We start from the raw sequence: 52,986 nt of genomic DNA, 5'->3' as shown, positions 1-52,986 counted from the left end.
CCGTGAAGGTGGTCGTACTGTAGGTGCTGGTGTTGTTGCGAAAGTAACTGCATAATCACTTTCAGTGAAAAAAAGCGCTCTTTTTAGAGCGCTTTTTTTATATTTAATTGTCTAACAATCACTATAAATGCTGGCCCTAACTGATATTTCAATGTCCTTATTTCCCCTTAACCCTTTTTATTAACTTTGTATGATAAGAATCAAGAAAACGAACAATAAAGTTTGAGTAACTAGGGTTACTTACTAAGGAGCTTTGGGTATGAATGCTAAAGTGAATATTACGAATCGTGCAGGTGCAAGCTTTCCAGTGCGTCGTATGAATTTTGACTTTAATGATGTACCAGAATATTGGATGAATGGTTCTGCTGGACTCACACATTTTATGACTGCATTGTCAGCATTGTTTCCGGCTGGTGAGAAATTCTTTATAGATAGTGTACGAGCAGTACGTTATCACCCAGCGATTAAAGATGATGAAGCACTCCAAAAAGAGATTAGTGCTTTCATTGGGCAAGAAGCAATGCATACTCAAGAGCATGTAAACTTCAACGCTTCTGCTCAAAAGTTTGGTCATGATGTAGAAACGTTAGAGAAATTTACCGATACGGCAATTCAAACAGCAATTAAAACTTTTGTAAAAATTGTCAAACCTTTCGGTATGACAAAAGAAATGGTTGACTTGACTGCTACAACGGCTCTTGAGCATTTTACCGCTACTATTGCGTCGCAATTATTGGTCAATAAGCACATTCAAGAGCTTATGACAGATGAGACAATGTCAACAATGTGGTATTGGCATGCGATTGAAGAAAATGAGCATAAAGCCGTAGCTTATGACGTGTACGAAGGTGTGTTTGGTAAAGGCATAAAAGCTTATGCGTTACGAACCAGTTCTTTAGTATTTGCTATGACTTTAATCTTTTTAATCCAGTCATCCTTTGTGCTTCGTTTATTAAAGCAAGACAACAAGTTGAATTTAGATGAACTATCAGTAATTTATAAATACGGATATAGCCCATCTAAAGGTATTATTAGTGGTATGGCTAAAGAAATGTTAGCTTACTTTAAACCTGGCTTTCATCCAAATGACCTAGATACCGTTGGTCTATTGAAAACATGGAAAGCAAAATTAGGTTTATAGTTTTAATTCATAATTTATAAAGGGCCGATAGTGGCCCTTTTTTATTTTTCTATAACTATATTAAAGAGATCGTGGAGCAGATATTGCACCTTTATGTGTCTATGAATGACCTCATCTGATATTTCTCTGTCCTCATCTGCACTTAATTGGTACATCGAAAGACGTATGATTATAAATATTAAGAAAATAAATAAAGTTATATGTGAATTAGCTATTCACTTAAAAGGAGTCTGAGATGAATGCTAAGGTAAATATTTCCAATCGTGCTGGCGCTAGTTTCCCTGTGCGTCGTATGGATTTTGAATTTGCTCAGGTCCCACGTTATTGGGCAAATTATGATGCAGCATTAACACATTTTATGACAGCATTATCGGCCCTTTTTCCAGAAGGTGAGCAGTTCTTTGTAAATAGTACGCGTGCTGTTCGAAATGATCCAAAGCTTGCTGATCCAGATCTTCAAAAAGAAATTAGTGCTTTTATTGGTCAAGAAGCGATGCACTCCAAAGAGCATTTAGCATTTAATGCTTCAGCACAGGCTTATGGTTATGATGTGCGCCATATGGAAAAGCAAACTGGAAAAGTCATTAAGATGGGTACAGCTGTTGTAACCAAATTAATGAAACCTTTTGGCTATACCAAAGAAATGATTGATTTGACTGGAACATGTGCACTAGAACATTTTACATCGACCATTGCAGCTGAACTTTTACAAAATCCTGAAATTCAGGCTATGTTCCAAGACGACACTATGTATCATTTGTGGATGTGGCACGCAGTTGAAGAAAATGAACATAAAGCTGTGGCATTTGATGTGTATACAAGTATGTACGGACAAGGTCCGAAAGCTTATTTTATGCGTTCAACAGCCTTGATTATTGCAATGGCATTAATCTTCGCAACTCAGTCTTATTTTACTGCTAAGTTACTTAAAACTGACGAAAAATTAACTTGGAAAGATACGAAGTACATGCTTAAGTTCATGTATGGTCGTAAAGGTTTTATGACTCGTCAAATTCCAGAGTTACTTGATTTTTTAAGACCAAAATTTCATCCAAATGATTCGGATACCACAGCATTGCTAGCAACTTGGCGTGAAAAATTAGGTCTTTAAAAAATACTGAAAAAAGGACAATTCAATTGTCCTTTTTTTTACTCGTTTTTTCTTGGGAAGTTTTTATAATACGCACTACTTTAGAATCTTCATTGCGTTGAAACTCATGATTCGTATTATGCAAAACACTGATGTGGATATTGTCGTTCAAATTGAAAAATCAGTTCAGACCCATCCGTGGTCAAGACAGCAATTTATTGAATCTTTGAACTCTTATCAATGTACAGTGATTGAGTCACAAAACAGAGTAGTTGGGTTTTGTATTTTACAGCCTGTTTTAGATGAAGCTAATTTATTACTCATGGCAGTTGATCCTAAAATGCAAGGGCAGGGTTTAGGATATGAGTTATTAAGTGCATCAATTGAAAAATTGGAAAATCAGCCAGTACAAATCTTTTTAGAAGTTCGTGAAAGTAATAAAGCCGCTATTGGTTTATATGAAAAAACAGGCTTTCACCAAATTGATCTGCGTCGCAATTATTATCCTACCCAAGATGGTGGGCGGGAACATGCGGTCATTATGGTAAAAACCTGTACAGATGATTTCGCATCTTTATTTAATGATTAAATTATTCCATTCAGAAGGTAACGTAGTCATAAGAGATGTACCTAGCTGTTGAATTTCTTCTGGTGATAATGATCTGTTTAAACGGCGCCATTGCCCATCGAGCAGAAGTTCTAAAGGGGTATATTGCGATTTATAGTTCATTTTGGCTGAATGAGGCACCCAATAGCCTAAGTAGAGATATTCTAAACCGAGCGATTTCACATATTCAATTTGGTTAAGAATAGAGTAAACACCAAGTGATCTACGATGCTCATCGGGATCAAAGAATGTATAGACAGCCGATAGTCCATCATCCATTAAATCACAAGTAGAAACGCTAATGAGCCGATTGTCTTTCCAAAGCTCAAGAAAAAAACTATCTGTGCAGCTATGTACTAAAAACTTTTCAAACTGATCTAGACTTGGTGGAAACATATCACCATCTGCATGGCGTTCATTAATATAGCGTTCGTATAAATCATAATGAATTTGTGCTGCTTGTCGCGTAGGCAGAACAGTCATGGTGAGATCTTGATTTCGTTTCCATGCTTTTTTTTGCATGCTGTTCATTTGAAAATCGGCAACTGGAACACGACAAGACAAACATTGTCTACATAAGTGACATTCAGGGCGATAAACAAAGTCGCCACTACGGCGAAAGCCTAAACGAGAAAGTTCTGAAAGAGTGACCACATCAATTCGATGGATAGGGTCTAAAAACACCATGCGTGCAGATTTATTTTCTAAGTAGCTGCAATCATGAGGTGGAGTAATATAATACTGCAGATCATTTAAAAGGGACTTCGGGTGATATGATTTCATGATTGGTCCCTCCTGTTATCATTCCATTAATTTTGCATCTAATGCTATTGTTTTACTTGAAAATACACGTTCTTGATACTTTTTCCAATTGATAGAGGGGTGAATAATTACATCTTGTAACGATTTTAAGTAGTCTTGACGAGAAAGTGTACTGGCTCCCAGACTAATTAAGTGACTGTTTACGAGTTGGCAGTCTATCCATGGTAGCTGATTTTCTTGTCCAATGAGCATTAATGTATAAAAAGCCATTTTTGAAACATCGGTTTCGTTGCTAAACATTGACTCACCAAAACACCCTTTGCCAATCGTAACACCGTATAAACCTCCTACAAGCTCCTCTTGTTGCCATACTTCAATACTGTAACCATAACCAGCATTAAACATCTCGCAGTAGCCTTGAATAATATCTTCACTAATCCATGTTTCGTCTGCATAACTTCTTGGCAAAGAGCAAGAGCGAATAACTTGTTCAAAGGCATGATTTATCGTAATGGTGTAATCGTACTTTTTCATGTTCCGAATGAGTGATTTACTTGGTTTATAGTTTTGAGGGTAGATCACGCAACGAGGTTCTGGACTCCACCAACAAATAGGTTCATCTTCATTAAACCAAGGAAAAAGACCATGCGTATAAGCTTCATATAGGGTAGAAGGGGAGAGGTCCGCTCCGATACAAATTAAACCATGCCCATCTGGATCGGCTTCAATGGGATCAGGAAAAATGAATTGAGAAAGTGGAAGTGTATTCATAAAAATAAAATAAGATGAGCTTTAAGGTTATGCTATAAAAATTAATATATGTCAGCTAGTCATTATTCTAAAAAAACAGCCGTTATAAGAACGGCTGTTTTAAAACTCTAGAAATCTATTAATTAAAGATTATCTAGATATTTTTCAGCATCTAGAGCCGCCATACAGCCAGACCCAGCAGAAGTAATCGCTTGGCGATAAATGCTGTCAGCGACGTCACCAGCAGCAAAAACACCAGCTACAGAAGTCGCTGTTGCATTACCAGAGGTACCGCTTTGCACTTGGATGTAGCCATCACGTAGGTTTAACTGGCCTTCAAACATTCCAGTGTTTGGCTTGTGACCAATTGCTACGAACAGACCATGAACCTCTACGTCTTGCTTAGAATCATCTTGAGTTGATTTAAGGCGAACACTGGTTACGCCAGTATTGTCACCCAATACTTCTTCAACTTCGTGGTTCCAGATAATGCTGATTTTGCCTTCTTTTTCTTTGGCAAATAAATGATCTTGCAAAATCTTTTCAGAACGTAAAGTATCACGGCGATGTACTAACGTTACATGTGAAGCAATATTTGATAAATAAAGTGCTTCTTCAACAGCTGTGTTACCACCACCAACAACCATTACTTTTTGGTTTTTGTAGAAGAAACCATCACATGTTGCACATGCGCTTACACCTTGACCCATAAAGTTTTGTTCAGACTCTAGACCAAGATATTGAGCTGTAGCGCCAGTTGCAATAATTAAAGCGTCACATGTGTACTCTTCCATATCACCTTTTAAAACAAAAGGACGTACACTTAAGTCCACTTCGTTAATATGGTCATAGACGAGTTCTGTACCAAAGCGTTCAGCATGTGCTTGCATACGATCCATTAATGCAGGACCTGTTAAACCTTCAGGATCGCCCGGCCAGTTGTCAACTTCGGTTGTTGTTGTAAGTTGCCCACCTAGTTGTAAACCTGCAATTAAAGTAGGTTTAAGGTTTGCACGCGCTGCATATACTGCTGCACTATAGCCCGCAGGGCCAGAACCGAGAATAATTAACCGAGAATGACGAGCACTCATTGAGGGTATCCTTATTTATTTCGAGAATTTTGAAAATTATACGTGAATTTGCCGATCAATAGCGTTAAATCAATGTGGATAATATTGATCAGGTCAATCGAATTAAGTTATATAACAATATAGAAGTGCCTTATGTTAACAACAACTGTAAAGAATCATGCACCTTTTTTGTAAGAACAGGTGCATAATATAAAGTTCATTCGTTGAAGATCTAAAATGTAGTTCTTCACATCTCTAAACCAATAATTAAATGGGTTACAGGACAGTATATGACTGCGGTGTCAAGTGTTTATGCACAGCGCTTATTGATGACATTATTCTTGGTTTCTTTTGGTATTTATATGTTTCTGGCAACAGTAACATATACACCATTTGACCCGGGCTGGATGCATATTTCCAGTGATACTCAGCAAGTATCCAATGCAAGTGGTATTGCTGGCGCATGGATTGCAGATTTGCTGTTTGGTTTTTTAGGATGGGCAAGTTTGCTTATTCCAATTTTCCTTTTCATTGAAGCAATTCAGGTTTGGTGGCCACGTAGTTTCCTAAACCGCCCATTTCGTTATGCTGCACAATTCTTCTTAATTCTAGTTGTATCTAGCTTACTTTATTTACATTGGAATGTGCCGGCAGATACTTTAGATAATGCAGCTGGGGGAATTATTGGTTATGAGTTAGGTCAAAGCCTATCTCAATTGTTAACAATTTACGGTGCGACCTTATTTTTGCTGGTTTTCGGGGTAGTCTTGTTTACACTTGCATTTGGGGTGCAATGGAGTAAAACATGGGTTACGCTCAAAGCGACACCAAGTTATTTACAAGATTTATTTTATAAGAACGTATCTCCGAATGAATCGGATTATGACTTAACAACTCAACCTGCCAACAAAGCAGCCGCGGTTAAAGTTGCTGATAATGCAGAGACGAATGCGAATGCTTCAGATGAGAAAGAAGCATCAGTTCAATCTGAATCAACTCAACCGCAATCTACCACAACGCGACATGATGCGGTTGCTGAGCGCTTATTTGCAGATGTGCTAGCGAAAGAGCAGAGCCGACCTGAACCTGTTGCAGATACACCAGTTGCAAATACTCAGAACTTTGAGCATACGCTTGAACAGGCCCATAAACTTGAACGAGATAGCCAACGTTTAGTTGCGACTGGCGAAGTATGGCGTGCTTTACAGCGTGATGATGCGAGTCATAAGCAAGAAATTGATGCGCTTTTAAGAGCTGCTGATGATTCGACAGAGATAGAACAAGTTCCTACTCATGAGCAATTTCAGCAAACAATTTCTCAAGTAAATCAAAATCAACCATCATCTAAACAAGACTTACATGGTCTTGATTGGAATGATGATGAGATTTTTGATGAGTTGCTTGCCGCGGTTCCAAACAGTAAAACTGCAACAGATGTGCATACACCATTTGTTCAAGATCACCATATAGAGACGGAACCAACTTCGCAATCTGTTAATATTGCGAACGAAACATCTTCAAATATTTCAAATTTAAATCAATCACCTAAAAATTTAGCAAACGAACAAGTCTTTGAAGATTTTGATGATTTATTAATAGATGAAGACATTGCTCCAGCTGAACCTGTAAGAGCAAGTAGTTATGCGCAATCTTCAGCATTTGTAAAAGCTCCTATCCAAACGACTATACAGGCCGACAAACTTTCAAAAGAAGAGTTTATTGAGGCTTGGCAGGAGACTGCTGGGAAACCGCAGGAAAATTCTGATTTTGATGAAGACGATTTCGATTTTGATGCGCCGTTAACAGATGCATCAGGCCGCCCAATGTCTCGTGCAATGCAAGTTGCCAAAAAGCGTTTGGATTTGCCAACTTTACCAGGTCTTGATTTACTCGATAAGGTTGATCCAAATAAGAAAGTCAACTTTACTGAAGAGCAACTTTCACGTTTGTCTGAATTGCTTGAAATTAAATTGCAAGAATTTAACGTAAAAGCTCAAGTAGTAGAGGCTCAACCAGGACCAGTTGTAACTCGCTTTGAGTTAGATTTGGCACCCGGTGTTAAAGCTTCTAAGGTCACGAATATCTCGCGTGACTTGGCGCGTTCAATGTCGATGGCATCTGTACGTGTGGTCGAAGTCATTCCTGGTAAACCATATATTGGTATTGAAGTGCCAAACAGTGCCCGTGAAATGGTACGTTTGATTGAGTTATTGGAAACACCAACATATCGCGACCCAAGTGCATTAATTAGTATGGCGATGGGTAAAGATATTTCGGGTAACCCTGTACTCACTGATTTGGCGAAAGCACCGCATATGTTGGTTGCTGGTACGACAGGTTCTGGTAAGTCAGTTGCAGTAAACTCGATGATTTTATCGATGTTGCTTAAATATACGCCTGACCAACTACGTTTAATTCTAATCGATCCAAAACAGCTCGAACTTGCAAACTATAATGATATTCCACATTTATTAACTCCAGTCGTTACTGACATGAAAGATGCGGTAAGTGCGTTAAACTGGTGTGTGAATGAAATGGAACGTCGTTATAAACTTATGTCGTTCTTAAAAATTCGTAAATTAAGTGACTATAACCGTAAAGTTGAAGAAGCGATTGCGAATGGTGAAGACTTAATTGATCCGACTTGGAAGCCAAGTGATTCAGCGACACAAGAACGTGCACCTCGTTTAACGCCATTACCATCTATTGTCATTGTTGCGGATGAGTTCGCCGACATGATTATGCAAGTGGGTAAAAAAGCAGAAGAAATGATTACCCGTTTGGCGCAAAAATCTCGTGCTGCTGGTATTCACCTATTGCTTGCAACTCAACGTCCATCTGTTGATGTTATTACCGGTTTGATTAAAGCCAATATTCCAACGCGTGTAGCACTACGTGTAAATAGTAAAATTGACTCGCGTACTATTTTGGATGCTGGTGGAGCAGAAGACTTGTTAGGTCATGGTGATATGCTGTTCTTAGGACCAGGTAAAATTGAGCCGGAACGTGTGCATGGTGCTTTCATTAGTGATGATGAAGTAAACCGTATCTGTGATGCTTGGCGTGAGCGTGGCGAACCAGATTATATTGATGAAATCTTGACACCATTTGATGAAGAGCCAGCGTCACGTGGCTTTGAAGAGGGTGAAGGCGGTTCTGACCGAGATGCACTTTATGATCAATGTGTGTCATTCGTATTAGAAACTCGAAAAGCATCTACATCTTCGCTACAGCGCAAATTTAGTCTTGGTTATAACCGTGCTGCTCGTATTATTGATCAAATGGAAGAGAACGGCATTGTGAGCTCAATGGGTCCTAATGGTAAGCGGGATATTCTAGTTTAAGACAATACAATTTAAGCCTCTTCGGAGGCTTTTTTATAACTTAAATAAAGTGAACCTATTTATAAATGACTTAAAGATTTTATCGTCTAGTAAAAAAATGCTAATGTATTTTCCCTAAATAAATAACAATGAATTAAATTAGGAGAAAGACATGCTATTAGCTCTGATTACTTTAGCCTTTATTCACTTTTGCGCACTTATTACTCCCGGGCCTGATTTTTTCCTTGTATCTCAAACTGCCATTAGCCGGTCTCGTAAAGACGCTATGCTGGTCGTTGCTGGTATAACGGCGGGTGTTATGTTTTGGGCGTGCTTGGCACTGATGGGATTAAATCTTATATTTGAGAAAATGGCTTGGTTAAAGCAAGGATTGCTCATTGCTGGTGGCTTATATCTATGTTGGTTGGGCTATCAGATGCTACGTTCGGCTTTTTCAAAAAATGAGCAAGAGGGCAATGTTGCTGTTGAGCTCCCAAAAGCACCTTACTTATTTTTTATTAAAGGTTTGATAACCAATTTATCAAATCCAAAAGCTGTTATTTATTTTGGTAGTGTTTTCTCTTTATTTTTAGCTAATCCTCAACTTGATCAAGTTCACTGGCTACTCTTTATTATTGTAACAGTCGAGACAATTTTATGGTTCTGCTTTGTGACTTTTATTTTCTCGTTACCAAGTTTTAGAGCAGCTTATCGTAATTTTTCAAAATGGATTGATGGTATTTCGGGTGGTATTTTTACCGTATTTGGTATTTTCCTGATTGGTAATCGATAAGTCTAGATAAGAAAAAAGCCTCTTTTAGAGGCTTTTTTAATTGCTAAATTTTAGATCATTGATATAGGAATAATATAATAAAACTGAAAAGAATCAGCAGCCACATGATAGATCCTATAATAATTAAAATGATTTGAGGTGTATTGAATTTTTCTTGCTCAATTGTCGTATTTAGTTGTTTTTGTGCATAGTTCAACGCTTTAAAGGCTGGGATTAAAAATATAATGCTGCAGAGCGAGATAAGCCAGTAAGGATCAGGTAAGCCAACCAGTAAAGATGTAATGAGATATCCTAGATACATCCAACCTGAAGAGAAATCATTAGTATACCCTTGTTCTTTTGCGTATTTTTTTATGTGATTAAATAGTGAATATAAAAAGAATATAGAAAAAATTGCACGAGCAGCAGGCATAATATTTAACTTATCTTTGATTAGAAAAAATCGCCATGCTTTAAACATCCACCAAATTGGGTATAAGCCAAACGAAATTAAGGATAGAAAGATAAACTTATTAACACTAATAATTTTTAAATTTTCTATATGATTTGACTGGATGGATTGTGTTTGTTTTAAATTAATATGTTCTGGGTTCATAAATTTATATTTAGAATTAAATGGTATTGATGACTTTAAGATTATTTGTAATAAATGTAAATAATTTAGGTAATTGAATAAACCACATAATCTATCTCTTAAGTTTTTCTAGGATAGATTATGCAGTGTTATTCAAATAGAAAAGCTAGGCAAACTTTGCTAGAACTTCTAAAAATGGTGCTGATTGACGCGGAAACTTAGCAATTACATCATGGATGCGTTGGCCTTCAGGGTCTTTGGCATTAATATCACGCCCATCCGCAATAAATTGCGTTAAAAGACGCTCATAGTCTGTTGGGCGCATATGTTTGAATGCATGGTAGAGCACATGAAAATCTGCATTCACACCACTTGGAGGAAGTTGGTTGAGGTAGGCAAAAACACGCTCATCGGACCATTCTTCATTGAAAGTTGCTGGCTGTGATAATGCCATGACAATCTCCTCATTTTAAAAAAGGCAAAATAACTTGCGTTATTTTGCCTTGATTCTGATTTATTGAATAGTCAGAAATAGAATTATCGTTCTTCAGGTAAATTGATATTCATTTCTAACATTTCGATATTAGCTTCAGAGCGAACTTGCATTTGGATATGCTGTTCACCTACACCGCTAACATAACGACTAACCACTTGCATGATTTCTTTTTTCATCTGATCAATTTTGTCTTGGCTTAAACGGCGGCCTAAACCTTGTTCAGAAGCAACAATAACTTTCAAACGATCTTTGGCAGTTTGAGCACTTGATGGTTTTTCTTCGCTGCTAAATAATTTACTCCAGAATCCTGCCATATCTACGCTCCAAATAGTCGTGCTAACCAGCCTTTAGGTTGAGCTGTGATGTGTCGATAAGGACGGTCTTCGCCAAGGAAGCGTGCAACCAAATCATCATACCCCTGACCAGCTTTAGTTTCTGAATACAGAATAACTGGCTTACCTTCGTTTGATGCTTGTAATACACTTGGACATTCTGGAATAACACCTAATGTCGGTACGCGTAAAATATCTTTAGAAATATCATCAATTGTCAGCATTTCCTGACGGTCAGCACGTTCCGGGTTAAAACGTGTAATACATAAATGTTTACGTATACGCCCTTCGTTGTGTTCAACTTTCTTGGTTTTGCTATCTAACATACCAATAATACGGTCAGAGTCACGTACTGAAGAGATTTCAGGGTTTGTTACAATGATTGCTTCATCTGCATGATACATGGCTAAAATCGCGCCACGCTCGATCCCAGCAGGTGAGTCACAAATGATGTAATCAAACTCTTGAGATAACTCATCAATAACTCGAGCAACACCTTCGTCGCTCAACGCATCTTTATCACGTGTTTGTGAAGCCGGTAAAATATAAAGGTTTTCGATATCTTTATCGCGAATAAGGGCTTGTTGCAGACGTGCTTCATTATTAATAACATTAACGAAATCATATACAACACGACGCTCACAACCCATAATCAAATCAAGGTTACGTAAGCCTACATCAAAATCAATCACAACAGTTTTATGACCACGAAGGGCTAAACCTGTTGCAAAAGATGCGCTCGTTGTAGTTTTACCTACACCACCTTTGCCTGATGTTACGACAACAATTTTGGCCACCGAATCCACTCCTATTATGGTCATACACCCTTAAAAGGGCTGTTTTTTGGTGATTTGCTTAATAAATTAAAGTTCTAGAGCTTCAAATTCAAGCTCTTGCTTTTCATTTAAATAAATATGTACTGGTTTTTTTACCACATGTTTAGGGATATCATCTGCGACACAATACGTTCCGGCAATGGAAACGAGCTCAGCCTCTAAAGATTGGCAAAAAATGCGTGCAGCTGCGTGCCCGCCCGCACCAGCAATGACTCTACCACGAACTGTGCCATAAATATGTATATTTCCTGAAGCGATCACCTCGGAACCACTATTCATGCCAGCCTTTAAAATAATATCGCCGTTATCTTGTACAAGGGATTGGCCTGTACGCAAAATTTCATCATGATAAGAGGTAATATGAGCGACCGCTATCTTGTTTAGTGGTTTTTTTGTTTCTGCTGAAGACGAGGCAGGAGCTGTAGCAGGTTTTTCCACAATAGCCACTTGTTCAGCTGTCGCTTTAATGCGCTGTAAGGGTTGATCTGCCGGTAAAACAGGGAATTGAATAGCGCGAGCCTCATCTCCTAAAATACCGTCGATTACCGCCATTGGTTGTAAACCCAAGCTCACCAGAAGTTGAATCAATGCAATTAACTCTTGCTCAACTGTACTGTCAATAATCACTAAAGTTCCTTGATAGGAACCTTCATTTAAAATATTTGATAATTGCTGGCGGATCACATCATGATCATTGGTATCGAAGGTTATCCTGCTAAAGTTAACCATTCTGCCGGTAATCCGTATATCAGCCATAAGTCTTCCTTCAAGGCGTTAAACGAGCTGTAATATCGTTAAGTTTATTGTAAATAGGGCAAATGCTAGAACAATTCGTGCCAATTCTCTAGCGTGATTCATAAAAAATTAAATAAATGCTTATTCTTTGATTCGATCATACTCCGCAAGGGTTTGTTGCCATTGTTTGACCTTGACTTGTTTACGTACAGACTCCAGTGTCTCGAACACGACAGATTCAACCAATTGCTCAAGCTGACGATTATTAATATTGATTTCACTTACTCTTTGAGAAATTAATTGATAAGTAGGATTTGGAGCATCTTGAGATCCCTCAATTAAAGGTTCAATTAAACCTGCACTAATATTTTCACCTAATCTTTGACCAATGCTTTGAATTTGCTGTTCAATGCGGCCACCGACTAAAGGAATTAAGCGTAATAATTGAGTTAGCTCAGGCGTATCAATAATGGCTTGATCTACAATTTTGCCCACACCTTTTGTAATGGCAGGCTTTTGTTCTTTTAAAGCGGTGGCTAAAGATTCTTGTAATAATGCGGTTAGAGCGACAGTAAATTGCTCACGATGATGATTAACCAAGTCATGAATAATCTGTTTATGGCTAGAACTGGTTTCAAGTTCATATCTAATGCCATCAATCACGGTAATTACAACGCGGTCAGATAATTCCTCCATTACGACGCGATAATAAAATAGCCCAGTTTTTCGCCAGCTTTCAGGAACAACTGGATAGCCCAACTCATGTAAGCGATAAGCAATAATCCCAGCGCGGAATAAGCGTAAAAAACGGAGCTGAGGAATAATAGCTAAAATTTCATACCAGTGAATAAACGGGAAAAAGAACCAACGCTTATGGTGCTTGTTGATGATCGCAATAGCCCAGCGTACAAGCAGCTCAATAATTAAAAAACCAATAAACCAAGCTTCTGATGTAATCACCCACGGATGTAGTGAAGTACGATAAAAGCTGAGTACTTGGGGCAAGTGAATATGTTCGAAGAACCATGCCCCAATACTGCTCATTAAAAAGAAATTAGTCGCAAGACAGAACAAGTTAAAAATGATAATAAACACCATAAAGATGTCGTAGACCAAAAACAGCTTAAATGAAAGGCTGTTTGGGTCTACATGATGGTATTTCGTTTTTTTCCCAGAACTGTTTTGCATAATAACGGGTGCTTTCTTAAATATTTGCAGTGGTATATTGAGATTTCATTTGCTCAATAAGTTGATCTTTTTCGGTCCAAATGTCATGAACCCATTGCTGGAAACGTTCACGATAAGCCGCGTCATCTTCATAGTTGCCGCCAAGTACCCAGTCTGGAATTTCAATTTTACGTAAGTTAACCGCAATTTTAGAAACATCCCCAAGCCAGAAATCGCTATATCCCGGTACGCCATCAGGATAGACGATGGTCATATCAACTAGGGCATCGATTTTGTCACCCAAGATGTTTAATGCAAGCGCCAAGCCACCTGCTTTGGGTTTTAGCAAATGCTTATAAGGGGATTTTTGCTGGTCATGTTTTTCTTGAGTAAAACGAGTCCCTTCCAAATAATTTAATAGAGTGAAGGGCTGACTTAAAAGCTGCTCACAAGCTTTACGTGCTTCCATCATGTCACGGTCTTTAAGTTCAGGATTCTTAGCGATCTGTTCTTTAGTGTGACGCTTCATCATTGGGAAGCCTAAAATTTTAAATGCTTGCCCAACAAAAGGAATAAAGATGAGTTCCCATTTAGTAAAGAAACGGGTAAGGGGCATACGGGTTAAACCGAAATATTGATTTACAGTTGTGTCAACCCAACTTTGATGATTACAGGTCATGAGATAACGACCTTGCATATTCAGATCAAGTCCTTCATCAATGGTAATGTCCCATTTTAGATTGGGTAGAACATGGTCAATTAACCAATTATTTACCCCTAACCAGCTATTTGTAATTTGAATATTAGTTTCATCTATTTTTGATGATTTTTTTAAAAGCTTGGTCAGACCTAATGCAAGAACAGGAGGACCATGAAAAAAAGTACTTCCTGTAATGACTGTACCTACAGTGAGTCCACGTGTAATTTTTTTTAGCGCAGATTGTTTATTGGGTGCAGTTGACATATAAAAGACCCCGAATGTCTCAAATCCATAGAAAAGTTGTTCAACTATAACTGTCATAATATGAAATACAACGTTATCTTAGACAACAATGAAGAAATTGTGATGAGCTAGCATCTTAAAGTGCATCAAAATATTACAAAAACATAACTAAACTGTTTATTATTAACAAAATATCAATGTTTTATACTTCCTTTTTGTTTCATTATTCATTCAGACAACAAAACACACAAAGTGAGGAGGCATGCAATGCGTGCATTAGTTATTTCAACAGTGGTAGGGGCAGCAGTAGTTCTTTCTGGTTGTCAAACAACTGGTAATAATCTTGGTGGCGTTGAATACGATAAAGCCGCATTAGGTACTTTAATTGGTGCAGCAGCTGGTTATGGTATTTCTAAATCAAATGCAAACTCTAGCCGTCAAAACAACCGTGCTGCGGCAATTGGTGCAGTTCTTGGTGCTGCTGGTGGTGTATATCTTGACCAGAAAGAGAAAAAACTTCGTCAACAAATGGCGGGTACTGGTGTAGACGTTGGCCGTAACCCAGATGGTTCTGTTCAATTGATCATGCCTGGTAGCATTACTTTTGATACAAACAAATCAAACATCAAGCCAAACTTCTACGCAACTTTGAACAAAGTGGCTCAAACTTTGGCTGAAGATAACAAGAGTGCAATTCTTGTAACTGGTTATACTGATAACACTGGTAATGACTCTATCAACATTCCATTATCACAAGCACGCGCTCAATCAGTACGTAGTTATTTAGCTAGCCAAGGCGTATCTGCTAGCCGTATCGACGCGCAAGGTTATGGTTCATCTAACCCGATCGCAGATAACTCAACTGCATCTGGCCGTGAACAAAACCGCCGTGTAGAAATCAGCATTTATGCTAAACAATAAGATTTAGTTTATTGTTTCAAAAACCACCTTCGGGTGGTTTTTTTATGGGTGCAGTACAAGAAATAATCACGACATTCTGCGGCGCATAAATTGCATTATTAGACATCATTTATACATATCCGTAGATTTACTATTGGGATTCTAAAAAAGAGATGACTATAATCATGCTCGAAAAATCAAGAGGTAATACACGATGTCATCTGCCAGTCAATTGAACAACAAGCAAGAAGAAGCCATGAAATATACTCAGGGCCCTTTATTGGTGCTTGCTGGCGCTGGTTCAGGTAAAACATCGGTAATTACGCGTAAAATTGCCTATTTGGTGCAACATTGCCGTATTCCTGCGCATCGTATAACCGCGATGACCTTCACAAACAAAGCTGCACGTGAAATGAAAGAACGTGTGACCAAGCTTTTGTCGCGTGAAGAAGCAAAAGGTTTATCTGTTTCTACCTTCCATACTTTTGGTTTAAATCTTTTACGTTTAGAACTTAAAAATTTACCTTTAAAAGCTAATTTTTCGATTTTAGATGCAGACGACTGTAAACGTATTTTGATGGATTTGATGCATCGCGACAATTTATCGGGTGCAGAGAGTAAAGAATTAATTGCCAAGGCAATGAAGAAAATTTCAGATTGGAAAAACGATCTGATTTTGCCTGAACAAGCGCATTCGACTTGTGAAACACCAGAAGATGTCCAGTTTGCTCATCTTTATCAACTTTATGAACGTAATTTACGTGCCTACAATGCTGTCGATTTTGATGACTTGATTGTTATGCCAACACGCTTATTGCAAGAAAATGCAGAAGTACGTGACAAGTGGCAAAACCGTGTCCGTTATTTATTAGTCGATGAATATCAAGATACCAACACCGCGCAGTATATTTTGGTCAAACTTTTAGTTGGGGTAATGGGGCAGTTCACCGCGGTAGGTGATGATGACCAGTCAATCTACGCATGGCGTGGTGCTAAGCCCGAAAATATGGCTTTGCTTAAACAGGATTTCCCAAATCTACATATTATTAAACTTGAACAAAATTATCGTTCGACCAGCCGTATTTTAAAAGCAGCGAACTGTGTGATTCAAAATAACCCACATATTTTTGACAAGAAATTATGGAGTGATAAAGGGCATGGGGAAGTCATCCGAATCATTACATGTCGTAATGATGATGATGAAGCAGAGCGCGTGGTCAAAGACCTACTGACTCATAAACTGATGAACGGTAAGAACTGGAAAGATTATGCTGTGTTATATCGCGGAAACTTTCAGGCACGTGTGTTAGAAACCCAGCTTCGTCAAATGCAAATTCCGTATAAACTCTCTGGCGGTACATCGTTCTTCGCCCGTGCAGAAATTAAAGACGTGATGAGTTACTTACGTCTTATTATTAATCCAGAAGATGACAGTGCTTTCTTACGAATTATTAATACGCCTAAACGTGCGATTGGCCCTGTTACTCTAGAGAAACTAGGTTTGTTTTCACAAGAAAATAATTTGTCTTTACTCGGTGCTTCTGCTGACCAGCGTTTAAGCATGGTGCTTCCTAAAAAGGCAGAAACACAGCTTCATGAGTTTGCTGACTTTATCGCGACATTTACTCGTGAACTCTTAGAAGATGATGAGCCTGTGCCTAAAGTTCGTCAAATGATGAATGAAGCGGGTTATATGGATTACGTTCGAGAACAGTCAGCAACACCTGCACAAGAGAAAAGTAAACTCGATAATATCGAGAACTTATTTACCAGTATTCAAAATCTGATTAATCGTGCTGAAGATGTTGATGAAAAGAATATTGAAAGTGTCATCCGAAAACTAGTTTTGCTCGATCTGTTAGAACAGCAGCAGGAAGAAGAAGATACAGATAAAGTTAACCTTCTTACTTTGCATGCAGCAAAAGGTCTGGAATTCCCATATGTATACATTATGGGACTTGAAGAAGAACTATTGCCTCACAAAAACTCGATTGCAGCAGAAACCATTGAGGAAGAGCGCCGTCTCATGTACGTGGGAATTACACGTGCACGCCAAGGTTTAACTTTAACTCTAGCGGAACAGCGTAAAAATGGTGGACAGATGAAACAAATGACGCCTAGCCGTTTCCTTGATGAGCTTCCGCAAGATGAGCTTGAGTGGTTAGGGCGTAAAAAGAAAATTGCGGCTAATGTTGACCCTAAAGAACAGGCTCAACAATATCTGGCAAATTTAAAAGCTTTATTAAAGCGTTAATTTTTTTAATTTTTAGGAAATCCCATGAAAGTTCAAGTGAAATTGCTCGATCCGCGTTTAGGTAAAGAATGGCCTTTACCTTCATATGCAACAGCAGGTTCAGCGGGTTTAGATTTACGTGCCTGTTTAGATGAAGCAATTGATATTGAACCAGGACAAACTGTTTTAGTTAAAACAGGTATGGCAATTTATATTCATGATGTAAATTTTGCTGGTTTAATTTTACCGCGTTCAGGTTTAGGTCATAAACACGGTATCGTGCTTGGCAACTTAGTTGGTTTGATTGATTCGGATTATCAAGGTGAATTGATGGTTTCAGTTTGGAACCGTGGTCAAACCACATTCCGTTTAGAACCAGGTGAGCGTTTGGCACAATATGTTTTAGTGCCAGTCGTACAAGCTGAATTTGAGCAAGTAGAAGAGTTTGAAGAAACTTTACGTGGCGCTGGTGGCTTTGGCCATACAGGTAAACAATAAGTTTTTTTAAATATTAACGAAAATCAAACGCCTGTTGAACAGGCGTTTCTTTTTACATCTTGAATGTTACAAAGGATTATATTACAACACGCTTTACTCATATTCTTTTAACTTTTTTAGCAAACAAACCTTTCAAAAATTTTGAATAATCTATGTTTTTGCGATAGATCGAATTGATCTTTAAATAGAAGATACGCTATGAATGTAAGACACTCATTTCCAAAAAGTATTTTTCGTGCTTACGATATTAGAGGCAAACTTTCTTTCTTAACCACGGACGTTGTCCGTTCAATTGCCTACGGATTGGCACAACAATACAAACAAGCAAAACAAACTCAATTAGTAATTGGCTATGATGCCCGGCTCACAAGCCCAGCCTATGCACACTTAATTGAAGAAATTTTAATAGAACAAGGTTTAAAAGTGACCAATATTGGTTGCTGTTCATCCCCAATGATGTACTACATCGCACGAGATTTTGGTGGTAATGGCATCATGGTGACCGCAAGCCATAATCCAAAATCTGACAATGGTATTAAGTGGATTTTAAAGGGTGAACCGCCGTCTCCAGAAATGATTCAGCAGGTGGGTGAAGAAGCTCAAACTTATGTACCATCTCATTCAATTTCTGTACTTGAGTTAACCTTACCGCAATTTAAAGCTGAATTTTGCCAACAATACCAACAAGCTATTTTTAAAGATATTCAGTTAAAACGTCCTTTAAAAGTTGTTTTAGATGGTTTGCATGGCTCAGCCGGGCATTGTTCAAAACTAATCTTAGAAAAAATGGGTTGTGAAGTCATTGCTTTACGCACCAATCCAAATGGTGAGTTTCCAGATCACGCACCAGACCCTTCACATGCGGCACATTTAACTCATTTACGTAAAGCCGTGGTCGAGCAGCAGGCGGATATTGGCATCGCTCTTGATGGCGATGGAGACCGTGTTGTTTTAGTCGATGAAAAAGCACAGATATTGACAGCAGACCGCTTATTGTCGCTTTTTGCGCAAATGTGCCTTGAGCAGCACCCAGAGCAAGAAATTGTTTTTGATGTGAAATGTTCACGTATGGTTCAAGAGACCGTCGAGAAACTTGGCGGAAAAGCAAAAATGATCCGCACGGGAAGTAGTTTCCTAAGAGCTTATTTATCTCAATCGAATGGCCGTGCCATTTTTGGTGGAGAATATGCAGGTCATTATGTGTTTAATGATGGCCGTGGTTTTGGCTACGACGATGGTTTATATGCTGCATTACGAGTAATGGAGTATTTTACCCAATCTGATGCCGCTACAATTTCTGAATTATTTGCTCCATATCCAGAAAGATGTTGTACAGAAGATACCTATATTGGTACTTATCAGTCTGATCCAAAGTATGTATTACAAGATATTGAGATTTTAAGTCATCGCTTAGGGGCACGTATTAGTAAAATTGATGGCGTACGTCTTGATTTTGATGATGGTTTTGGCATTATTCGAGCATCAAATACTGGTGAATACTTTACAGTACGATTTGATGCGGATAATCCTTTACGATTAAAGGAAATCCAGCAAAAATTTGTAGATATGTTGCAAGAACACTATCCGCAAATTGCACAAGAACTTTCAGAGGCCTAAGTAAGGAGAGGCGTAATGCCACAACATCAGCATATCGGTGTCGACAAAGCAAAAATCTTGATTGAAGCTTTGCCGTATATTCAACGCTTTACTGGTAAAACGCTGGTGGTGAAATACGGTGGCAACGCAATGACTGATCCAGAGCTTGAAAGTTCATTTGCCCGAGACATCGTTTTACTTAAAACTGTAGGATTAAATCCGATTGTTGTTCACGGTGGTGGACCACAAGTAGACTCATTCTTAAAGCAGTTAGGCCGTGAATCTGACCGCATTGACGGTATGCGCGTAACTGATGCTGCAACCATGGAAGTGGTTGAAATGGTGTTGGGCGGCAGTGTAAATAAATCAATCGTTAACCTGATTAATAAACACGGTGGACGTGCGATTGGTTTAACGGGTAAAGATGGTAATTTACTTCGTGCCCGCAAATTGCTTATGGAAAAGCAAGAAGAAGATGGTTCTATCAAACATATCGACTTGGGTATGGTTGGTGAAGTGACAGGCGTTAAAACAGATGTATTGGAAATGTTCACCCAAAGTGACTTTATTCCAGTTATTGCGCCGCTAGGTGTAGATGAAGAAGGCAATACTTATAATATTAACGCTGATTTAGTTGCAGGTAAGGTTGCAGAAGCATTAGGCGCTGAGAAATTAATTTTGCTCACCAATATTAGCGGTGTGCTTGATGAAAATAAAAATCTGTTAACTGGCCTTACGACACAAGAAGTTGATCGCCTCATTGAAACAGGTGTGATCTATGGCGGTATGATTCCTAAGGTAGGCTGTGCGCTTGATGCCGTTAAAGGCGGCGTTGTGAGTGCGCATATTGTTGACGGTCGCGTGCCACATGCAACATTACTTGAAATCTTTACTGATCATGGTGTTGGAACGCTGATTTCTAACCGAACTAAAACAGCTTAAGAAATCCATTATTCTCAATAAAAAGATCACCCTAGGTGGTCTTTTTTTATACCATCTTGATTTGGTCATTTTTTTGTCATGAGCTTTGACTAGTGTAGGGAGTGTCACTAGGAGCGTTCATTATGCTGGAAAAATTTAATCAATATCGCCAAACCTGGACTTTACCTTTAAATCGTCATAAAGCAATAAATCAGACGCAATTTCGTTTTGAGTGGGTTGATAATTTAAAAGAATTACAAGATGTACAACGGTTTCGTGCACAACAATTTAGTCAACAATTCGGAATCAAGTTTGAAGATAACTTAGACCAAGATATTTACGATTTTGGTTGTGAACATGCGGTCTTGCGTGAAAAGTGGACTGGAGAAATTGTAGCGTATACTCGTTTAAAACTATTTCAAGGCCACGAAATAGCACAGAGTTATAGCGCACATGAGTTTGATATTGTTCCTCAGCTTTCCCATCTTCCAAATGTGTTAGAAATAGGCCGTACTTGTGTACATCCTCGCTTTCGTAATGGTAAAGCGTTATCTATGTTGTGGTTAAACCTTGCACCCAAAGTGCTATGGTCAATGCGTGCTAAATATTTAATGGGCTGTGTCAGTATTCATTTGCAAGATAATTTGGCTAGAGCGTACTACACGCATCGTCAGATTCAGCAGTTACCTGAAAGCAAATCGATTGATATCCGTTCGAAAAAAATCTATGAACCTGAATATCCTGAGTTTAGCTTCCCACAAGATGAACGTATGCCAAAGCTATTCCAAATGTATCTGAGCATGCAGTCAAAACTATCGAAACAGGCTTTTTTTGATGAAGAGTTTAACTGTTTGGATTATTTTGTATTTCTTGAGGTGAATAAAGTCGCGACCTCATTTGTGATGAATAAGATGGTGCAGCGTTAATCATATTTCCTATTTTGTAATAGCCAGCACATATTGAGATTTGCAAGCACTTTTACTCTCATGCACAATAGAGCAGATGGGGTAATTAGAAGTAGTTTAAAAAGCGATATGTGCCAGCTATTAGGAATGAATTGTGCAACACCAACGGATATCACTTTTTCCTTCCGTGGTTTTTCACAGCGTGCAGGAATTACCTCAGATCATAGTGATGGGTTTGGCATTGCATTTTTCGAAGATAAAGCGTGCCGTTTATTCGTTGATAACCAATCGGCAGTTGAGTCTCCAATTGCCGATCTCGTTCGTAATTATCCTATTAAATCACGTAACGTGATTGCACATATCCGCAAAGCTACTCAAGGTAAAATCACTTTAGAAAACTCTCATCCGTTTATTCGAGAGTTGTGGGGGCGACACTGGATCTTTGCCCATAATGGTGATTTACATGACTTTAATCCGCCATTAAGTGGACGTTTCACACCAGTAGGTAATACCGATAGTGAGCGTGCATTTTGTTATTTGCTCGATCAACTCGTTGAAGCTTTTGGTTATGAAGAACCAAGTCTTGAACAGATATTTGAAGTGTTAGAAAAGATTTCTCCGCAAATTGCGGAATACGGCACATTTAATTATTGTCTATCTAATGGCAAAGCATTATTTAGTTATGCCATTACTAAATTACATTGGCTCGTTCGTGAATATCCATTTAATCATGCGCATTTAATTGACTTAGATGTCGAAGTCGATTTTAGCCAGGTAACCACTCCAGAAGACCGTGTGGCAGTAATAACCACTGAACCTTTAACACATAATGAAAATTGGACAGCATACCAACCTGGTGAAATGATTTTATTTCAACATGGTCAACCAATTAAAAAAGCGATTACTTTTGTAGAAAGATTAAAGCGCGAACAGGAAAATCCTGAACTTAAACGTATTACGCGTGCAGATCAGTATTAATATAAAATACATTTAAAATATATGAATAAGGATGTTTATATATTTTTATCATTTAATAATAAAATAGTTTGTTCAAAAAATACTTTATTATTTTAGTTGGTTAATTTTAATTTAATATTTAAAAAACAATAACTTGAGTTAAATATAATTTTTATATGCTAAAGCCGACAAATTAGGTTTGTTTTTATTTATATTCTTTAAATATATCATGCAGTTTATGCAACGATCATTAATCATCATTGGGGAGATGTATGAAAATGAAATGGGCTTCAGAATATAATACGGGTATTGATGTTATTGATGAGCAACATAAACGAATACTTGATTATATTAATGAAATTGATGATGTAAAAGATGAAGAGGATAGACGTCGTATTAAAGATGTTCTAGACAATATTATCGATTACACGCAATCACATTTTACTTTCGAAGAAAGTTTGCAAGAGGAAGCTGATTATAAATATCGTGTACCTCATAAACGTGTACATGATTTATTTATTAAAAAAATAGAGTTATATCGTGAACGTTTTGAAATGGGGCACACGATTGAAGCAGAATTACAAGAAATTTTGGCTAAATGGTTAATTAACCATATTCAACATGATGATGCCGATTATGTAGGAGCAGTAAAAGAAAATATGATGGGAATTATTAGAGAAAAAGAAAAGAAAAAAGGGAAAAACTGGTTTGCTCGGTTTTTCTCATAAACTGAAATAAAAATAACTCATAATTTCAGTTAGCGCGGCAAACTATCATTTCGGTAGTTTGCTTTTTTTATTGAGCAAACTTTGATTTTCAAGCATGACACGGGCAAAATATCTCTAGTCTTTTTCAAGGAATGCATAATGCAGGACATACCTATGTCACGATGGTTATCGCCCCTGATGGCGTTTTGCTTATCTTTCATCATTATGGCGACATTGGCACCCACGATGGGCATCCAGATTGATCGTCAACTCGATTTCTGGTTGTTGTGGTTAGGCACAATGTTGCTATTGGCACTACCAGTTTGTTATTTGGAAATTGCTTTAGCAAAACGGTCGAAGACTACAGCCTTAAATGCTTTATCAAGTTTAACTCGTGAAGCAGATAGTTCCCCAAAATGGCGTTTGGTTGGCTGGCTTGCAGTTATTTTTATTCCATTTTTAGCTGGTAATGTATTAAGTACCGCTGGCAATTTACTGACTACACAACTTAATAATAGTGTTTCAGGACAACTTGTTTTTGCTGGCCTTGCTGTTGTGGCTCTCATTTTATCTTTTATTCCACGTCAAATTTTAATTTTACTGATGACGGTTGGTGTAATTGCTTCTCTTGTTTTAGCTAACACAATGGGAACAACTTTACAGCCTTGGCACTGGACCCATGTTGAGTTTAAAGAATGGGGTAATGCGACTGTACTTGCACTTGTTGCGAGTGGATTGGGCTTAGGGCTTTACTGGCAAAATAGTGTAGGTACTGTTCAGTCGCAAGAAGGTGCAACGAAAACTGTTCTTCCAATTTGGTTAGCTCAGTTAATTGCTGTGATTGCCTTTGGTTTCTTTTCTTTACAAGCACAGCTTCCTGTTTTTACTTGGATCTTTACCGCAGTAATGACCACAGCGTTATTTGTACAATTGGCTAGAGAGCAGCTTGCTCAGCGTCAGCTTATGCCTATTTTACAGTGGGTGATTATTGTTGTAACGATTGCTGTTTGGGCTGTGCCTGAGCTTCATAACATCTTTACGCTGATTTTGATGCTTTGGGGATTACTCATTTGCTTGATCTATGCCATTTTTGCTGGCTGGGTTATGAAAATTAGCCATTTACGTAAATCTATGAATTTTAGCAATGAGTTGTTTTATAACTTATGGCGCATTGCGGTACGTATTGTATTGCCGCTTTCAATTGTTATTGCCATGATTGCGGTGATTGGACAAATTATCTGATGGAAAAAGCTCAGCAAGTGTGGGTTGCTTATGCAGCCCCAGAGCAACAGTTTTTAGTTGCTATTCCATTTGAAGCTGGTATGACTGCATTACAAGCAGTTGAGGCGAGTGGCTTGCAGACACAGGTCAGTTTGCCTGAGCCATTACAATTTGGCATCTTTGGTGCAAAAGTTGAAGCACATGCGATTTTGCAAGCTGGTGATCGAGTTGAGGTTTATCGACCTTTAACGATTAACCCTAAAGATATACGTCGTAAACGCGCCGAGAAAAACCCTGTGGGGCGATATATTAAAAATAATCGCTTTAAGCAATAAGCCCCATAAACAAAACCCCTCAAAGTATTTCACTTGAGGGGTTTATTTTTATTAGAAAAAACGATTATAGTGGTGGTGCAGTTAAAATCGCTTCTTTAGAAGCAGGTAAACCTGGTTGCGATTCTGGAATAGTTTCTAAACCTTCAATTTTAGTTACTGTGCCAGTGCCATCAAAGTAAATTTTTAAATGCTGACCATGTGCTGCGGGGATTTTTGCTTTTTTAGCATAAGTTCCCGGGATATAGTTGTAAATGTAGTCCCAACGTAGAGGATTGAGGGGATCAGTCACAGTTGGACTACCAAGCAAAAAACGCACTTGCTGGAAATTCATGCCGACTTGTACTTGAGAGGCTTGAGCTTTGGTCAATGGAGTCCCTTGAGGAATATCAACCTTATATACACCAAAGATTGAACAACCAGCAAGGAGTGAAGTGACTAATAACGTCAGCACGAGTTTTTGCATTTTGCTACACTATCCCAATAAATTATGATGCATTTGATCAAAGGATAGATCATACTTCATCTAAATTCTATTGCCTATTCCAACTTGAGATTTGTTGAGAGACCTTTTTTCATGCCTATTTCCAATCAAGATTTGCGCAAAGCTGGACTTAAAGTTACCCTTCCTCGAATTAAGATTTTGGAATTATTAGAAAATTCAAAACAACATCATCTTAGCGCTGAAGATATTTACAAGACTTTGTTAGAACAAGGGGAAGATGTCGGCCTTGCGACAGTTTACCGTGTGTTAACACAATTTGAAGCTGCAGGTATCATTCAGCGCCACCATTTTGAAAATAATCATTCTGTTTTCGAAATTATGCAAGAAGATCATCACGATCATTTGGTTTGCCATAATTGCAACAAAGTTATTGAATTTACTAATGATGTTATCGAGAAAGAACAGCATGCTGTAGCTGAGCAACATGGGTTTACCTTAACGGGTCACTCATTAAACCTCTACGGTTACTGTAACGAACCTGAATGTCAGGAAGTACTGCGCAAGAAATAATCGTTTTCACACAAAGAAAACAAATAAAAAAGGAAGGTTACGTTTAACCTTCCTTTTTTTATGAAGAAATTACTGTCTGTCGAAGGTTAAATGCTGATTTGTGCCTGCAATTTGCTCAGGACCTTCTTCGGCAAGCTTAATTGTTAAACGCAAATCGTTTGGTGAGTCGGCATGTTTTAATGCATCTTTGTAGGTAATTTGGCCCGACTTATAAAGATCAAACAGTGCTTGGTCAAAAGTTTGCATACCGAGTTCACGTGAGCGTTTCATTAAATCTTTAATTTCATGAATTTCGCCTTTACGAATATAGTCTGAAATTAATGGTGAGTTAATGAGAATCTCGATTGCGGCACGGCGCGAATTACCATCTGGAGTCGGAATAAGTTGCTGTGCAATCATGGCCTTTAAGTTAAGAGATAAGTCCATGTAGAGCTGACTGTGGCGGTCACTTTCAAAGAAGTGAATAATACGGTCAAGTGCTTGGTTGGCATTGTTCGCATGCATTGTGGCTAATACAAGGTGACCTGTTTCGGCGAAGCCAATCGCGTAGTCCATAACTTCACGAGAGCGAATCTCACCAATCAAGATTACATCGGGTGCTTGTCGCAACGTATTCTTTAAAGCAATTTCAAATGAGTCTGTATCGATCCCAACTTCACGTTGGGTAATGATGCAGCCAGCGTGTTCATGAATAAACTCGATAGGGTCTTCAATGGTAATGATATGACCTTTAGAGTTATGGTTACGATAGCTAATCATTGAAGCCAATGATGTCGATTTACCTGTACCTGTTGCACCTACAAAAATAATGATACCGCGTTTGGTCATTGAGAAATCTTTAAGCACAGGCGGTAATTGCAAGTCATCAATTGAAGGAATTTTAGTTTCAATTCGCCTTAATACCATGCCTGGCATGTCGCGTTGCTGAAAAGCACTCACACGAAAGCGGGCAGTTTTATCACGGTTCATAATGGCAAAGTTACATTCACGAGTCTCAGCAAATTCTTTGCGTTGTTTTTCACTCATGATGGAATGTAAGAGTTGCCCAATAATTTCGCCTGAAAGACTATTTTTTGAAATGGGAACAATTTGCCCGTTAATCTTCATCGATGGTGCAACGCCATCTGTAATAAAGAGGTCGGATGATTTTTTTTCAACCATCAGGTTGAGCAGGTCATTAAAATCCATATTTATTCTCTAATTATTTTTATAGAAATGATTCAGGCTGTTTAGCAGCAGTACGAGCCGTTTGCGGGCTGATCACACCGCGAGACACCAAATTCTTTAAGCTTTGGTCGAGGGTGGTCATGCCATGATTTGCGCCAGTCTGAATAGCTGAGTACATTTGCGCGACTTTATTTTCACGAATTAAGTTACGAATGGCAGGAATACCAATCATGATTTCATGAGCTGCCACACGGCCGCCGCCATTCTTTTTAAGCAGGGTTTGTGAAATAACCGCCTGTAAAGATTCAGAGAGCATGGCACGAACCATGTCTTTTTCTTCGGCTGGGAATACGTCAATTACACGGTCAATGGTTTTCGCAGCAGAAGTGGTATGAAGAGTACCAAATACTAAATGACCTGTTTCGGCAGCAGTAAGTGCTAAACGAATAGTCTCAAGGTCACGCATCTCACCGACCAAAATAATATCTGGGTCTTCACGCAGTGCTGAACGTAGTGCCTCATTAAAGCCGTGTGTATCACGATGCACTTCACGTTGGTTGATGAGACATTTCTTAGATTGGTGTACAAATTCGATAGGGTCTTCAACCGTTAGAATGTGGTCATAACGGTTTTCGTTGATGTAGTCCATCATCGCTGCAAGTGTCGTCGATTTACCAGAACCTGTTGGACCTGTCACCAGTACAATGCCGCGTGGATAATCACAAATATCTTTAAAGATTTGACCTAAGCCTAAATCTTCCATGGTGAGTACTTTGGACGGAATCGTACGAAACACTGCACCCGCACCACGGTTTTGATTAAATGCGTTAACACGGAAACGAGCAACGTTGGGTACTTCAAAAGAAAAGTCGGTTTCGAGTTTTTCTTCGTAGTCACGACGCTGTTTATCATTCATGATGTCGTAGACCAAACGATGAACATCTTTATGATCTAGAGCAGGTAAGTTAATGCGACGGACTTCACCATCAACGCGAATCATTGGCGGCATGCCAGCAGACAAGTGTAAATCGGACGCGCCATTTTTCACAGAGAAGGCGAGTAGCTCTGTAATATCCATAATTTCCCCAAGTAAATCAAAATATGTCATTATTTTGTAGAATAATATACGGCTTTCACCGAGGCTTACCAACACCTCGCTTTAGGTGAAAAGCAAAAAAGTTTTTTGAAAATGAGAACCTTGTCAATGAATTACCTGCAAGATGCGCGGCAGCACGTATTACAGCAAATCCAAAGTGCTTGTGAACATGCTCAACGTGCGCCTGAAACCGTACAACTTTTAGCCGTATCGAAAACACATCCAAGTGAAAGTTTGCGTGAAATGTATGCAGCAGGGCAAAGAGCATTTGGCGAAAACTATTTGCAAGAAGCTTTAGATAAAGTCGAAGCTTTACAGGATTTAGACATTGAATGGCATTTTATTGGTCATGTTCAACGCAACAAGACGAAGCATTTGGCCGAGAAATTTGATTGGGTACATGGTGTAGATCGTTTAATTATTGCCGAGCGATTATCTAACCAACGTGGTGATGATCAATCTGCTCTGAATATTTGTTTGCAAGTGAATATTGATGGGCAAGACAGTAAGGATGGTTGCGCACCAGATGAAGTTGCCGAGCTGGTTGCTCAAATGAGTCAGTTACCTAAAATCAAATTACGCGGTTTAATGGTCATTCCAGCACCTGACAATACTGCCGCTTTCGCAGATGCTAAAGCCTTGTTTGATGCTGTGAAAGGCCAACATACGCACCCAGAAGATTGGGACACTTTAAGTATGGGAATGTCGAGTGATTTAGAAGCTGCAATTGCGGCTGGTTCAACTATGGTACGTGTAGGAACGGCGTTGTTTGGTGCTAGAGACTATTCGCAAAAAGGGTGATGTAAGCTTTATCTTACAGAAATTGCGGCCTTTTGCGGCTATGGCAGACAATGCTTTTTTCGTATTATGAACTCATCAGGAAACAGGATGTTTCTAAGAATAACAATAAACAGTGATGAATGGATGCATACAGGTACGACAGGAGTTATACCAACGCAGAATCTAAAAAAGCCCCGACAGGATGTCGGGGCTTTTTAGTTTTAACCTACTACTTCAATAGTACTTGCACCCGCGCCGAGTGGTTTTACCTGAATTTGTACTGGAATACGCTCATGCATTTCTTGAATGTGTGAGATGAGAATGACTTGGCGTCCCTGATTTTGCAATTGATCTAAAGCATTCATCACCATGTGCAAAGATGAGGCGTCTAAAGTACCAAAGCCTTCATCAATAAACAGCGATTCAATTTTCATTGAACCCGAGGCCATATTGGCAATCGCTAAAGACAAGGCAAGGGCAGTTAAGAACGATTCACCGCCAGACAAAGATGCAACTGAGCGGGTTTCTCCATCCATGTCGTGGTCAATAATGGCAAGACTTAGAGACTGATCTAGACGTTTTAACGTATAACGTTGAGACAGCATTGCCAGTTGCTGGTTGGCATGTTCCACTAAAATATCTAGGTGATATTGCTGGGCATAGTCGCGGAACTCTTTACCTTTTGCATCACCAATCAAGCCTGAAATTTTGCTCCAACGATGTTCTTCTTGCTGAATATTTTGAATTTGCTCGGCGTATTGTTGCTGTTTAGCCAGATTTTGCTGATGCACTTCGAGCTTAAGCTTAAGTCGATCACGTACTTCAAGTTGTGCTTTAAGCTCTGCAATATTGTCTTGAATAAGGCTAACAAGCTTTTCATATTCAATATCTGGCTGAGTTTGTAAGTGCTCGCTTAATTGCTCTTGCATGGTTTTAAGGGCAGAAGAGGCTTCACTTAATAAACGCTCAGCATGATTAAGACGATTACGAATGTCTTGCTCTTGGGCGGAATTGATTTGCATGAGCGCCGTAAGATCAGTTGCCTGAAAATCAACGTGGGCTTTTAACCAGTTTTGAATTTGCCCATCAATTTGCTGCTGGTACTCCGCAGTGTGTTGATACTGATGTTTAAGTTGATCGAGCGCCTGTTTTTGCTGCTCAAAGTGCTGTCTGGTTTGTTCAAAACGTTGTTTAGCCTCGTGATACGCCGTTTGTTGTTGCTGACGTTTAACGTCATGCTCAATTAGCCATTCGTGCGGTTTAATATCAGAGAGGCCCGTCATTTGCTGAATGAGCGACACCGCTTTTTCATTATTTTGTTGGCCTTTAAGCGTAATCTCTTTGAGATTTTGATCGATCTCATCAATTTGCTTGGCCATTTGTTCAAAGTTAGCAGTCAACATTTTAAGTTCTTGTTGCTGCTGTTCAAAACGATGTGAAAGCTGTTCTTGTTGCTCAAGCTGCTTAGCGCGTGCATCAAGAATAGTCCAAGTCTGCTTAGCCGTTTGGCTACTCGACTGCTGCCATGCGTGCTGTTCGGCTTCAGATAAACACTCAACAATATGTTGAACTTGTTGTTGCCATTGCTGTGCCGTATTGAGCAAGCTTTCATTGCGCTGAATAGATTGCAGCAGTTGATTGTGATGTTTAATCGCTTGGGTTAAACGCAAGTTTTCTGAGTCAAATGAATTTATGGCAGTTTGCGCAGCTTGTCTGAGTTCGTTCAGCGTTAGCAAGATCTGCTCAGGAGCTTGATTAAGCTCAATATGTAATTGATTGAGCTTAAACGTTTGCTCAAGCTCTTGTTGCAAGCTTGATTGTTTTGTTTGAAGTTGAGCTAGATATTTCTGAACTTGCTCAAGCTCGGCACGACACTGGGTAAGTGCATGTTGCTGGATTTGCCATGCATTAAATTTAGTTTGCTCGAGTGCAACAGCTTGCTGCTCTTGTTGTTGCTGCAAATCGAACAAGGCCTTGGAGACTGCACTGTCATCAACACGATAGGGATGATGTGTACTTCCGCATACTAGACAAGCTTCGCCTTCTTTAAGATTGGCCCGTAACTGCTCAATATTTTCAGTGTGTAGTAAACGCTGCTGTTGCAAAATGTGCTGTAACTTTTCACGTTCAGTTTTTGCTGTTTGGTAGTCTTGTTCAGCTAACTGGCAAACGGTTTTAAGCTGTTCTTCTTGCGCGGAGGTTTGAGTATGTTTTTCGTTGAATTGTTGAAGCTCAGCATATAGCTCATGATAAATTTTTATTTTTTGCTGAATCAGATCTAACTGAGTGATTTGAGCAAGTTTCTGATCTTTATCTTTACGCTGTTGCTCAAGTTTTAACTCAATTTGTTCAACTGTGCCGAGTGAAGCTGTGAGTTGTTCGAGTTCACTTTTAGCTTCCGATAATTTTTGGCGGGCAAGGGTAGGATTGCCAAGCTGTTGTTCAATTGCTTCGTAATTTTGAATAAATTGCCCAAGCTGATGCAGATGCGCTGAAAGGCCTTTGTCCAATACAGCATATTGCTGAGTCTGAGTAAGCTGCTGTTGTAGATGAACTTGGTCTTGTTGAAGCTGTGCAATATGCTGCTGCACCGTATTTTGCTGTTGTTGCAATGGACCGAGTTTTTGTTCAAATACATTTTTCTTTTCTTTGCACTTTTTATATTCATCGGCAATAAAAGCACGTTCTTGAATGGACTGCCGAACTTGATTTAAAGCTTGTTGATGTTGCTGCTCAAAATCGAGTGTCTGTTTGAGCTCTTGTTCTGCGAGTTGATACTGTTTTTGTCCCGTTTCAAAAATTTGTACTAAATCATTAAACTTGGTTTGCGCTTGCTGAATTTGCGGCTCAAGTTGTTGTAGCGTTTGTAAATTTTGAGATTGCTGAAAAACTTGTGGGCGTATTTCAGAGAAAACTTCAAGGCGTTTTAATTGCTCACGATCACCAGCCAATTGCTGATGGTGATTTTGTTGAGTTTGAAACTGTTGTTGTTTCGCTTGAACCTCTTGCTCAAGTTTTGCCTTACGCTCAAACCATTGTTGTTGTTTGTCTAAAACATTTTTTTGTTGTTCTAACTGTTGATGGTTTTGCTCGGCTTGCTGATATTGCCCGGTAAATGCAGCAATATCTTCATCAGACAAAATTTCGATATGTCCTAAAAACTCTTCAAGCTGTTTACGCTGCTTTGCTATATCTGCGGTTTTACGAAAAGCCAGCTCACCAATTTTGGCGAAAATGCTGGAGTTGGTCAGGTACTCGAGTAATTCACCGCGTTCGCTGTCTCGAGCTTTTAAAAATGCGGTCACTTCGGACTGGGCAAGTAGCACCGCACGAGTAAACTGTTCAAAAGAAAGCTGGGTAATTTGCTTAACTTTTTCATCAACCGCTTTGGCTTTGTCGGCAAGTACCACACCATCGGTTAAACATTTTAAGTGGCGCTGCACACTTTGCAATTTACCATTTGGGTTTTCACGTGCGCGTTTAATTTCCCAACGCGCCAAATAGCGCTTTTGATCTTGTGCGATAAAGCAAAGCTCAGCGAAACCATGTCCTGTACCACGGCGTAAGACAGTTAAAGGTGAGTTAGTGAGTAACTCAGAACCATCAACATCTTTTAATTTACCATCACTGTCTTTTAGACGTGGAACCCGATTAAACAAAGCTAGGCACATGGCATCTAAAATGGTCGACTTACCTGCACCAGTTTTTCCCACAATCGCAATGAGACCTGCATGGGCGAGAGGTGCACTTTCAAAATCAATAAAGTGTTCATCAGAAAGAGATGCCAGATTTTTTATTCGAATGGATAAAATTTTCATGACATATCCTTAAGGTGTTGCATCATTTTCAAGATGTTTTTGTGCTTCTTGTACTAGGCTTAGAAAATCTTTTAAGACCGCATCATCGGCGCTGTAACCTTGTTTTTCCCAAATATTTTGAAAGAGTCTTTCTGGTGTTGGCGGTTCAAGTGCGATTTGCTGAGTAGTATTTGAGTTGATCGCGTCTTTATTTACATATTGACGTGAAATACGCACTAAACGATAGCGGTCAGGTGGTAGGGCCGCTTCAAACTGCTGACGTAAATTCGGCTGTGGCGGCGTTAAACTATAATATTCAATATCCACATATTCACGGTGGTCAATATTTTCAATCACGCCCCTTGGTAAGGCTTTGAGTTGTTGCAAGACTTCATTTAATTCACCACGAATGCGGTGCAATTGTATGCAACGCGGAATTTCGACAGCTTCAAATTGCAAACGGCTGTCAATGTCTTGAGAAGGGTCAATTTTGACCTCAACCACTTGGTGTTTATAGTTAATTTCACTAAAAGAAAGTGGAATGGGTGAGCCGCTATAACGAATGTGCGGCTGGCCTACTTTTTGTGGTTTATGTAAGTGCCCTAAAGCGACATAGTCGACAGCATCTTCAAACAATGTCGTTGAAAGTGCTTCTTCATTACCAATAATAATGGGGCGTTCAGAGTCGGATGTTTCCCCACCTTGCATATGCGCATGCGACATCAAGATAAGCGCTTGGTCCGGTGTTTTACGACGTTTGGCTTCGGCAATGAGTTGCTGGTGCAAATAGGCAATCGCATTTTTGCTATTGGTGGTATGTTCGTTAAAGCCCGTAATTTCGGCCGAACGTAAAAAAGGCAGGGCAAGGCACCACGCCGCAATATCTTGATTTTGATTATAAATAGGTAAAAGTAGTCGATCGAGATCTAGAGTTTTATCTTCATTCCAGCGAACCACACCCACAGTTTTTGCATTGTATTTTTCTAAAAGTGGTTCGACCTGTTCAATACGGTAGCCTGAGTCATGGTTACCCGCAATCATGAGCGTTTGCATGTGCGGTGCAATACGATGGGCATCTGCTAAAAATTGGTAGAGTTGCTTTTGTGCTTGAGAACCTGGGTTAATTACATCAAAAATATCGCCAGCAATGAGTAGGGCATGCGGTTGTTTTTCTTGAATTTGAGTGAGTAACCAGCTTAAAAATTGTTGGTGTTCGTAGTGGCGTGAATGATTATAAAAAAACTGCCCCAAATGCCAGTCAGAAGTATGTAAAAAATGTACGGACATAGAAACAGACATCAAGCCAAAATAAACACAGTTACGTTAGCATAAATTGGCGGGAGATTTTATCAAGACATTTTAAAGTGCTCGTTATTTAAGCCCATAGTAAAACTTGAATTAAATTTTTCACTTTAAACGCTGCTTTGTTACTATCGACTCAAACCATGAACTTTGAGAAAAAAATGACCATTCACGAATACGAAGTAAAAATACAGTGGGAAGGCAATACGGGTACAGGCACTTCATCTTATCGTTCTTATAAACGAGACTTTAGTATTCAACATCCTCAAAAGACTACTATTCAAGGTTCATCAGACCCTGCCTATTTAGGCGATGTGACTAGATGGAACCCAGAAGATTTATTGGTTGCATCAGCTTCAGCTTGCCATAAGCTTTGGTATTTACACCTGTGTGCAGTCAATCATATTCACGTTGTGAGTTATATCGATAAAGCACTTGGCTTTATGGAAGATGCAGATCCAGTTAAACGTGGTCACTTTACTCAAATTATTTTAAGACCAGAAGTTATTTTAGAAAAAGGTGCAGACCAAGCGCTTGCAGCAAAACTGCACGAAGAAGCACATCACGAATGTATGATTGCCAATTCGGTGAATTTCCCAATTACATGTGAAGCCAGCTTTAGCTTTGCCGAATAATCAATATGAAATAGCCACCGATAAAAAGGCGGTGGCTATACATTAAAAATAAATAGAGTCGTTAAATAAGATCTTTAAGCTGCATTTTCATCGACTTGGAAAATACCAAAAACGTTGTGGTCTAAATCGACAAAGTAACCATGCCAAGCGCGGCCCGGAATAGCAAATTTATCCATCGCGACAATACCACCTTGCGCTAAAATTTTTGCAGCTACCTCATCGAAGTTTTCGACTTGAACCGAACAGGTAAATGCATTGGTGCCATATTCCATTGGCGGCGTTTGGGCTGGGCGTTTTAATAGTCCACCCATAATTGAAGGTGTCTCTATGCGGTAATATTCAATCGGTAAGCTTTCATCGAGTTTAAATTGCCAACCAAACACAGCTTGATAAAACTGTGCATCGCGGGCAGGGTTTGAAGACTGGATTTCAAAATAGGCAATAGTGTTCATATTATTTAAATCATATTTTTATGGTGTAAAAAGTATACGCATAGCCTTTATAGCCACGAAAGCACTATTGTGTATGGTGAGCGTAAAATAAATGAAAGTGCTAGAAAATAAAAACCGACGATTCGAGTGATGAGAGAATCGTCGGTCAAAAACTTCATCAAGGGTTTCGGCTGCTAACAAAACCTAATCCGAAGGAAGGAAAGAGTCGTAATGAAAGGTCACCGAAACAATTTTGCGGATGCCGTGCAAAGGAAGTATTCGGTTGCTGCGACCTTGTTACCCTATATAACGTCAAGAGATCAGGATTGGTTGACAGAAAAATGAAAAAAAATCGAAAAAAATTTATAATTATTTTTTGAACCCATAAATTAGGCAAAAATATGACCAAATTACGTTCTTACTTTCTCTGGTTTTTTGGTTTATGCATCGTGCTCACCTTAATTGTAGGTGTGGTTGCAGCACTATTACCAGCGAGTGTAGGCGGTATTTTAACAGCCGTTCCATATTTAGGCGCAATGATTTTTGTCTTATTTAAATTCTTAAAGAAAGAACGCCGTGCACCGACTGTACCAGAAAAAAAGAAATTTACTTTAGGTTTTACTTTGATTTTTTGGGGCTATAACTTGTGTGGTGTTTTATTTGGCCTATTTTTATTTGCCAGAAAAGACCCTGAGATTTTGCAAAACTTTATGCTTTACCTCAAACAACCTCAGTTCTTAAGCATTATGGTGATTATGCTTTTAATGTTAGCTATTCCACTTTATTTAATTACCTATTGGTTTTATGGCAAACAAGCACAGCGAATGGCTGACAAAATGTTTAATGTGCAATAGATCACTACGAAAACTCATACGATTAAATATAAATGAGTCTTATACAATTAAATAAAACTTGAATCCTCAGCTTAGGAGGAAATATGAATAAGAATGTATTAATTACAGGTGCAAGTGGTTTTATCGGAACGCATTTAATTAAGTTCTTGCTACAAAAAAATTATAGCGTGATTGCTGTGACACGGCAGGTTGGAAAGGCATCTGATCATCCTGCCTTGCAATGGGTGCAAAAGTTTGAAGATATTTCGACCCGACAAATTGATTATGTGGTGAATTTGGCAGGTGCAAATATTGGCGAGAAACGCTGGACCGAGTCACGTAAAAAACAACTCATTGAAAGCCGTGTAAATACGACCCGAAAACTGTATGCATGGCTCAAGCAATCTCAAATTTTTCCTGAAGTGATTGTCTCTGGTTCTGCAATTGGTTATTACGGAATAGATGATCAAGAAAAGTGGGCAGAAGTGTGCACAGAACAAAGTTCACCACAACCTATTTTTATGTCCGAGCTTTGCCAAGAGTGGGAACGCGCAGCTTTAGCAGACGCTCAGCAAAATACTAAAATTATTCGCTTAGGCGTTGTGTTTGGGCAGGGCGGTGGCATCTTGCCTAAAATGTTACTTCCGATTCGACTCAATTTAGTTGGTCAAATTGGTCATGGTCGTCAGCCTGTGGTTTGGGTACATATTGAAGACGTATTAAACGCAATTGAGTTTATATTTAAACATCCTCAATCTGCTCAAATTCACAATGTCGTAGCGCCAGAAAATGTGACTCAAAAAGCTTTTGTTGAACAAGCAGCAGAGGTTTTGAATAAGAAACCATTGTTGTCAGCACCAAGCACTGTTTTTTGCTGTTTGTTGGGCGAACAGTCTCAATTGATCTTAAATGGTCAATTTGTTAAGTCCACAGCCTTACAAACTGAAGGATTTGAGTTTGCTTATCCTCAGTTAAAAATGGCTTTAGAGAATATACTCGCCTCAGGCTAAGATTTTATTTTGCAAACGCTCTGGAGAATATGCTTTGGCATCAACTAATGTCGGTTGACCCAGCATAAGTTGACGGAGCAATTGCGCAGAGCCTGCACCCATACATAACCCATTTCTAAAATGACCAAAGTTTGCCCAGAGGTTGTCCATTTCAGGCATTTTGCCAATGTACGGAACGCCATTTGGTGAACTTGGTCTGAGGCCTGCCCAGCGATGTACAATCGGGAAATCGGCCAGTTCAGGCACCATTTCTAAACATGCTTCTAAAATATTGTGCTGCGTAGTTTCATCGGTAGAGGTGTCAAAACCACGATGTGCCATGCTAGACCCGCATACAATATGACCATCCATACGAGGAATCAGATACATCACTCGATTCATACACATGGTCGGTAGCCAGTGAGCAGGGGTTTTAAATAACAACATTTGGCCTTGAACAGGTTCGACTGGAATTTCGAGTTGTAATTGTGAGTTCCAGTAATGGCTCCAAGCGCCCGAAGTTATTACAAAATGGTCTGCTGTATGTTTGCGACCATTTTCAGTTTGAAGAGCTTGTATGGCATCACCTTGTTGAATCAGTTTTTTAACAGGAGTGTGTTCAAAAAACTCAACATTTGGATGTTGTTTTAAATAACTAATGAGGGACTGTAATACGCGCGGGTTGCGAATATTAGACAGTTCAGGGAAATAAATCGCTTCTTGAAATTGATTGGAAATATGCGGGTTGACTTGCTCTAACGCATCTCGCTGTAAATATTCACAGCGCTGCATCGGTTCTTGATGCTGTTCTGCGTAGGAAAGTCCGACGTCAAAATCTTCTTCATCAAAAATCAGCATGCCTGTGTCATGAATTTCAAAATCAATCCCTGTAATAGGGTAGAGCTTTTGGTTCCATGCTTGATAAGAGGCTTTGCCAAATTGGGCAAGTTGGTTCACTGCATGCACATAGCGCCACGGGTACATCGGAGAGAGAATACCTCCGCCAGCCCAAGAGGCTGCTTGTCCCGCTTGTTGTTGATCAAAAATGCTGACTTTACAGCCTTGTTCAACCAACTCCAGCGCAGACATTAATCCACTTATGCCCGCGCCAATGATTGCAATATGCATGCAGTGTTATCCTTTCTCTGCGAACTTAGTTCATTTCCTTGAGTTTTTCAGCAGCGGTTTCTGCAAAGTAAGTCCAGATTCCGTCTGCACCAGCGCGGCGGCAGCACATGAGTGATTCTAAAATGACTGAATCTGATAACCAGCCATTTTGAATTGCACCAGCTAACATTGCGTATTCGCCACTCACTTGATAAATGAATGTAGGAACACCAAAGGTATCTTTCACTTCACGTACCACATCCAGATATGGCATGCCTGGTTTTACAATCACCATGTCAGCGCCTTCTTGAATATCAAGTGCGATTTCATGTAACGCTTCGGCACGGTTGGCAAAGTCCATCTGGTAGTTATATTTATTACCACCTTTGAGGTTGGATGCAGAGCCAACAGCATCACGGAACGGGCCATAGAAGCTAGATGCATATTTCGCAGAGTAGGCCATGATGTTGGTATAGATGTGCCCATTGGCTTCTAAAGCTTGACGAATTGCGCCAATACGGCCATCCATCATGTCACTTGGTGCAATCACTTCGGCACCTGCTTCTGCGTGACTTAAGGCTTGTTTAATCAAGCATTCTACAGTCTCGTCATTTAGCACATAGCCTGTTTCATCAATAATGCCGTCTTGACCATGCGTGGTGTATGGGTCGAGGGCACCATCAGTAATTAGTACCATTTCTGGTAATTCTTTTTTAAGCAAACGGCAGGTGGTTTGTACTAAACCATCTTCACGCCATGCAGCTTCTGCGGTGAGGCTTTTATCTTCTTGCGGGGTAACTGGAAAAAGAGCCAGTTTTGATACGCCCAATTCCAGAAGTCTTTCAGCTTTTTTCAGTAACAAATCTGCCGACAAACGCTGAATGTTCGGCATACTTGGAATATCTTGGGTCTGATTTTGTCCCGGTAATACAAATACTGGATAAATCAAGTGATTGGTAGTGAGCTGTGTTTCGCTGACCATCGCACGCAACTGGTCATTTTTACGGATACGGCGCATGCGAGTGGCTGGAAATGCAGGACGATTGAACGTATAAGTCATAACAATCTCGATGTTCGGTATTACACTAGGATAGGTTGGCGGATATTCCATTACTGTCAACCGACTGCTGTATTGTAGCCCCATAATGCTGTATTTGTACAAAATTATGGGCGTTTATCATGCTTTTAAATTTAGGCAACATATGAGTGAAGAAAAGAAAAATTGGACTGGGAACATCCATTTAGGTGCAAAAACTGACCTGACTGTGGTTCTCAACCAATTATGTAAGGCGTTTAATAGCTCTCCTTTTTTTAAGCATAGTGGAATGATTATGCGTGTGGTGGACGGGCACATTGAAGGCTATATCGAGATGCAACCCAACCTGATTGGCAATTTGGCATTTCAGATTTTGCATGGTGGTGTTGCTGCAACTTTGCTCGATAGTATTGGTGGAATTGTGGCAATGGAACACCTATATCGCCGTTCAACTCCCGAAACTTTAACTGAAACCATTAAGCAAGTGTCGCGTTTGGCAACAGTCGACATGCGTGTAGATTATTTAGCACCGGGGCGTGGTAAATATTTTATTGCACGTGCCGAAGTATTACGTTTAGGTCGTAAGGGCTGCACCATGCGCATGACCATGGTCAATGATGAAGATAAAGCGATTGCTGCCGGCATTGCTTCATATGCCTATTAAGCAATGAATTGAACCATTTGAAAGCGCCAAGTGCGCTTTTTTTAGTGTATAAAAAGCAGAAATTTTTACAAAAACTTTGAGATAAACATTAATTTAATTAGAACGAACGCATGAGTTATAAATTTTTATTCTCATATTATGAGGTTTTAGCGTTAAAATTAGCTCCTTTGACAATGCGGTATGTCTTGTTTATAGAAAAATAAAAACTCTATAACAAGGTGTAGTGCGAGATTGATGGCAAAGCCAACTCATCTTTAGGAACATACCATGACTGATGCACAAAGCAATGTACAAGAAACAGTGCCAACAACATCTGCCTCGGATGAAAACAATCAAAACAAGCGCAAAAAATTTCTTGGTTTTTTTGCGCTGATTTTATTGATCGCCGCTATTTTGTATGCAATCTGGGCATTATTTTTAAATAATTCGGTGAGTACGGATAATGCCTATGTCGGTGCAGAAACCGCGCAAATTACTTCAATGGTGAGCGGACAGGTCGCTCAGGTTGTCGTAAAAGATACCCAAACGGTACATCGTGGTGACATGCTGGTTCGTATTGATGATCGTGATGCCAAAATTGCATTGGCTCAAGCTGAGGCAGAACTTGCCAAAGCAAAACGCCAATATAAACAAACTGCGGCAAACAGTAGTTCTTTAAACTCTCAAGTTGTGGTGCGTGCTGACGAAATTAACAGTGCCAAAGCACAGGTTGCTCAAGCACAAGCAGACTATGACAAAGCTGCTTTAGAGTTAAACCGCCGTGCACAGCTTGCTGCCTCTGGTGCAGTGTCTAAAGAAGAACTGACTAAAGCACAAAGTGCAGTTGAAACAGCCAAAGCAGGGCTAGAGCTTGCTAAAGCTGGTTTAGCGCAAGCCTCTTCGAGCCGTAAAGCTGCCGAAAGTACTTTAGCTGCAAATGAAGCGTTAATTCAGGGTGTAAGCGAAACTTCGACACCTGATGTACAAGTTGCACAAGCACATGTTGAACAAGCTCAGCTTGATTTGGAACGTACCGTGATTCGTGCGCCAGTCGATGGTGTGGTTACGCGTCGTAATATTCAAGTCGGTCAACGTGTTGCACCGGGCACCAGCATGATGATGATTGTGCCGCTCAATGATTTATATGTAGATGCGAACTTCAAAGAAAGTCAGTTGAAAAAAGTCCGTCCGGGTCAGGAAGTCACGCTAACTTCAGATTTATATGGCGATGACGTTGAATATCACGGCAAAGTGATGGGCTTCTCTGGTGGTACAGGCTCTGCCTTTGCCTTAATTCCGGCTCAAAACGCAACAGGTAACTGGATTAAAGTGGTTCAACGCTTACCAGTTCGTATTGCACTTGACCCGAAAGAACTTGCTGAACACCCACTGCGTGTTGGCTTGTCGATGGAAGCAAAAGTCGACTTATCTGCGAAGTAAACGCTTATGAAAACGCAAACACCTTTTGCCGAACTAAGCGGTGGCCGTTTAATACTGGCAGCGTTTGTTATTGCCTTGTCGAACTTTATGGTCGTGCTCGATACGACCATTGCCAACGTATCTGTACCGCATATTACCGGTAACCTTGCTGTCTCAAGTACACAAGGAACATGGGTAGTTACGTCGTATGCTGTTGCAGAAGCGATTTGTGTACCTTTAACAGGTTGGCTTGCGGGTCGCTTTGGAACCGTCCGAGTTTTTATTTTTGGCCTGATTGGCTTTACCATTTTTTCTTTTTTGTGCGGCCTAGCAAACTCGTTAGGTATGCTGGTGTTTTTCCGTATTGGACAAGGTCTATGCGGTGGCCCGCTTATGCCACTCAGTCAAACCTTGCTGATGCGTATTTTCCCTCAAGAAAAGCATGCACAGGCGATGGGCCTATGGGCAATGACCACAGTCGTCGGACCAATTTTAGGACCAATTTTGGGTGGTCTGATTAGTGACAATTTGTCTTGGCACTGGATCTTCTTTATTAACTTACCGGTTGGGATTATTTGTGTTTTAGCGGCAATGCGTTTGTTAAGAGTGGCTGAAACAGAAACGATTTCTTTAAGAATCGACACGGTCGGTTTAGGCTTGTTAATTCTCTGGATTGGTGCGCTCCAGCTCATGCTCGATTTGGGGCACGAACGCGACTGGTTTAACAGCACCAGCATTATCGTTTTAGCTTTAACTGCCGCCATAGGCTTTGTGGTATTCCTCATATGGGAACTCACCGATAAACACCCCGTCGTAGACGTGAAAGTCTTTAGGCATAGGGGCTTTGCTATTTCGGTACTGGCCTTGTCGCTTGGCTTTGGAGCATTCTTTGGCAGTATTGTACTGATTCCGCAGTGGCTGCAAATGAACCTTTCCTACACCGCGACGTGGGCCGGATATTTAACTGCAACCATGGGCTTTGGTAGTTTGACCATGTCACCGATTGTGGCAAAACTTTCGACTAAACATGACCCACGGGCACTGGCGAGTTTCGGTTTAATTTTGCTGGGTGGTGTGACCTTAATGCGGGCATTCTGGACCACAGACGCCGACTTTATGGCACTGGCTTGGCCGCAAATCCTGCAAGGTTTTGCTGTACCGTTCTTCTTTATTCCACTGTCGAATATTGCGCTTGGTTCGGTACTGCAGCAAGAGATTGCATCTGCTGCGGGTCTTATGAACTTCTTAAGAACCATGGCAGGGGCGATTGGTGCTTCAATTGCGGTGACCGTGTGGGACGACCACGCCAAAGTTGCGCGTAGTGAAATGGTGTCAAATCTAAATACTGCCGAAGTACAAAACACACTTTTGCAAAATGGTTTTTCCGCTGACTCGACCTTAGGAATTATTTCAAACCTTGTCGATAAAGAAGCCATTACCATGTCGGCAAACCATGTATTTTTACTGTTTGCGATGGTGTTTGTCTTTGCGGGACTGGTCATTTGGCTGTGTCCAAAACCCAAACAGGTCAGCGGTATGCCTTCTCACTAAACACAAAAAAGCATCTCTTCGGGGGTGCTTTTTTTAGGCCTACTACAAAATGAGCGAGTTTATAAATAGCAGATTTTGCCTGTATTTAAAGAAATAAAGCATGCCAGAATTGGGCAAATCAGTTATAAAAGAGTGTGATAACAAACAAGGAGACATCACACAGAGCACAAAATAAACATCCTTAATCATTTAATATTATTAAAACTTTATTTTTATCAAAGATTAAAAAACTGAAGACCTGAAAACAAAGAAGCTTGCATGGCAATTGCATGGATAGGCAGGCGTATATATTGGAGTTATCACGTGAATAAAAGATATTCATTTTTGTTCAGTAGTTTATTAGCAGTCGGTTTATTACAAGGATGTGGAGATGACTCCTCGTCAGATCAGCCCAAGGATGATTCAAATACAACCCCGCCTAATTTAATTGTAGATAATGACCCGACCAGTTGTAGCAAACTGGCACAAGACGGTTCAAGCGTGGTGGTCGGTTCAAACCAAAATGGTGACCCAGCCGCACCAGAGGGTGCATCGGGTTATAGACTTGGTAACACGGTTAAATACGCAGATAAATATATGGTGGTGGCAAACACGCCACTTGCGGTAAAAGCAGGGTGTGATGTTTTAAAAGCAGGCGGTAGCGCAGTCGATGCAGCCGTAGCAGTACAAGCCGTGCTTGGTTTGGTCGAGCCACAATCGAGCACGATTGCCGGTAGTGGTTTTATGATGTATTACGATGCCAAAACTAAGCAAGTCACTGCCTATGATGGCCGTGAAACCGCACCAGCCGCAGCCAACGAATTTTATTTAATTCGCCAAAATATATATGACCCAAATTCACCTGCACCTGTACCAAGTGCGCGCCGTAGTGGTCGCTCGATTGGTGTGCCGGGTGTGATGCGTTTGCTTGAACAAGCGCAAAAAGAACATGGCAAGCTCAAGTGGAACCAGCTTTTTGGTGAAGCGATTGGTTTGGCTGACAACGGTTTTCGCATTCCGGGGCGTTTGGCAGATGCCATTGCAAGCAATGCAAGCAATTTAGCACTTGATGCAAATGCAATGGCGACTTATTTCTACCCAGATGGATCACCACGTAAAGTCGGCGAGACCATGACCAATAAAGCCTATGCAAAAACCCTAGAAGCACTTGCCACGCAAGGCGCAAATGCATTGCACACTGGGCCGATTGCGCAAGCCATTGTGGCAAAAGCAGGGCAAACCGTGGGTGATGACCCAGCAAAAACTCCAATTACCCCAAGTTTGATGACCTTGCAGGATTTATCGAACTATCAGGTGAAAAAACGCGACCCGATTTGTACGACGTATCGTGACCGTTACTATATATGTACCATGCCACCTCCATCTTCGGGAGGAATTGCGGTTGTACAGACGTTGGGTATTTTAGAAAACTTTGATATGTCGCTTTATCCACCTAAAAATCCTGAAAATGAAGGTGGTGTGCCGGATGTGATGGGTGTGCATTTAGTGTCTGAAGCAGAACGTTTGGCCTACGCCGACCGCGATAAATATGTGGCAGACACTGACTTTGTCGCTTTACCAGCACAGGGTATTGCAAGCTTTATTGATAAAAATTACTTAAAACAACGTGCAGCACTAATTAACCCGAACCAAAGTATGGGCGTTGCTCCAGCGGGTAATTTCAATACAGCAGCGGGTGTCGACACGACTGTTGAACATGGTACGACTCAGTTCACGATTGTAGATGCCTATGGCAATGTGGTTTCAATGACATCGACTGTTGAATCGAGCATGGGTTCATTCCACATGGTGGATGGTTTCTTGCTGTCAAACCAGTTAACTGACTTTAGTGCGAACCCTTATGACAGCACTGGGGCACCAGTTGCCAACCGTGTAGAAGGGGGCAAACGCCCACGTAGTACTATGGCGCCAACCTTAGTATTTAAAGGCACCACGCCAGATGAATTTTATATGGCAACAGGTTCACCAGGTGGTGGTACCATCATTCAATATGTAGTTAAAACTTTGGTAGGTGCATTGGACTGGAACTTAAATGCACAGCAGGCGACTTCGCTTGTTAACTTTGGCGCGACCAATAGCAAAAACACTAATGTGGATAGCTCGAATGTACAGCTTTCTTTGCTTGATTTGATTGAAGGCTTAAAAGCAAAAGGACATGGCATTTCTAACACTGCACAAACCAGCGGTATTTCAACGATTATGAAAGTAAATATTAATAATCAAAGCAAATACGCAGGTGGGGTGGACCCACGCCGTGAAGGGATCGTGTTAGGCAATGGTGCTTTATAGACCACACTTTAAAAAAAGCTGTCATTTTTGGCAGCTTTTTTATGAGGGGCCTTGAAAAAAACAAAAGGCTCTCCATTATGTAAATATGTTCATCAGTAGCAGACTGTTGATAAATTGCACAGCATTTTATTTTAGTTATGCTATGATGTTCAGACATTCATGGGGATGTTATTGGCTTCGACGCCGGTGATGAAACTCATAGATGCATGCCGAGAGCGCATTTTCTCTCGTAAATAAAATTTGCATTTTAATAGTCGCAAACGACGAAACTTACGCTCTAGCTGCCTAAGGGCAGTTTGTCCGCTTCCTAGAATACTTGTGGTTTAGGAACCCGACCGTAGCGCACGCACACAAGTCCGTATAGAGTCAAGCCTCGGGGCTTTATACCAAACTTAGAGGATCGCACCTTGTACCCTGTTCGTCGGGTCACTTGGTGTTAAAACAATAGACGATATCTAAGCATGTAGTATTCTCGAGCGTAGTGCTGGCGGACGCGGGTTCAACTCCCGCCATCTCCACCAAAATACTTTAAATAAATCAGCCACTTAATGTAAGTGGCTTTTTTATTGACAGGTTTTTGACAACTTCTAGTTTGCTTTAATTTTTACTTTCTAGTCTGATCTTTCATTTATTAAAAAAGTATTATGGGGTTTTATTGATCAATAATGATTCGAGTTTTATCTTCTGGTTTCATACTTTTGTTATTCTAACCTCATCTAAATATATGGTATGAAAATAATTTTCTGTTTTGAATATTCTTATAAATAAAGTAGTTGTTGTCTGAAAAGATGATGAGTTAAATTGGGGGGGAAATCTAGAGCTTTAATTTTTTAATGAGTAAATTCCTTTAGAGATTTTGGATGAGTTCAATTGCCATTACCATGCCACAAGCTGTAAGAAATACAGATGATAGAGCTATTGTTAAAATCGGCCTTTTTCCTTTTCTAAAATACGACAACACATATTGATATTAAATGAACTATTGGCACATACAACTACACCCAGACTCAAGATTAGACGTTGATACGCTAAAAGCTATACTTATGAAAAAACAAGTTATAGGTATGGGTGAATATTGGGAAGACAAAAAAGGAAATTCAGTAATTGATCCTAAGCTTTTCAAAAATGATATGAAAATTGACGATGTTGTGATGGTTCGTGATGGAAGTACGCCAGTAGCATTAGTAAAAGTAAAGGGTGATGCTTATATAGAACACAATACAGACGATGAATTTGATTGGTTCAAACTTAGAAGACAAATTGAAATTCTTGGTTTTTACGAAGAAGATGAGAAAAATCTTCTTTATCAGATTTTAACAGCTTATGGTAAAAGTCATATACAAGCGCCAGGCACTTTAACCTGTTGTAACGGGTCTAATGCTACAAATAATTTTATTGTAAAGTGGTATAAGTTAAGGACTTATAAGAGACTAATGGAAAATATAAAACTGTCAGAAGAGCGACAAACTCACATCAAAGTACTTTGGAACAAATTTAAAAATGAAACAAAAGAGGAAGAAAAAAAATTTAATAAGGACGAAGTTGAGAAATTAATTTCTGAATGGAAATTATATAAGCATAAAATTTTAAATGACACATTGAGTTTGGATGACTACACAAACATTTTAGGAAGTTCCACAGCAATAATGCCCGGCGGATATTTATGTAACTTTTTAGAACGAACCACGAGAATTGTTTTAGGTTCTTCAAAGCCTGGTACAGCATTCAATTTTGAAGTGAAATTGAATGATGACAATTCTACTTATCATATCAAAAGTGTAAACAAGTCAAATGCTACTCGACAAGACGCGGAACTTTATTTTAATGAAAAAATAAAAGGTTTACTGAAAAGTATTGTCTCAAAAACTGATCCGTTAGAAAAAATATATTTGATTGAAAATTCAAATTACAGTGCCAAGCAAGTTTTAATGAAACTAGCTGTATTGGATAATTTATCGGACTTTCTCTATATCTACTCTACACAATGGTTAGAAGAACTATATAACGAGTTTATTGATAGTGATGCTGAAGAAATCTTTAGAAAAAACCATCAAGTTTGTCTTGTAGCAAAGAAACTTTTAGACGTAAATGAACAAGACAAAAACGAACTTGTTTTGCTTTCACGTTTCTTATGGCGTTTTGTAAATTCCAAATCGATTGCAGACACAAACAATCCTAATGTTATTCTTTATGGGCCGCCAGGAACAGGTAAAACATTTTCTGTAAAAAGTAGTTTAGATTTTGTTTGTCAAGGTGATACTTCAAGATATGAGGTTTTACAATTCCATCCATCATTTACTTACGAAGATTTTATTGAAGGTATTAAACCAAAAGGCGTTTCAAAAGATGGAAATATTCGCTTTGAGTTAGTAAATGGTATTTTTAAAAACTTTTGTATCAAAGCGAAAAAACACCCTGAAAAGGATTTTTATTTCGTCGTGGACGAAATAAACCGAGCAAATCTTTCAATGGTTTTTGGCGAAACTTTATCGCTATTGGAAAAAGATTACCGACAAGATACTGAAAATAAAAACCTGATTCGAACACAATATTCTGCGCTAATTGAAGATTTGATCAAAGAGGACAATAAATTTAAAGATTTAGCTTATGAAATTCACAACAATGAAGTGAAGTTCGGAGTTCCTAAGAATGTATTTTTTATTGGAATGATGAATGATGTGGATAAAAGTATTGATGCTTTTGATTTAGCACTCCGTAGACGTTTTAAATGGATAAGAAAAGATTGTGATTACGAAGTAATTGAAGAGGAGACACGTTTCAAAGGAAAAGATCAGTTCAATAATATTGGACTGTATGTCAAAGCCTGCGAAAAATTGAATGACTATATTTCTAAAGACTTAGGTTTGGGAAAATCATATGAATTTGGTCATTCATTTTTTATGAAGATTAGCGATATTGCTAAGCGTAAAGATATTACAAATAACAATATTGAAATTTTATTTAACTTGTATTTGCGACCAACATTGAAAGAATATCTAAGAGCCGTATTTGTGGAAAGCGAATTGGAAAGTAGGTTAGATGAAGCGTTGAATAAGTTCAAAGAAACAATAAAATGAAAATTAGTATTCCAGTCAATCATAATTTTTACGAAGAAGCCCCAATTTCAAACTTAGGTAAAGCTTTCGGAGTAAAACAGTCAAGCGTAAAAAACTTGCAAGAAATATTTTCGTCTGTTTATGAATTAAAACTTGGTGCAGAACAACTAAAACAGATCAAAGTATTTCATTTCAAAAGCAAACGTATTTTTGAGCAAGATGAAGAACGTTTAATTTTAAAATTATATTCAAAAGAAAAAGAAAAAGAAAAAAAATACTTTATTCAAACTGGTGTATATGCTGGAGTGCTTTTTTACAAAGGTTGTAAAATTAATATTACAACAAAATATGGCGACACTTTTCTAAAACGTATGCTTAACTTCGTAAATGATATTTACGTTGACAATGAGCCAATACAAGCAAAGACAGATGAAACCGAAAATCAGTTCTTGTTTATTATTGCTCATTTATTTATTCAGTCATTAGAAAAAGCGGTGGTTTTAGGTTTGCCACAACAATACCAAAAACAGCAAGAGCGAAGTCAAAAAGTAAGAGGAAGTATAAATTTTAATGATTACTTAAAAAGAGATATTCCATTTCAAGGAAAACTAACAACAACTTTCAGGGAACGAATGTATGTTCAAGAAATCATTGATGTTTTATATTTGGCATTAAAGAAATTAGAAAGTGTTTTCGGCAAAGAAATTCACAGCCGTTTGCTTGGTTTAAGTCAATTTTTAAAACAACAATATTCTGGTCGTTTTGCGAGTTACGAAACAATACAAAGAGCCAAAACATACCAAACTATAAACAATCCAATGTATCGTGGTTTCAAAAAAGTTTTGGAGTATGCAGAAATAATTTTATTGAACAAAGACCTAATACCCGATAATGATAAGAAAAGTTTAGAGACAATAGGTTATTTGTTTGATATTGCAGAATTATATGAAATTTATCTTGAAAAACTTTTGAGTAGAAACTTTCCTGAATGGTCGGTAAGTGGACAAGTTGATATTCCAATTTACAAACAGCAATTTTATCGTAGATCAATATTTCCAGACTTAATAATGAAACATAAGGAAACAGGCAAAATTATTGTTTTTGACGCAAAATTTAAGAAAATGGAAATGCAAAATAATGACATTGATAGGTCAGATTTACACCAAATACATTCTTACTCGGGTTATTACCAAAATAACTTAATAGCAAGTGGTTTGATCTATCCATTATCAAAACAATTAGACGTTGAGAAGTCTTACTCTGAGACTTTATACGGTAACAATAATAATGATGTGTTATTTATAATAGATGGAATTTATGTTCATGAGACCCAAACAATGGATGATCTAATTGAAAGTGAAGATATATTTGTAAAACGAATAGCAGATTTGATAGGCAAAAAAGACATAACTATTTAACAAAAGTAACATCCCTATTTCTTTCTTGAAGAGCGTATTTAGAAACTCGGTAATTTGTAGTTATTATACTGACTGCGGCACGCCCTGCATTAATTAAAGCTTCTCTATCGCTATTTATCTGGGAATTTGCACAACCATTCATAAAAAGCATAAACAGAAGAGCACAGATAAATTTAACATAAGTTCTGCTTACTAACATTGTGTGGATCTCCGAGGAATTCTCTGAGTTGTTTTTATTATTTGAATCAGTTGGGGTAATTTACGTTAACTCACTTTAGAAAAAGCCTTCAACATTCAGGGCCTTTCCTCGCTTAGATTAATTTTTTACATTCAATATCATTTAACGGTGAATCAGTTTTCATGATGATTTTTTCAATTTTGGGTTGAAGTATCAAAGCCTCTTTTGAAAGTTCTTTCGCTTTAGCTGATATCCCACTTCCGCTTTTTTCTTTAAGTTTTATATATTTTTCAATGTATTTATTACTTACACATAATGAATCTAAAGCATCAATTGACATCTTACTTTTTTGACCCGAAGCCATTAAATCTAGATCATCATTAAGCTGTATGTCTAAAGAATCGTAAGTTGTATTGATTGCATACATTAAAAAAGTGGCATAACTTAGCAACTGATCATTAGTTTCATTTACCTTGTTAGCTTCATTGTATGCTGCTTTATATAAAAACTTTGTGTAGTAAAGCTGGTTAAATTGGGCATAGAGTGATGCTTCATATGCTTGGGTTATGTCAGCTTCAGTAATTCCATTTTTTTGAGGGCGGACTTGGCTACATGCTACCGTTAAAAGAGACAATAAAATAATACAAAGTTTAGATTTCACAATTAATTAACCATTTCTTATTCAGGCAGGGAATAACTAGATTTAGCTATAACTAATTTATAAAATTAGCTATTAAAAGCTCCTTTTAATTGGAGCTTTATATAGTAATATTTAATTAATTTTCAACTATTTACAAACTTTCTGAAAAGTTGCTAGAGATTTGTCTTTGCTATCTCTTAACTTGATAATTTCATTTCTTGCTTCGTATAGTTGTTTAACACTTTTCTTGGTATCTTCGGTAATATTAGCTTTATATCGCTCATCCATATTATTTATATAGTTTTGCATGTAGACGGTCAGCCAACAGACATCGTTGAGGTCGGTATAATCAAACTTGTTCTTATCTAAGCCAGTTAACCAATTACCATATTCATCATTCAGTAGACTTTGTGCAGTTCTTACCTTTACAAAAGTATTTTTGAAAATAATCTCTTTTAGAGCTGGCTCTTGTTTTACGTCTTTATTGGCTTCCAAAATCAACTTTCTATTATCAGTAACGTAATTCTTGAAGTCCTTTTGAATAAATGTATCTACATCCTCTTTTTCAGATGCTTTACATCCATTGAAGCCAACCAAAAGAAGCGGTGCTAAAAATATTAATATCGTTTTCTTCATATTATTACTCGTGACTAGAAACTACTAAGTGGCGGTGTATATTGATATTGTCGTATAAACTGCGATACGGTAGCACTATCATAAGGACGACCAAATACTTTCTTATACATATTCTCATTAATTAGATATGGTCCATTATTCTCATGGATGGCAATAGCATTCCCCGCTAAAACAGGCTTGTTTGCATTGGAAAGGGCAAGATCAATAACTTCACCAAAGTTTTTCTTAGCAATTGCCATACGTGCTGTAAAAGAATCTTTAGTAAGTTCTCTAATAAAAGTTGAGCCTTCATTTAAGGAATGCTTTTGAGCATACATCGTAAACTTAAGATACATCATTGTATGAAAAGAATATCTTTCTAAAACTGATTCACTAAACTGACGTAAATCATACTCAAGCCCAAAACGAATTGCTAAATCGTGTTCAAAAGGTATTCTGTTTTTAACACCATCCCATTGACCTTGATCCATCATAAAGGTGTAAGGCACTGTAGTGTGATAATTAAGAATTTTAACAATGCTATTGCATAATAATGGATCTAATAATTCATCTGCATGACAGACTTTAACTTCATTATCTAAAGATGGAATTAATGTTGGTGAGAAAACTCTATCTTGTGCCATTTTAAATCCTTACAGTGGAGGTAACGGTTTAGAAGCATCAATGGTCTGAAACTCTACTTCATCTGGTGAGTCAGCATTGATGACATGGGTTTTACCTTCTTTATCCGTCCAACCGGTTTCTACTTTTCCATCCTTCTTGTAAATAATTGAATAGGGAATTTCACTAAAAACTTTTTGGGTCTTTTCATCCTTTAATTGGAACTGAATACCATATTCTTTAGATTTGTCTTCCACAAAGCTATCTTGAGTTTGAGCTTTACTCGCTGGCGAACTTTGAACAGAACCACCACCATTGTCTTGAACTACTAAGTTTTGTTGAGGTAGTAATTTACAGCCACAGGAAAGAGAGTCGTTAACACGGGCAGCAGCTTTACCAAAGATTTGCATATATGGGTCGCCAGACACAATGGTTGCAACAACTTTATGAGTGGGGCAGGTAGCTTTGTCACCGACACAAGCAACGGGAATCCCGTCGACTAGGAACATACTGTTCCCTGAAATTACTTGACCACCGCCACTAGTGGGGCAGCCTATTGTTATATATGGTGTTGCCAAACTTATTCCTTCTTATCTTTATGAAGTGCCAAAATCATACCAAAGAGGGGGTAGACAATACTGTATAGTTTTATTGTTTAGTAGAGTTAACTTATTTCTCAAGGCCCCCATGCCACAACAGAACTTTAATTTTTTGCGCTGATTTAAAGTCATCCACCATTGCGACACAGAGATAAGGGAGCTAAGCCAAATGCTTAGCCCATGTCATTTTTATCGCACCGCCGCATCACGCTAAAAAAAGTAGGGGCAAAGTCCTGTGGGAGAGCAGGACTTTGCAAACTGACATGTTCTAGGCGTTGCATGAGCTGAGGTGAATACACTTGTTCAAGCCGTTGGTAAATACAGTCGCAACTGGCTTGAGTGTGCCCACCCGACAGACAAATTTTTTCAAAATCCTGCTGAGTGTGTATGTCACAACCAGAAACGCTGTAATCGCCGACAACAAGGCCTAAAACCAAAATAGTTTTATAAAATTTCATATTATTCTCGTGATGATTTGGGGATATCTCAGTGAGAAAAAATAAACCGCTATATTTAAAGTTTTAAAATCATTTTTAAAGGCAAAAGTTAACCCGCCTATAAAAGCAATAAAATAAAATGACTTAAATTTTAAAATAAAATTAATTTATAAATTTGAAAATTTAGATAATAGAAACCCAAATTTTAAATAAATAAAAAGTTTATAAGGGAGAGGGGATAAATATATATAGTGGCATGGTCAACTCCTTAAAATGTATGGAGCTCTACCACCAAAAATCACCGTCAATTGATTAGGGTGGTAGAACGAAAGAGGGTTGACAGACCGGACATACAGAACCAGCACACCCGAAGGTGTCCCCCTTCCGCCCTGAACTGCACCCCATAAGTTAGACTTTTAAAACTTATGAGGTGTGCTCTATGC

At 38.9% G+C, this 52,986-nt stretch carries 49 protein-coding genes and 1 other RNA gene; 27 read left to right on the top strand and 23 right to left on the bottom strand.

Annotated features, from left to right (window positions below; genetic code table 11):
• Nucleotides 1-259: 259 nt before the first annotated feature.
• From ACTJJG_RS16305 to rimI, 3 genes are all read left to right on the top strand, one after another.
• Nucleotides 260-1,141: a metal-dependent hydrolase gene (locus tag ACTJJG_RS16305; protein WP_002121792.1), complete on the top strand. Its 882-nt coding sequence runs from the start codon at nt 260-262 to the stop codon at nt 1,139-1,141.
• Nucleotides 1,142-1,376: 235 nt separating this feature from the next.
• Nucleotides 1,377-2,252 carry a metal-dependent hydrolase gene (locus tag ACTJJG_RS16300; RefSeq protein WP_032057683.1) on the top strand — a complete coding sequence of 292 codons (876 nt, stop codon included), beginning with the start codon at nt 1,377-1,379 and terminating at the stop codon, nt 2,250-2,252.
• A 106-nt stretch (nt 2,253-2,358) separates the two neighbouring features.
• Complete coding sequence (gene rimI, locus ACTJJG_RS16295; protein ID WP_002121701.1) at nt 2,359-2,820, top strand: ribosomal protein S18-alanine N-acetyltransferase; 462 nt, start codon at nt 2,359-2,361, stop codon at nt 2,818-2,820.
• Here rimI and ACTJJG_RS16290 read toward each other — a convergent pair.
• From ACTJJG_RS16290 to trxB, 3 genes are all read right to left on the bottom strand, one after another.
• The gene (locus ACTJJG_RS16290; protein ID WP_004703325.1) at nt 2,806-3,621 is read right to left on the bottom strand and encodes an arginyltransferase; all 816 of its coding nucleotides are present in this window, start codon (nt 3,619-3,621) and stop codon (nt 2,806-2,808) included. The genes rimI and ACTJJG_RS16290 overlap by 15 nt on opposite strands.
• Nucleotides 3,622-3,639: 18 nt before the next feature.
• Nucleotides 3,640-4,371: a leucyl/phenylalanyl-tRNA--protein transferase gene (aat, locus tag ACTJJG_RS16285; protein WP_032057679.1), complete on the bottom strand. Its 732-nt coding sequence runs from the start codon at nt 4,369-4,371 to the stop codon at nt 3,640-3,642.
• Between the two features lie 122 nt (nt 4,372-4,493).
• Nucleotides 4,494-5,441: a thioredoxin-disulfide reductase gene (gene trxB, locus ACTJJG_RS16280; RefSeq protein WP_005803159.1), complete on the bottom strand. Its 948-nt coding sequence runs from the start codon at nt 5,439-5,441 to the stop codon at nt 4,494-4,496.
• A 269-nt stretch (nt 5,442-5,710) separates the two neighbouring features.
• Here trxB and ACTJJG_RS16275 point away from each other — a divergent pair, with 269 nt between their 5' ends.
• Nucleotides 5,711-8,764, top strand: a complete 3,054-nt coding sequence (locus tag ACTJJG_RS16275) for a DNA translocase FtsK (protein WP_005803157.1) — start codon at nt 5,711-5,713, stop codon at nt 8,762-8,764.
• 151 nt (nt 8,765-8,915) lie between these two features.
• Entirely contained in the window at nt 8,916-9,536 is a 621-nt protein-coding gene (gene rhtC / locus ACTJJG_RS16270; protein WP_005803155.1) for a threonine export protein RhtC, read from the top strand.
• 55 nt (nt 9,537-9,591) lie between these two features.
• Here rhtC and ACTJJG_RS16265 read toward each other — a convergent pair whose 3' ends face one another.
• The 7 genes from ACTJJG_RS16265 to ACTJJG_RS16235 form a co-directional block, all read right to left on the bottom strand.
• Nucleotides 9,592-10,131, bottom strand: a complete 540-nt coding sequence (locus ACTJJG_RS16265; protein ID WP_023187678.1) for a hypothetical protein — start codon at nt 10,129-10,131, stop codon at nt 9,592-9,594.
• Nucleotides 10,132-10,276: 145 nt separating this feature from the next.
• Nucleotides 10,277-10,564: a PA4642 family protein gene (locus tag ACTJJG_RS16260; RefSeq protein ID WP_002121755.1), complete on the bottom strand. Its 288-nt coding sequence runs from the start codon at nt 10,562-10,564 to the stop codon at nt 10,277-10,279.
• Between the two features lie 83 nt (nt 10,565-10,647).
• Complete coding sequence (gene minE, locus ACTJJG_RS16255) at nt 10,648-10,920, bottom strand: cell division topological specificity factor MinE (RefSeq protein WP_000896934.1); 273 nt, start codon at nt 10,918-10,920, stop codon at nt 10,648-10,650.
• A gap of 2 nt (nt 10,921-10,922) precedes the next feature.
• Nucleotides 10,923-11,735, bottom strand: a complete 813-nt coding sequence (minD, locus tag ACTJJG_RS16250) for a septum site-determining protein MinD (protein WP_002121719.1) — start codon at nt 11,733-11,735, stop codon at nt 10,923-10,925.
• Nucleotides 11,736-11,801: 66 nt separating this feature from the next.
• Complete coding sequence (gene minC, locus ACTJJG_RS16245) at nt 11,802-12,530, bottom strand: septum site-determining protein MinC (protein ID WP_005075304.1); 729 nt, start codon at nt 12,528-12,530, stop codon at nt 11,802-11,804.
• Between the two features lie 120 nt (nt 12,531-12,650).
• On the bottom strand, nt 12,651-13,697 hold the full coding sequence (locus ACTJJG_RS16240; RefSeq protein WP_005803142.1) for a hypothetical protein: 1,047 nt from the start codon (nt 13,695-13,697) through the stop codon (nt 12,651-12,653).
• A 16-nt stretch (nt 13,698-13,713) separates the two neighbouring features.
• Entirely contained in the window at nt 13,714-14,640 is a 927-nt protein-coding gene (locus ACTJJG_RS16235) for an acyltransferase (RefSeq protein ID WP_005803140.1), read from the bottom strand.
• Nucleotides 14,641-14,886: 246 nt separating this feature from the next.
• On the opposite strand from ACTJJG_RS16235, the gene ACTJJG_RS16230 reads away from it, so the two are divergent.
• The 10 genes from ACTJJG_RS16230 to ACTJJG_RS16185 all read left to right on the top strand — a co-directional run bounded on the left by ACTJJG_RS16230 (nt 14,887) and on the right by ACTJJG_RS16185 (nt 24,892).
• Nucleotides 14,887-15,540, top strand: a complete 654-nt coding sequence (locus ACTJJG_RS16230) for an OmpA family lipoprotein (protein ID WP_005070886.1) — start codon at nt 14,887-14,889, stop codon at nt 15,538-15,540.
• 193 nt (nt 15,541-15,733) lie between these two features.
• Nucleotides 15,734-17,773 carry a UvrD-helicase domain-containing protein gene (locus ACTJJG_RS16225; RefSeq protein ID WP_005070868.1) on the top strand — a complete coding sequence of 680 codons (2,040 nt, stop codon included), beginning with the start codon at nt 15,734-15,736 and terminating at the stop codon, nt 17,771-17,773.
• 24 nt (nt 17,774-17,797) lie between these two features.
• The gene (gene dut / locus ACTJJG_RS16220; protein WP_002121799.1) at nt 17,798-18,250 is read left to right on the top strand and encodes a dUTP diphosphatase; all 453 of its coding nucleotides are present in this window, start codon (nt 17,798-17,800) and stop codon (nt 18,248-18,250) included.
• Nucleotides 18,251-18,448: 198 nt separating this feature from the next.
• A complete protein-coding gene (locus tag ACTJJG_RS16215; protein ID WP_044099928.1) occupies nt 18,449-19,867 on the top strand; it encodes a phosphomannomutase/phosphoglucomutase in 1,419 nt (472 codons plus the stop codon).
• A 15-nt stretch (nt 19,868-19,882) separates the two neighbouring features.
• Nucleotides 19,883-20,788: an acetylglutamate kinase gene (argB, locus tag ACTJJG_RS16210; protein WP_002121716.1), complete on the top strand. Its 906-nt coding sequence runs from the start codon at nt 19,883-19,885 to the stop codon at nt 20,786-20,788.
• Between the two features lie 122 nt (nt 20,789-20,910).
• A complete protein-coding gene (locus ACTJJG_RS16205) occupies nt 20,911-21,693 on the top strand; it encodes a GNAT family N-acetyltransferase (protein ID WP_032057672.1) in 783 nt (260 codons plus the stop codon).
• A 108-nt stretch (nt 21,694-21,801) separates the two neighbouring features.
• A complete protein-coding gene (locus ACTJJG_RS16200; RefSeq protein WP_014205980.1) occupies nt 21,802-22,650 on the top strand; it encodes a class II glutamine amidotransferase in 849 nt (282 codons plus the stop codon).
• Nucleotides 22,651-22,901: 251 nt separating this feature from the next.
• Nucleotides 22,902-23,357, top strand: coding sequence for a bacteriohemerythrin (locus ACTJJG_RS16195; protein WP_002121698.1), 456 nt, complete (start codon nt 22,902-22,904; stop codon nt 23,355-23,357).
• Nucleotides 23,358-23,510: 153 nt separating this feature from the next.
• Nucleotides 23,511-24,578 (top strand): hypothetical protein, encoded by a 1,068-nt coding sequence (locus ACTJJG_RS16190; RefSeq protein WP_005075306.1) that lies wholly within the window; start codon nt 23,511-23,513, stop codon nt 24,576-24,578.
• Nucleotides 24,578-24,892 (top strand): RnfH family protein, encoded by a 315-nt coding sequence (locus ACTJJG_RS16185; protein ID WP_002121714.1) that lies wholly within the window; start codon nt 24,578-24,580, stop codon nt 24,890-24,892. Before ACTJJG_RS16190 ends, ACTJJG_RS16185 begins: the two co-directional genes overlap by 1 nt.
• A gap of 64 nt (nt 24,893-24,956) precedes the next feature.
• Here ACTJJG_RS16185 and ACTJJG_RS16180 read toward each other — a convergent pair whose 3' ends face one another.
• Nucleotides 24,957-25,355 (bottom strand): outer membrane protein assembly factor BamE, encoded by a 399-nt coding sequence (locus tag ACTJJG_RS16180; RefSeq protein WP_002121740.1) that lies wholly within the window; start codon nt 25,353-25,355, stop codon nt 24,957-24,959.
• Between the two features lie 111 nt (nt 25,356-25,466).
• Here ACTJJG_RS16180 and fur point away from each other — a divergent pair, with 111 nt between their 5' ends.
• On the top strand, nt 25,467-25,904 hold the full coding sequence (fur, locus tag ACTJJG_RS16175; RefSeq protein WP_002121758.1) for a ferric iron uptake transcriptional regulator: 438 nt from the start codon (nt 25,467-25,469) through the stop codon (nt 25,902-25,904).
• Between the two features lie 69 nt (nt 25,905-25,973).
• Here fur and ACTJJG_RS16170 read toward each other — a convergent pair whose 3' ends face one another.
• Together ACTJJG_RS16170 and ACTJJG_RS16165 are read right to left on the bottom strand one after the other, a co-directional pair.
• Nucleotides 25,974-27,092 carry a PilT/PilU family type 4a pilus ATPase gene (locus ACTJJG_RS16170; protein WP_032063405.1) on the bottom strand — a complete coding sequence of 373 codons (1,119 nt, stop codon included), beginning with the start codon at nt 27,090-27,092 and terminating at the stop codon, nt 25,974-25,976.
• 19 nt (nt 27,093-27,111) lie between these two features.
• The gene (locus tag ACTJJG_RS16165; RefSeq protein WP_002121749.1) at nt 27,112-28,149 is read right to left on the bottom strand and encodes a type IV pilus twitching motility protein PilT; all 1,038 of its coding nucleotides are present in this window, start codon (nt 28,147-28,149) and stop codon (nt 27,112-27,114) included.
• 126 nt (nt 28,150-28,275) lie between these two features.
• Between ACTJJG_RS16165 and ACTJJG_RS16160 the strand changes: the two genes are divergently transcribed.
• On the top strand, nt 28,276-28,968 hold the full coding sequence (locus tag ACTJJG_RS16160; RefSeq protein ID WP_005070852.1) for a YggS family pyridoxal phosphate-dependent enzyme: 693 nt from the start codon (nt 28,276-28,278) through the stop codon (nt 28,966-28,968).
• Nucleotides 28,969-29,168: 200 nt separating this feature from the next.
• On the opposite strand, the gene ACTJJG_RS16155 is transcribed toward ACTJJG_RS16160, so the two are convergent.
• Both ACTJJG_RS16155 and ACTJJG_RS16150 read right to left on the bottom strand, forming a co-directional pair.
• Nucleotides 29,169-32,765, bottom strand: coding sequence for an AAA family ATPase (locus ACTJJG_RS16155; RefSeq protein ID WP_032063404.1), 3,597 nt, complete (start codon nt 32,763-32,765; stop codon nt 29,169-29,171).
• 9 nt (nt 32,766-32,774) lie between these two features.
• Complete coding sequence (locus ACTJJG_RS16150; protein ID WP_069119665.1) at nt 32,775-34,043, bottom strand: exonuclease SbcCD subunit D; 1,269 nt, start codon at nt 34,041-34,043, stop codon at nt 32,775-32,777.
• Between the two features lie 164 nt (nt 34,044-34,207).
• On the opposite strand from ACTJJG_RS16150, the gene ACTJJG_RS16145 reads away from it, so the two are divergent.
• Nucleotides 34,208-34,681 carry an OsmC family protein gene (locus ACTJJG_RS16145; RefSeq protein WP_032063402.1) on the top strand — a complete coding sequence of 158 codons (474 nt, stop codon included), beginning with the start codon at nt 34,208-34,210 and terminating at the stop codon, nt 34,679-34,681.
• 74 nt (nt 34,682-34,755) lie between these two features.
• Here the strand turns inward: ACTJJG_RS16145 and ACTJJG_RS16140 are convergent, their stop codons facing one another.
• Nucleotides 34,756-35,133 (bottom strand): VOC family protein, encoded by a 378-nt coding sequence (locus ACTJJG_RS16140; protein ID WP_001091952.1) that lies wholly within the window; start codon nt 35,131-35,133, stop codon nt 34,756-34,758.
• Nucleotides 35,134-35,513: 380 nt separating this feature from the next.
• Here ACTJJG_RS16140 and ACTJJG_RS16135 point away from each other — a divergent pair, with 380 nt between their 5' ends.
• Both ACTJJG_RS16135 and ACTJJG_RS16130 read left to right on the top strand, forming a co-directional pair.
• Nucleotides 35,514-35,966: an ABZJ_00895 family protein gene (locus ACTJJG_RS16135; RefSeq protein WP_017386708.1), complete on the top strand. Its 453-nt coding sequence runs from the start codon at nt 35,514-35,516 to the stop codon at nt 35,964-35,966.
• An 83-nt stretch (nt 35,967-36,049) separates the two neighbouring features.
• A complete protein-coding gene (locus tag ACTJJG_RS16130; protein WP_372552562.1) occupies nt 36,050-36,955 on the top strand; it encodes a TIGR01777 family oxidoreductase in 906 nt (301 codons plus the stop codon).
• Here the strand turns inward: ACTJJG_RS16130 and ACTJJG_RS16125 are convergent.
• Both ACTJJG_RS16125 and hemB read right to left on the bottom strand, forming a co-directional pair.
• Nucleotides 36,947-38,062, bottom strand: a complete 1,116-nt coding sequence (locus ACTJJG_RS16125) for an NAD(P)/FAD-dependent oxidoreductase (RefSeq protein ID WP_069119669.1) — start codon at nt 38,060-38,062, stop codon at nt 36,947-36,949. The two genes, ACTJJG_RS16130 and ACTJJG_RS16125, sit on opposite strands and share 9 nt — an antisense overlap.
• Before the next feature lie 25 nt (nt 38,063-38,087).
• On the bottom strand, nt 38,088-39,101 hold the full coding sequence (gene hemB, locus ACTJJG_RS16120) for a porphobilinogen synthase (RefSeq protein ID WP_004748084.1): 1,014 nt from the start codon (nt 39,099-39,101) through the stop codon (nt 38,088-38,090).
• A gap of 142 nt (nt 39,102-39,243) precedes the next feature.
• On the opposite strand from hemB, the gene ACTJJG_RS16115 reads away from it, so the two are divergent.
• The 7 genes from ACTJJG_RS16115 to ACTJJG_RS16085 all read left to right on the top strand — a co-directional run bounded on the left by ACTJJG_RS16115 (nt 39,244) and on the right by ACTJJG_RS16085 (nt 49,453).
• Nucleotides 39,244-39,741, top strand: coding sequence for a thioesterase family protein (locus tag ACTJJG_RS16115; RefSeq protein ID WP_002121786.1), 498 nt, complete (start codon nt 39,244-39,246; stop codon nt 39,739-39,741).
• Nucleotides 39,742-40,008: 267 nt separating this feature from the next.
• Complete coding sequence (locus tag ACTJJG_RS16110) at nt 40,009-41,160, top strand: EmrA/EmrK family multidrug efflux transporter periplasmic adaptor subunit (RefSeq protein ID WP_069119671.1); 1,152 nt, start codon at nt 40,009-40,011, stop codon at nt 41,158-41,160.
• 6 nt (nt 41,161-41,166) lie between these two features.
• The gene (locus ACTJJG_RS16105) at nt 41,167-42,690 is read left to right on the top strand and encodes a DHA2 family efflux MFS transporter permease subunit (RefSeq protein ID WP_069119673.1); all 1,524 of its coding nucleotides are present in this window, start codon (nt 41,167-41,169) and stop codon (nt 42,688-42,690) included.
• A gap of 303 nt (nt 42,691-42,993) precedes the next feature.
• Entirely contained in the window at nt 42,994-44,979 is a 1,986-nt protein-coding gene (gene ggt / locus ACTJJG_RS16100) for a gamma-glutamyltransferase (RefSeq protein ID WP_069119675.1), read from the top strand.
• A 161-nt stretch (nt 44,980-45,140) separates the two neighbouring features.
• Nucleotides 45,141-45,500, top strand: a transfer-messenger RNA (tmRNA) gene (gene ssrA / locus ACTJJG_RS16095).
• Nucleotides 45,501-45,953: 453 nt separating this feature from the next.
• Nucleotides 45,954-48,056 carry an McrB family protein gene (locus ACTJJG_RS16090; protein WP_069119677.1) on the top strand — a complete coding sequence of 701 codons (2,103 nt, stop codon included), beginning with the start codon at nt 45,954-45,956 and terminating at the stop codon, nt 48,054-48,056.
• The gene (locus ACTJJG_RS16085; RefSeq protein WP_069119679.1) at nt 48,053-49,453 is read left to right on the top strand and encodes an McrC family protein; all 1,401 of its coding nucleotides are present in this window, start codon (nt 48,053-48,055) and stop codon (nt 49,451-49,453) included. Before ACTJJG_RS16090 ends, ACTJJG_RS16085 begins: the two co-directional genes overlap by 4 nt.
• A gap of 311 nt (nt 49,454-49,764) precedes the next feature.
• Here the strand turns inward: ACTJJG_RS16085 and ACTJJG_RS16080 are convergent, their stop codons facing one another.
• The 5 genes from ACTJJG_RS16080 to ACTJJG_RS16060 form a co-directional block, all read right to left on the bottom strand.
• Nucleotides 49,765-50,292 carry a hypothetical protein gene (locus ACTJJG_RS16080; RefSeq protein WP_372552564.1) on the bottom strand — a complete coding sequence of 176 codons (528 nt, stop codon included), beginning with the start codon at nt 50,290-50,292 and terminating at the stop codon, nt 49,765-49,767.
• Nucleotides 50,293-50,418: 126 nt separating this feature from the next.
• Nucleotides 50,419-50,907: a hypothetical protein gene (locus ACTJJG_RS16075; protein WP_005075349.1), complete on the bottom strand. Its 489-nt coding sequence runs from the start codon at nt 50,905-50,907 to the stop codon at nt 50,419-50,421.
• A 14-nt stretch (nt 50,908-50,921) separates the two neighbouring features.
• Nucleotides 50,922-51,530 (bottom strand): hypothetical protein, encoded by a 609-nt coding sequence (locus ACTJJG_RS16070; RefSeq protein WP_005075352.1) that lies wholly within the window; start codon nt 51,528-51,530, stop codon nt 50,922-50,924.
• A 9-nt stretch (nt 51,531-51,539) separates the two neighbouring features.
• The gene (locus tag ACTJJG_RS16065) at nt 51,540-52,085 is read right to left on the bottom strand and encodes a PAAR domain-containing protein (protein WP_005075354.1); all 546 of its coding nucleotides are present in this window, start codon (nt 52,083-52,085) and stop codon (nt 51,540-51,542) included.
• Between the two features lie 194 nt (nt 52,086-52,279).
• A complete protein-coding gene (locus tag ACTJJG_RS16060) occupies nt 52,280-52,564 on the bottom strand; it encodes a hypothetical protein (RefSeq protein ID WP_069119680.1) in 285 nt (94 codons plus the stop codon).
• Nucleotides 52,565-52,986 lie beyond the last annotated feature (422 nt).

This window comes from Acinetobacter sp. 22512 (assembly GCF_052044755.1).
GTDB classification, from domain to species: domain Bacteria; phylum Pseudomonadota; class Gammaproteobacteria; order Pseudomonadales; family Moraxellaceae; genus Acinetobacter; species Acinetobacter pittii.
This window is presented reverse-complemented; position numbering and strand designations above follow the sequence as displayed.

Bases quoted from the DNA above. Each gene is read 5' to 3' on its own strand.
- ACTJJG_RS16230 (WP_005070886.1), top strand. From the start codon at position 14,887: ATGCGTGCATTAGTTATTTCAACAGTGGTAGGGGCAGCAGTAGTTCTT.
- ACTJJG_RS16140 (WP_001091952.1), bottom strand. From the start codon at position 35,133: ATGAACACTATTGCCTATTTTGAAATCCAGTCTTCAAACCCTGCCCGC.
- aat (WP_032057679.1), bottom strand. From the start codon at position 4,371: ATGAATACACTTCCACTTTCTCAATTCATTTTTCCTGATCCCATTGAA.
- ACTJJG_RS16300 (WP_032057683.1), top strand. From the start codon at position 1,377: ATGAATGCTAAGGTAAATATTTCCAATCGTGCTGGCGCTAGTTTCCCT.
- ACTJJG_RS16125 (WP_069119669.1), bottom strand. From the start codon at position 38,062: ATGCATATTGCAATCATTGGCGCGGGCATAAGTGGATTAATGTCTGCG.
- ACTJJG_RS16235 (WP_005803140.1), bottom strand. From the start codon at position 14,640: ATGTCAACTGCACCCAATAAACAATCTGCGCTAAAAAAAATTACACGT.
- ACTJJG_RS16205 (WP_032057672.1), top strand. From the start codon at position 20,911: ATGCTGGAAAAATTTAATCAATATCGCCAAACCTGGACTTTACCTTTA.
- ACTJJG_RS16130 (WP_372552562.1), top strand. From the start codon at position 36,050: ATGAATAAGAATGTATTAATTACAGGTGCAAGTGGTTTTATCGGAACG.
- ACTJJG_RS16215 (WP_044099928.1), top strand. From the start codon at position 18,449: ATGAATGTAAGACACTCATTTCCAAAAAGTATTTTTCGTGCTTACGAT.
- ACTJJG_RS16275 (WP_005803157.1), top strand. From the start codon at position 5,711: ATGACTGCGGTGTCAAGTGTTTATGCACAGCGCTTATTGATGACATTA.
- ACTJJG_RS16265 (WP_023187678.1), bottom strand. From the start codon at position 10,131: ATGAACCCAGAACATATTAATTTAAAACAAACACAATCCATCCAGTCA.
- ACTJJG_RS16105 (WP_069119673.1), top strand. From the start codon at position 41,167: ATGAAAACGCAAACACCTTTTGCCGAACTAAGCGGTGGCCGTTTAATA.
- ACTJJG_RS16180 (WP_002121740.1), bottom strand. From the start codon at position 25,355: ATGCAAAAACTCGTGCTGACGTTATTAGTCACTTCACTCCTTGCTGGT.
- ACTJJG_RS16165 (WP_002121749.1), bottom strand. From the start codon at position 28,149: ATGGATATTACAGAGCTACTCGCCTTCTCTGTGAAAAATGGCGCGTCC.
- ACTJJG_RS16160 (WP_005070852.1), top strand. From the start codon at position 28,276: ATGAATTACCTGCAAGATGCGCGGCAGCACGTATTACAGCAAATCCAA.
- ACTJJG_RS16150 (WP_069119665.1), bottom strand. From the start codon at position 34,043: ATGTCTGTTTCTATGTCCGTACATTTTTTACATACTTCTGACTGGCAT.
- minC (WP_005075304.1), bottom strand. From the start codon at position 12,530: ATGGCTGATATACGGATTACCGGCAGAATGGTTAACTTTAGCAGGATA.
- ACTJJG_RS16200 (WP_014205980.1), top strand. From the start codon at position 21,802: ATGTGCCAGCTATTAGGAATGAATTGTGCAACACCAACGGATATCACT.
- ACTJJG_RS16115 (WP_002121786.1), top strand. From the start codon at position 39,244: ATGAGTGAAGAAAAGAAAAATTGGACTGGGAACATCCATTTAGGTGCA.
- ACTJJG_RS16185 (WP_002121714.1), top strand. From the start codon at position 24,578: ATGGAAAAAGCTCAGCAAGTGTGGGTTGCTTATGCAGCCCCAGAGCAA.
- ACTJJG_RS16240 (WP_005803142.1), bottom strand. From the start codon at position 13,697: ATGCAAAACAGTTCTGGGAAAAAAACGAAATACCATCATGTAGACCCA.
- ACTJJG_RS16145 (WP_032063402.1), top strand. From the start codon at position 34,208: ATGACCATTCACGAATACGAAGTAAAAATACAGTGGGAAGGCAATACG.
- ACTJJG_RS16090 (WP_069119677.1), top strand. From the start codon at position 45,954: ATGAACTATTGGCACATACAACTACACCCAGACTCAAGATTAGACGTT.
- rhtC (WP_005803155.1), top strand. From the start codon at position 8,916: ATGCTATTAGCTCTGATTACTTTAGCCTTTATTCACTTTTGCGCACTT.
- ACTJJG_RS16225 (WP_005070868.1), top strand. From the start codon at position 15,734: ATGTCATCTGCCAGTCAATTGAACAACAAGCAAGAAGAAGCCATGAAA.
- argB (WP_002121716.1), top strand. From the start codon at position 19,883: ATGCCACAACATCAGCATATCGGTGTCGACAAAGCAAAAATCTTGATT.
- minE (WP_000896934.1), bottom strand. From the start codon at position 10,920: ATGGCAGGATTCTGGAGTAAATTATTTAGCAGCGAAGAAAAACCATCA.
- fur (WP_002121758.1), top strand. From the start codon at position 25,467: ATGCCTATTTCCAATCAAGATTTGCGCAAAGCTGGACTTAAAGTTACC.
- dut (WP_002121799.1), top strand. From the start codon at position 17,798: ATGAAAGTTCAAGTGAAATTGCTCGATCCGCGTTTAGGTAAAGAATGG.
- ACTJJG_RS16135 (WP_017386708.1), top strand. From the start codon at position 35,514: ATGACCAAATTACGTTCTTACTTTCTCTGGTTTTTTGGTTTATGCATC.
- ACTJJG_RS16290 (WP_004703325.1), bottom strand. From the start codon at position 3,621: ATGAAATCATATCACCCGAAGTCCCTTTTAAATGATCTGCAGTATTAT.
- ACTJJG_RS16305 (WP_002121792.1), top strand. From the start codon at position 260: ATGAATGCTAAAGTGAATATTACGAATCGTGCAGGTGCAAGCTTTCCA.
- hemB (WP_004748084.1), bottom strand. From the start codon at position 39,101: ATGACTTATACGTTCAATCGTCCTGCATTTCCAGCCACTCGCATGCGC.
- ACTJJG_RS16085 (WP_069119679.1), top strand. From the start codon at position 48,053: ATGAAAATTAGTATTCCAGTCAATCATAATTTTTACGAAGAAGCCCCA.
- ACTJJG_RS16170 (WP_032063405.1), bottom strand. From the start codon at position 27,092: ATGGATTTTAATGACCTGCTCAACCTGATGGTTGAAAAAAAATCATCC.
- ACTJJG_RS16195 (WP_002121698.1), top strand. From the start codon at position 22,902: ATGAAAATGAAATGGGCTTCAGAATATAATACGGGTATTGATGTTATT.
- ACTJJG_RS16110 (WP_069119671.1), top strand. From the start codon at position 40,009: ATGACTGATGCACAAAGCAATGTACAAGAAACAGTGCCAACAACATCT.
- ACTJJG_RS16190 (WP_005075306.1), top strand. From the start codon at position 23,511: ATGTCACGATGGTTATCGCCCCTGATGGCGTTTTGCTTATCTTTCATC.
- rimI (WP_002121701.1), top strand. From the start codon at position 2,359: ATGATTCGTATTATGCAAAACACTGATGTGGATATTGTCGTTCAAATT.
- ACTJJG_RS16155 (WP_032063404.1), bottom strand. From the start codon at position 32,765: ATGAAAATTTTATCCATTCGAATAAAAAATCTGGCATCTCTTTCTGAT.
- ACTJJG_RS16060 (WP_069119680.1), bottom strand. From the start codon at position 52,564: ATGAAATTTTATAAAACTATTTTGGTTTTAGGCCTTGTTGTCGGCGAT.
- ACTJJG_RS16260 (WP_002121755.1), bottom strand. From the start codon at position 10,564: ATGGCATTATCACAGCCAGCAACTTTCAATGAAGAATGGTCCGATGAG.
- trxB (WP_005803159.1), bottom strand. From the start codon at position 5,441: ATGAGTGCTCGTCATTCTCGGTTAATTATTCTCGGTTCTGGCCCTGCG.
- ACTJJG_RS16075 (WP_005075349.1), bottom strand. From the start codon at position 50,907: ATGAAGAAAACGATATTAATATTTTTAGCACCGCTTCTTTTGGTTGGC.
- ACTJJG_RS16070 (WP_005075352.1), bottom strand. From the start codon at position 51,530: ATGGCACAAGATAGAGTTTTCTCACCAACATTAATTCCATCTTTAGAT.